Below are 57,671 nucleotides of genomic sequence, written 5' to 3' on the forward strand. Positions count from 1 at the left end.
CACCCCCCCCTCCCCGGCCGGCGCCGGGCGCGGCCGGGGCCCCCGCCCGGGCACGCGCGCGGGCTCAGAACTGCGCGATGTCGACCGGCGCCACGAAGGGGTTCTCCGGGCCGGCCGGGAACGAGGTCCAGCCCTGCGCGTCGTACACGTCCATCAGCTCGTGCTCGGTCTTCTCGTCCTCGGGCCACTCGGCGCGCACCACCACGTGCACCGAGGGGTGCGGGTACTGCTCCCACCACTCGACTATGTGGCCTTCGAGGTCGACCGGCACCGGGTGGTGCTCGACGCGGTGCACCATCATGTACGGCCCCCCGGTCCACGGGCCGACGTACGCGCCGCCCAGCGGGATCGCGGAGACCGAGTCGCCGCTGCGCGGGAGGGCGGGCCCGGCGAAGTCGCCGGACAGCAGAGAGCCGACGTACCCCGTCGGGGGCCGGTCCTCCGGGACGTCTTGGTAGAAGTCCACCCGGAGTCGGTACCGGATCACGCGCTGCCCCTCTGGTTGCTGACGTCAGGCGGCCGGCCAGACGGCCGGTTCCATGAGTCAAATACGTATACCAGCCAAATCGGGTTGCGCCGAGAGGCGGAGAGAAACCTCCTGATTTGCCGGATTCAGGAGGGCTGGTCGTCCGCGGTGAAGTCCTGCCAGGTTTTCCACAGGCTGGGGACGGTGCCCGACCCGGCGGAGTGCTCCGGCCAGTTCGCGGGCGGCAGGCCGATGGGGTTCGCGCCCACGTCGGCGCCGTACCAGAGGTCGTGGCGGCGCCGCACGAACAGCCAGCGGCCGCCGCGCCGCTCGTACACGTCGCGGTACAGGATCGCCTGGTGGATCCAGCGCGGCCCTTCCTGGATCTCGCCCTTGCAGTACACGTGCCCGGTGGCGTGGTCCTCGTCGAGCAGGTCGATGACGTGCGTGCCGACGTTCAGGATGGTGACGCCCAGCGGGCGCAGCTGCGCGGCGAAGGAGGCCCGCAGCGCGTCGCGCCCGGACTCCTCGCGGGTGACCCGCACGTCGTCCACGAAGAGCCCGCACAAGGCGTCCAGGTCGCGGCTGTCCACCGCGAGGGCGTAGCGCGCGGCAAGCTGCCGGATCTCCTCGTAGGCGAGAAGCCTCTGTACGTCGCGCCGTGCGCCCTCGTCCATGCCTGCTCCGTTCCGTCGCGTCGCGCATCGATCTTGATGATGCGTCAGTTCCTTGATACCGGATTGAGGCGGAAGAAAGAGCAGTCGGGAAGGGTGTCGTGCATGACCGGGAGCCTTGCGGGACGTGTGGCGGTGATCGCCGGGGCAGGCGAGGGGATCGGCCTGGCCAGTGCGCTGGCCTTGGCCGGTGAGGGCGCCGACCTGGTGCTCGGCGCGCGCCGGGAAGGGCCGCTGCGCGAGCTGGCGGCGTCGGTGGCGGACCGGACGGGGCGCAAGGTGCTCGCGGTGCCCACCGACATCGCGGACCGCGACGCGTGCCATGCGCTGGTCGCGGCGGCCGCGGACGGGCTGGGGCGGGTCGACGCGGTGGTCAACGTCGCGACGTACAACCCGTCGGGCCGGGTCGAGGACCTGGACCGCGACGAGTTCCGGCGGGCCTTCGACGTGAACGTCCTGGGCGTGCTGGAGGTGAGCCGGGCGGCGCTGCCGCATATGCGGGCCGCGGGCGGCGGTTCGATCGTGCAGATCAGCACCGAGGCGCCGCGCATGAAGCTGCCGTACATGGCGGCGTACGCGTCGACCAAGATGGCGATGGAGATCGCCTCGGCGACCATGGCCCGCGAGGTGGGGCGGGACGGGATCCGGGTCAATGTCGTCGTCGCGGGCTACACCGACAACGCCAAGCTCGCCGCGTACCTGGGCGAGGTCGCGGAGCGCCGCGGGATGACCGCCGAGGCGGTGCGCGAGGAGTTCGCCGCGAGTGCCGCGCTGCGCCGCATCACGCAGCCCGAGGACATCGCCGAGGCGGTGCTCTTCCTGGCCTCGCCGCGCTCGCGGGGCATGACCGGCACGGTCACGCACGTGACTTCGGGGGTCGTCCTGGAGCCGTAGGGAGCTGTCGGCCGCTTCGGCCGCACCGGCCGCCCCGGTCGGGGCGGCCGGTGCCCCAGGTGTCCCCGCCGACCGGCCAATCCGGCCAAGCTCGTCGAATCCGCGCAACCTCGTACGCTCCCGCGCGTATGCCCGCGTATTTCCGGGCAGACCAGCGGATGGAGGGGTCCGGTGCGGTCGGGGAGGGGGACTCCGGTGGGGCGGAACCGGATGTCGGAACGCGCGGGCGACGCGGCGGCGTTGACCGTGGTCTTCTTCGCGCTGATGCTGGTCGCCGCGATGGTCGCGGCGTTCGCGGTGATCGCCGGCTCGTGGCTGTGGATCGTGGCGCTGCTGTTCGCCGCGCTGTTCCTGCTCGGCTGCGGGTGGAGCGCACTCGAGGTGGTGATCGCCCGGCAGATGGACCGGGAGAACCGGGCCCGCGCGCGCGGCGACTACGCGGTGCGGCCCATCGAGCGCAGGTAGGCCGGGCGGTCAGCGCCGGGACGTGCGGCGGTCCTGCAGGAAGCCGCCGATCACGGCGTTCTCCTCGGCGCTGAAGATGCGGTGCGGCACCATGATGGCCTGCGCCGGGTTGAACTCGAAGATCCACTGGCCGTCCACCGAGCGCAGCTTGCGGAACGTGGTCCAGGGGATCTCCGCCCGGTTCGCGCCTATGGTCGAGCGGTAGACCTCGTCGGTCAGCGTCACTTCGCAGACGTCGCCGTGCATGTGCTTGTTCTGCCGGGCGGCCTGCAGCGGCGCCCAGAAGCGCAGCGCGAGCATCGCCCCGCCGAATGCCAGGAACACGAACGGCCAGAAGGCGAGCGCGCCTTCGAGCGCCTCGATGAGCAGCACCACCAGGCCCAGGCCGACGAGCAGTGCGCCGCCCGCGGTCAGACCGCGGAACAGCCCCCGGCGGAACGCGACGACGCCGTCCGCGATGTCGTGCTCGGTCGGAATGTAGCTGGCGGTGATGTGCACGGGCGGATCTCCAGTCGGGCCTGCCGGCGCGGCGGGCGGCGGGGACCATGGTCCCATGGCCCGTGCGCTCCGGCCGAAGCGCCTGCGCCGGCCGGACTGCCGGGCGGCCCGGCTCGCCGGCGGGGTCAGCGCATCGGGGCGGGGCGCTGCGGCGGCCAGGGGGCGTACGGTTCGGGCTCGGCATTCCCGGCGGGTGCGGCGAGCGCGCCGGGGAGATCGGGGACGCCGTTCGCGGCGGGCAGGGCGGCCGCCGGGTGGACGCCCGGGGGCAGGGCACCCGGCTGCGCGCCGGGGACGTACTGCGCGGGCCACGGCGCGGTGCCGCCCCAGCCGGGCGGCGGACCCCAGCCCGGGACGCCGGCACCGCCGCCGGCGAAGCCTGCGCCGGGGACGCCCGCGCCGGGAGCTGCCCAGCCCTGCGGCGCCCCCCAGCCCTGCGGTGCGCCGGGGTGCTGCGGGGGACCCCACTGCGCTCCGGGCATCGGTGCGTATGCCGGCTGCGGCGTCCAGCGCGGCAGCGGCATCGTGCGGGTGAGCACCTGGCCGAGGGCGGCCCGGGCGGCCCACAGCTTGTCCAGCAGGTCCCGCTCCTGCGGCGTGAACTCGGCCTCGGTCACGCGTCCGCGGGTGGCGCGCTCGCGCAGCTCGGCCAGCGCGGTGGCGTTCCAGTGGTACTGCCGCAGCGCGAGCTCGCCGGGCCGTCCGTACAGCGCGGCTGCGGCGCGGCGCTGGCGGTCCCGGTCGGCGATCGAGCCGAGCACCAAGGGCTCGTTCCAGGTGAACCAGCCGGCCTGGACGTACCAGGGCAGCTGGGCGGACACCGCGGCGAGCTGGCGGCGGCGCATCTTGCCGCCCAGCACGAACACCCCGGCCAGCAGCGGGGCCATCACCACGAAGTAGACCAGCAGCATCAGCTCGGGCGCTTCGTCCACGGTGCTCTTCCAGGCCGCGCCGTTCCAGGCCGAGTGCAGGCCGACCGCGACCAGGTACCCGGCCGCTCCGAACAGCACCGCGGCGGACCGCTTGCGGGCCAGCACCGCGAGTCCGAGCGCGAGCCCGGTGGCGGCGGTGAACAGCGGATGCGCGAACGGGGTGAGGATCGCGCGGCCCAGGAAGGTCGCGGAGGTCTGCGCGGCCGCCTCGCCCTGCTCGCTGCCCTCGACGAACGCGCGGCCGAAGTACAGGACGTTCTCGGTGAACGCGAATCCGGCCGCGGTGGTCGCGGCCAGCACGAGCCCGTCGAGCGGGCCGCGGAACCAGTGCCGCCGGAAGAACAGCAGGAGCAGCAGCGCCGCGCCCTTGGTGGCCTCCTCGACGAACGGCGCCACCACGGTCAGGCCGAGCAGCTCGGCCTGCTCCTCGCCGGACCGGTCGACGATTGCGTCGATCGACCACGTGTTGGCGTACAGCGCGGCGAGCGCACCCGCCCCGGCGCCCCAGGACAGCGCGAAGGCCAGGTGCGGCCACGGCTGCGGGCGCGCCTTGCCGAGCAGCAGGAAGACCCCGACCACCAGCGGCACGGGCAGCGCGGCGAGCGGGAGGCCGATGGCCAGACCGAGGAAGCCGGTCGCCTCGACCATCTTGACCGCGGCGGTGATCCAGCAGGCCGCGAACAGCAGGGCGAGGGCGGCGACGCGGTTGCGGGGGCGCGCGAAGAACACGCGGAGGCGGGCAGCCATGCGGCCGCCGCGGTCCGGGACCGGGGCGATCGGTGCGTGATCGGGTGCGTCCATATGGTGTGACGATAGCCGGGAGTGCCGACCACTTCGTTTCCTTGACCGAAAAAGCCGGGCCGGTTCCGGTCATGATCGACCGGTCCGCGGCGCTCCGCCCCCTTGCTCGGAGCGGCCGTCAGATGCGGCGGAAGACCAGGTCCGCGACCTCGTGGCCCTTGGCCAGGCCCTGCCGCTCGAACCTGGTCTGCGGCCGCCACCCCGGGCGCGGCGTGTAGCCGCCGTCCGGCGCGGTGTTGGCCAGCGCGGGCTCGGCGGAGAGCACCTCCAGCATCCAGGCGGCGTACGGCGCCCAGTCGGTGGCGCAGTGCAGCGTGCCGCCCGGGGCCAGCCGGGACGCGGCCAGCGCGGCGAAGCCGGGCCGGATCAGGCGCCGCTTGTGGTGCCGGGACTTGGGCCACGGGTCCGGGAAGTACACCCGGATCCCGGCCAGCGAGCCGGCCGCGAGCATGTCGGTGAGCAGCACCACGGCGTCGCCCTCGGCGAGCCGCACGTTGTCCAGGCCGCGGGATTCGACCAGGTGCAGCAGATTCCCTATGCCGGGCGTGTGGATGTCGGTGGCCAGGATGTTCACGTCCGGCTCGGCGGCGGCCATCGCGGCGGTCGCCTCGCCCATCCCGAAGCCGATCTCCAGGACCACGGGCTTGCCGTTGCCGAACAGTGCGGCCGGGTCCAGCGGCGTCCCGTCCACCCGGAGCCCGTGGGTGGGCCACAGCCGGGCGATGGCGTCCTGCTGCTGCGGGCTGAGCCGGCCGCGGCGCGGGTGGAAGGAGCGCACCGTGCCGGTGGGCGGCCCGCCGAACGGGTCGGGCACCAGGGTGGACTCGGTGCCGGGCGGCGGCGAACCGGGCTTGCGGGCCGCGCCGGGCGCGTCGGACGTGTCGGGGGACACTGCGGGAGACGGGGAGGACATGGAGAAGACCGTCGGCTCGGGGGCAGGGCGGGGTGCGGGCGGCGAGGCCACGCGGACCCTTCGATGCTACGGGAGCCCGCGGCCCCGGCCCGGCTCAGACCACCGGGGCCAGCCGGTCCAGCACGCGGCCGGCGATCTCCTCGCCGATCGGCAGCGACGCGGTGGCCGCCGGGGACGGGGCGTTGAGCACGTTGACGATGCGCTCGCCGCCGGTGAAGAGGAAGTCGTCGACCAGTTCGCCGTCCGGGCGCACCGCCTGGGCGCGCACTCCGGCCGGGGCGCGGACCAGGTCGTCGGCGGTCACCGCGGGCAGCATGCGCTGCACGGCCTTGGTGAACGCGGGCTTGGCGAGCGAGCGCAGCATCTCGCCGGCGCCGTACCGCCAGTGCCGCTTCGCGATGTGCCACATGCCGGGGTAGGCCAGCGTCGCGGCCAGCTCGCGCGGGCTGGCCTGCGCCCACGAGTAGCCCTCGCGGCGCAGCGCGAGCACCGCGTTCGGGCCGACGTGCACATCGCCGTGGATGCCCCGGGTCAGGTGCACCCCGAGGAAGGGGAACGCCGGGTCGGGGACCGGGTAGACCAGGCCGTTGACCAGACCGCGGCGGTGCGGCGCGAGCTCGTGGTACTCGCCGCGGAACGGCACGATGCGCACCGGCGGCGGCGCGCCGCCCTCGGCGCGGGCCGCCATCGCCGCGATGCGGTCGCTGTACAGCCCCGCGCAGTTGACCACCACCCGGCCGCGCACCTCGCCGAGCCGGGTCTGCACCACCACCTCGCGCGGGTGCACGGCCAGCGCGGTGACGCCTGCCCCGGTGCGCAGCGAGACGCCGTGCTTGTGCAGCAGGTCGACCAGCGTGCGGCAGACCTCCGCGTAGTCGACGATGCCGGTGGTGCCGACGTGCAATCCGGCGATCGCGCGGATGTTCGGCTCGTGCTCGCGGATCTGCTCCGGCGTCAGCTCCTGCACCGGGACGCCGTTCGCCTCGCCGCGCTCGAACAGCGTCTTCATCCGGCCCAGTTCGGACGGATCGGTGGCCACCACGAGCTTGCCGGTCACCTGGTGCGCGATGCCGTGCTCGCTGCAGAACTCCACCATCCGGCGGGCGCCTTGCACCGCGAAGCGGGCCTTGAGGCTGCCCGGCTTGTAGTAGAGCCCGGAGTGGATCACCCCGCTGTTGCGGCCGGTCTGGTGCGCGGCCCAGGAGGTCTCCTTCTCCAGGACGGCGACGGTGGTCCCGGGGGAGCGCCGGGTCAGGGCGTACGCGGTGGACAGACCGACGATCCCGCCGCCGATCACGATCACGTCGTACCTGAGCATGAACTCCCCGCCTTCGCCGCACCGGACGCCCCCAGTATCCCGCACGGGCCGCGCCCGGCCCGCCGGATCAGCCCCGGTTCCCCCGGACGAGGCAGGCGGCGGTCAGCGGTGGAACCACACGACGAGCCGCACGCCGTCGTCGCCGTGCACCTGCGCGAGGGCGCGCATGACGTCCCACACCGGCTGCCACTCGGAGCCGGCCGGGATGGCGTCGCGGCGCCGCATGAGCACTGTCCGGAACACCATGTCGCCGTGAGTCCATTCGGTCTCCTCGCGCGGCAGGCGGTCGGCGTACGAGCCGCCGAAGCCGGTGCCGAGGCTGTCCGCGACCGCGCGGCTCCACGCGGCCTTGCCGAGCGGCCGCAGTCCGGTCTCGGTGCGCACGTACTCCGTGACGCGCGCGTCGACTCCCTCGGCGGGCTCCTCCCAGTCGATGTCGCGGAGCTCGGGCCACCCGACCCAGGTGGCGGAGAAAGCGGACGCCGCGCCGTATCCCCGGTCCCGGTCGTATATGGCGCGCACGGCGGAGGAGGTGTCGGCGGGCAGGCCGCGTTCCGCGGCCACCGGGCGGAACCGGGCGTGGTTGGCGACGCCGAACAGGCAGCCGAAGGCGTCGTAGTCGCGGCCCAGGTAGAGCTCGCTCAGGGCGATGACGGAATCCCAGGACGGTGTGTCCCCGTCGTTGCCGCCGTACGGCGTCAAGCGCTCGATGTACCCGGTGATGTCGATGCCCATGGGCCCGATTGTCCGGACGCCCCAAGGGAATGCACGCGGTTTTCCGGCCGGCGGAGGGTCAGGCGGTGATGCCGATGCTGTTGCGGACCTGGTCGGCGAAGCTGCGCACGACCGGCTCGCGGGGGTGGGCCGCCTGCAGGCCGGTGACCAGGTCGCGGACGTACGCGGTGTTGCGGGCGGAGTGTACGCGCTGGGCCACCGCGAGGGCGCGCAGCCCGGCGCCGCAGGCGGCGTCCAGGTCGCCGGCCGCCAGTTCGGCCTGCGCGCCGACCGCGAGGCGCAGGCCGTGCGAGCGCACGAACGCCTCGCTCTGCCCGGCCAGCGCGGCCGCGGTGAAGCGCCGGGTCTGGTCCGGCAGTTTGAGGTCGCGGTAGCACTCGGCGCCGTCCGCGCAGAAGCGGTCGTAGGAGAAGAAGTCGATCCACTCGGGGTCGTCGTCGCCGGGCCGCGCCCGTTCCAGATGGGTCTCGGCGGCGTTGAGCGAGCGCGCACAGGCGGCCGGGTCGCCGGCCCGGGCGTGCGCGCGGGCCTCGACCAGGTGCAGGAAGCCGGTGACCTTGGCGGTGGCGATGCCGCGGTTGCGCTCCACCGCGGCCTGCGCGAGGTCCACCGCGGTCTGCGGGTGGCCGCGGTAGGTGGCCTGCAGGCTCATGGTGGCCAGCACGTAGCCGCCCAGCGGCACGTCGGCGGCCGCGCGGGCCAGCCGCAGTGCCTGGATGTAGTAGCGCTGGGCTATCTCGTGCTGCCCGGTGTCGAAGGCCATCCAGCCGGCCAGCCGGGACAGTTCGGAGGTGGCGCCGAACAACTGGCGGCCCACCGCGTCCTGGTAGGTCCCGCGCAGCAGCGGCGAGGCCTCGGCGCGCAGGCATTCGGGCACCATGGAGGCGCGCCAGTCGCCGCCGCCGTACTTGCTGTCCCAGCGCCGTGCCTCGGCCGCCGCCTCCCGGAGCTTTGCCACATCCGCCTGGCCGACCTTGCGGTCCGTGCCGCGGTGTTCGGCCAGTGCGTCCGCCGGGGTGATGAGCCATCGCGCCAGAGGCGTCGCGAAGGCGGTGACGGCGAATGTCCCGGTCAGGAATTCGCGGCGGTTCACGTGGTCGTGCCTCCACAGGTCGGTGGCCTTGAGGACGGCTTCGGAGAGGTCGCGCGGGAAGGACAGGCCGAGCTCCGGGTCGGTCGGGCCGCTCTCCTCCAGCCCGATTTCGTCCAACGGCACCGGCCGGCCCAGGCGTTCGGCCAGCACGGCGGCGATCAGGTGGGGCACCGGGCCCTGCGGGGTCATGCCCTTGCCGACCCAGCGGGCCACCGACGTCTTGTCGTACCGCAGGGTCAGGCCGCTGGCCGCGCCCAGGTCGTTGACCCGGCGCGCCAGGCCGGCGTTGCTGACCCCGGCGCGGACCAGGAGTCCGCCGAGGCGCTCGTTGGGGCCGCGGGCGGCCGCGGACCGGCCGGTGTGGTCCGGGGGTTCGGGCACCGGGCGGGCCTCGCGCGGGCGCGGCAGTGCGCGGGGCAGGCGGGCAGGCGCCGCCGCGGGTCGGAGGGCGGCTTGCCCTGACCCGTCGCGCTTAGGACCACTGCGCATGGCTTGCCCCCAAAGGCGACCTCCGTCCCACTCAGGGTAACGGGCGGTTGCCGTACGGGTAAGAGGAATCCCAAGGAATGGGGCAACCGGACGAATGGCGGCCGGCGGGTGTACGGATCGCGCCGGAACGGTACGCATCAAGTAGCTGATGGGGTGTCAAAACCAGGGACCATCAGGGGTAATTCGAACAAAAGAGAGAGAGTCGGGCGCACCGGTGCGTCGTGCGCCGGTACCGTGTGCCTGTGCGCCTGTTCATGCGCTCTGCACAGGGTTGCCTAACCTTGCTTCACTGAAAGGGTCGGCGACCGGCGGTCGGAGCCGGCGCCGTGGAGGACCGCGGTACAGGGGGATCTGACATGCGCTGGTTCGCGGGCACGAGCGGCAGCCACACGGCGCCGCGTCCGGACGGTTCGACCGCCCTGTGGGACGGTCCCGACCCGCTGTGGCTGGTAGGTGACTGGCCCGCCGACGAAGTGCGGACCTTCACACGCGGCCAGGTGCGCATGGCGGTCCTGGGCGATTGCCGCGCCACCGACGCGGAGTTGGAGGTCGGCCTCGCGGTCGCCCGCGGCGGCGGCCTGCGGCACCTCACCTGCTGGCCGGGCAGCTACCACGTGGTGCTCCGGCTCGGCCGCCGCACGCTGGTCCTCGGCGACCTCGCAGGCCTGCGCCAGCTCTACTACGCGCCCTACGGCGACGGCGTCGTCTACTCCTCGCACGCCCTTCCGCTCGCCGACCTCACCGGCGCGCGCATCGACCGCGACCTGCTCGCGGCCCGCATCGCCTGCCCCGAGGTCACCGAACTGGCGGAGCGCCGCTCGCTCTTCACCGGCATCGAGCGCCTCGACGTGGGGCACACCCTGGAGCTGGCCGGCGCCAAGACCCGGTTGCGGCTGCACGAACAGGGCGCCGCGCCGCTGGACTTCCCGGCGGCCGCCGCGGCGCTGCGCGATGCCCTGACCGCCGCCGTCGGGCGCCGCGTCGAGGCGGCCGGCAAGGCCGGCACCGACCTGTCCGGCGGCCGCGACTCGACCGTCCTGTCGCTGCTCGCGGCCCGCGCCACGATGCACGAAGTCGTCGCGCTGACCTGGGCGGACCCCAGCGCCCAGGACGACGTCGACTACGCCTCCCGGGTCGCCACCGCGTCCGCCCGGCTGCGCCACGTGCTGGTGCCGGCTGATCCGGACTGCCTGCCGTACGCCCGGCTGGCCGACGCCTTCGACGTGCCGCCCGCCACCGACGACCCGGCCGCCCCGCTGGTCACCGCGGCCCGCACACTGCGGCACCTGGAGGCCGCCCGCGGCGCGGGCATCGACGTGCACCTGACCGGCTACGGCGGCGACGCGGTGCTCGGCACGCCGCTCGCCTACCTCGCCGACCTCGCCATGGACCGGCATCCGGTGGCCGCCATGCGGCACGCCCGGTCCTGGGCCAAGGTGGCCGGGCTCCGCCCCGGCGACCTGTCCGCGGCCGCGCGGCGGGTCGGCCGCACCACGTTCGACCAGGCACTCGGCGAACTCGCCGGGATGCTCACGCAGTCCGGCCCCGGCCTCCCGCGCGGCGGTGCGGACGCGCTGATCCGCTGGGTCGGCCCGGCGCCCGCCGCGGCCTGGACCACGCTCGACGCCCGGCACCAAGTCGCCGCCGCCCTGCGCGCCCTGGCCCGCGAGACGGCCGAGACCGCGGCCCGGCCCGGCGACCCGTCGGTGCATCGGCGGCCCGGCGACCGCGCGTCGTGGGTCGCGGTGCGGCGCTCCGCCGACCGGCACCGCGTCATGCAGCAGCTGGCCGAGGACTCCGGGGTGCGCATGCGCGCGCCTTATCTCGACAACGCGGTGGTGCGGGCCGGGCTCGCACTGCCCGCCTGGGCGCGCGGCCGCGGCGACGGACCGCGCACACTGCTGCACACCGCGGTGGAAGGCCTGGTGCCGCGCTCCGCGCTCTCGCGTACCGGCAAGGGCGACTACACGCAGTCGGAGATCCGCGGCCTGCGCCGCAACGCCGCGGACCTGCGCGACCTGTTCGCGGCGCCGCTGCTCGGCGAGATCGGGATCCTGGACGCCGACGCGCTGCGCGCCGCCCTGGACCGCGCCACCCGGCCGGTCCTGGGCAAGGGCGCGGCGGCCGGCGATCCGGGCGAACTCCTGGGCGGGTTCGCCGACGTGGTCGGCGCCGAGCTGTGGCTGCGCGCGGTCGCGGCCGGCCGCGCGGCCCGCTGGGGCAGCACCGCGACCGCGGGCTCGGTGATCGCCGCGGTCGCCTGACACGCCGCGCGCTCCGCACCGCATCGGACCGAAGGCCCGGCCCGCCTGCCGCCGCAGGCCGGCCGGGCCTTCGCGCTGCCCGCACGAGCAGGCCGGACGCGACCGGATGCGGACCGGGCGGGTGTTGGGGCCGGTCCCACGGTTTGCCGCCATCCCTTGATCCGGACCGGTGCCGCGCCTAGCATCCGACGCATCCGACCATCGAGTCGGAATTCCTACTGCAGGGTTGACGATGCCGCCACGGAACCGCCTGATGCGCGACGAGATCCGCGCCGCCGCCACCCGGCTGTTCGGGGTGCGCGGCCTGGGCGCGGTGACCCTGCAGGAGATCGCCGACGAGCTGGGCGTCTCCAAGGCCGCGCTCTACCACTACTTCCCGAACAAGGACGCCCTGGTCCGGGCCATCTTCGAGGACTGGGCCCGGGTCGGCGTGGACCGCATCGACGCGGTCGTGGCGCTGGACGAGCCCGCCTCGGTCCGGCTGCGCCGCATGATCGAACTGCACGTGCTGGGCCTGACGCGCGACCTCGACCTGTACCGGCTGGGCTTCCGCGACGAGGACCAGCTGCCGGACGGCGCCCGCGAGGTGTTCGCCAAGTTCAAGCGCGACGTCGACAGCGCGGTGCGCACCGTGGTCCGGGAAGGCGTGGCGAGCGGCGAGTTCCTGCCCGTCGATCCCAAGATCGCGGGTTTCGCCGCGATCGGCATGTGCAACTGGATGTTCAAGTGGTACCGGCCGGACGGCGAGTACGAGGCGCACGAACTGGCCGCCATGCTGGCCCGCTTCGCGCTCGGCGGGCTGCTGCGCCGCGACCATCCGCCGGCCGGCGCCCCCGGCGCCGCCCTCGACCGTGCCGCGCTCATCGCCGAGATGGCCGCCGACCTCCAGCGCGAGGTCGACGCCCTGCGGGCCGCGGTGCACCACCAGAACGTCGGCAATCCGTCCGCGCCGCACCGCACACCCGAGCCGAGTCAGGGGGAGCAGTCATGAGGGACCGCCATCTCGAGCCCGAGCACATCGCGTTCCGCGAGAGTGCCCGCGAGTTCGTCCGCCGCGAAATCGTGCCGTTCCACGAGCAGTGGGAAAAGGCCGGCATCGTGGACCGCGAGCTCTGGCGCAAGGCCGGCAAGCAGGGCCTGCTGGGCATCGACGTGGACGAGGAGTACGGCGGCGGCGGGGTGCGCGACTTCCGCTACCTCATGACGCTGTCCGAGGAGATCGTCCGGGCCGGGGCGTCCGGCGTCGGCTTCGGCCTGCACAACGAGGTGGTGGCGCCGTACCTCAACGACCTGGCCACCGACGAGCAGAAGGCGCGCTGGCTGCCCGGCTTCTGCTCCGGCGAGATCATCACCGCGATCGCGATGACCGAGCCGGGCGCGGGCAGCGACCTGCAGGGCATCCGCACCACCGCGGTACGCGACGGGGACGCCTGGGTGCTCAACGGCGCCAAGACCTTCATCACCAACGGCATCCACGCCGACCTGGTGATCGTGGTGGCCAAGACCGACCCGGAGGCCAAGGCCAGCAAGGGCATCAGCCTGCTCGTCGTGGAGCGCGGCATGGCCGGCTTCGAGCGCGGCCGCAACCTCGACAAGGTCGGGATGAAGGCGCAGGACACCGCCGAGCTGTTCTTCTCGGACGTCCGGGTGCCGGCCGCGAACCTGCTCGGCGACGTGAACCGCGGCTTCTACCACCTCATGCACAACCTGCCGCAGGAGCGGCTCGGCATCGCCACCGCCGCGGTGGCCGGCGCCGAGTCGGTGTTCGAGCACACGCTGGAGTACTGCAAGACGCGCACCGCGTTCGGGCAGCCCATCGGGTCGTTCCAGAACACCCGCTTCGAACTCGCCGAGATGGCCACCGAACTGGACATCGCCCGCACGTACATCGACGACTGCGTGATGCGGCACCTGGACGGCGAGCTGGACGCGGTGGCCGCGTCGAAGGCCAAGTGGTGGACCACCGACCTGCAGAAGCGCGTCGTGGACCGCTGCCTGCAACTGCACGGCGGGTACGGCTACATGATGGAGTACCCGGTCGCCAAGGCCTTCGTGGACAGCCGCGTGCAGGCGATCTACGGCGGCACCAACGAGATCATGAAGGAGATCATCGGGCGCTCGCTCGGGGTCTGACGGGTCTTCACGCCCCGATCCGGGTGCACGACGATGCTTACCGTTGGCCGGTTCCGGCGGGAGGGGACCGTCGTGGAGCATGCACGCAACCTGCTGGCCTCCTTGTGGCGCGCCGCCGACCACTGGCCGGAGCGCCTGGCCGCGTACCGGCGCGGCCCGGCCGGGCCCGAGGACCGCGCGCTGACCTGGCGGCAGCTGGAGGACCGGGTGGTGGCGGTGGCGGCCGGGCTGATGGCCGGCGGCGTGCTGCCCGGGGACCGCATCGGCGTCATGGTGCGGCCGTGCGTCGAGTGGACGGTGCTGGACCTCGCGGTGCTGGCCGCGGGGGCGGCGACGGTGCCGATGCCGCCCGGCCAGGGGATCGCGGCGTGCCACCGCGCGCTGCGCGGCACCGCACCGCGCATGGTGTTCGTGGAGGGCCCGGCGGACGCGATGACCGTGGCGCGGGCCACCGGCGGGGCGGCCGATCCGCCCCAGGAGATGTTCGTGCTGCGGGAAGGCGGACTGCAGGTGCTGACGTCGTGGGCGGAGCCGACCGACCGGGATGCGGTGCGGCCGTACGCCGAGCGCGTCGCCACATCCGCGGTGGCGCTGTTCGACCGCGGCGCGGCACCCGCGACGCACGGCCCGGCCCGGCCGCTCACGCACGCCGAGGTCGGCCGGGCGGCCCTGCGGCTCGGCACGCTGCACGGCGTCTCCGGGCCGCGCGGCACGGACCCCGGGCGGCTGCCCGGGCCCGCGGTCACGGTCGGTCCGCTGCACCGGCTGCTGCCGCACCTCATGCAGTTCGCGGCGCTGGAGGCGGGCCGCTCGCTGGCCTTCCCCGGCCGCCCGGCCCGACCGTACGCCGCGGCGGGGTGAGCGCCCGGAGCCGCTGCCGCACACCTTGACCGACCCGCGACCACTGCGACGACTGCGACGCTGCTGTCTGAATACCTGGCACGACCCGCGGCGCCTGCGACGACCCGCGACCTACCTGCACCGATCAGCGAGGGGATGGGCACGAATGGCCTGGGACTTCTCCACCGAACCGGAGTTCGAGGAACAACTGGAGTGGATGCGCGGATTCGTCCGCACCGAGATCGAACCCCTGGAAACGGTCGACCTCGACGACGCCGCGATGCGCGCGGTGACCGCTCCGCTCAAGGAGGAGGTCAAGGCCCGCGGCCTGTGGGCCGCGCACCTGCCGCCGGACCTGGGCGGCCAGGGCTTCGGGCAGGTCCGGCTGGGCCTGATGCACGAGATCCTCGGGCGCACCCCGTACGCCCCGGTGGTGTTCGGCAACAACGCCCCCGACTCGGGCAACGCCGAGCTGCTCGCGCACGGCATCGCCGCGTCCGGGCGCACCTGGCAGCGCGAGAAGTGGCTGGAGCCGCTGCTGGAGGGGCGCATCCGCAGCGCGTTCTCGATGACCGAGCGGGACACCGCCGGCTCCGACCCCACGCTGCTGGCCACCCGCGCGGTGCGGCACGGCGACGAGTGGGTGATCGACGGCCACAAGTGGTTCACCTCGAACGGCTCGGTCGCCGACATCCTCATCGCCATGGTGGTCACCGACCCGGAGGCCAACCCGCACAGCCGGGCCTCCATGATCGTGGTCCCGGCGGACACCCCGGGCGTGGAGATCGTGCGCGACGTGGCGACGCTGGAGGACCCGGGGCGCACCGAGCGCCTGCACGGGTTCGGCGGCCACGCGGAGATCCGCTACCACGCGGTGCGCGTGCCCTACGAGAACCTGGTCGGCCACGAGGGCGACGGCTTCAAGCTGGCCCAGCTGCGGCTCGGCCCGGGCCGCATCCACCACTGCATGCGCTGGCTCGGGCAGGCCCAGCGGGCGCTCGACATGCTGTGCGAACGCGCGCTGTCGCGCTATGCGCACGGCTCGCTGCTGGCCGAGAAGCAGACCGTGCAGAACTGGATCGCCGACTCGTACGCGGGCATCCAGGCGGCCCGGCTCATGACGCTGCACGCGGCCTGGCGGATGGACCGCGACGGCGCGCCGGCCGCGCGCACCGAGATCTCCGCGATCAAGTTCTACGGCGCGCAGGTGCTGTACGACGTGATCGACCGGGCCATCCAGATCCACGGCTCGCTCGGGTTCTCCACCGACCTGCCGCTGGAGCAGATGTACCGCTACGCGCGAGCGGCCCGCATCTACGACGGCCCCGACGAGGTGCACCGCGTGAGCGTGGCCCGCCAGGTGCTGCGCAACTACCGTCCGGCGGACGTGCCCACCGAGCACGTGCCGACCCGGCGCGAGGAGGCCCGCAAGAAGTTCGCGGCCCTGCTCGACACCGCGGAGGGCGACGCGTGACCGAGCTCTCCCCTGCTCCGGCGGGCGTGGACGCGGACGCGGTCACCGGCTGGCTGGCCGCCCGCGTCCCGTCCCTCGCCCCGCCGCTCGCCTTCACCCCGGTCGTCGGCGGGCACTCGAACCTGACGTACGTGGTCGCCGACCAGGGCGGCCCGCAGTGGGTGCTGCGCCGCCCGCCGCTCGGCCATGTGCTGGCCACCGCCCACGACATGGGCCGCGAGCACCGCATCCTGGCGGCGCTCGGCGGGGACCGGACCCCGGTGCCGGTGCCGCCGGTGGTGGGCCTGAGCCCGGACGACTCCGTCAACGGGGCGCCGTTCTACGTCATGGAGTTCGTCGACGGCGCGGTGCTGCGCAACGAGGCCGCCGCGACCCGGGAACTCGATGCGGCCGGGCGGCGCCGGGCCGGCGAGCAGCTCGCCGACACGCTCGCCGCGATCCACGCGGTCGACATCGATGCCGTGGGGCTGGGCGACCTGGGCCGCCGCGAGGACTACATCGGCCGCCAACTGCGGCGCTGGCACCGGCAATGGGATGCCACCCGGGTGCCCGGCATCCCGGAGATCGACGAGGTGCACGCCGCGCTGGCCGCGTCGGTCCCCGAGCAGCAGGGCGCCACGATCGTGCACGGCGACTTCCGGCTCGACAACTGCATCATCGGCCCGGACGGCACCGTACGCGCGGTCCTGGACTGGGAGTTGTGCACGCTGGGCGATCCGCTCGCGGACGTCGGCACGACGCTCGTCTACTGGGTCGAGCGCGGCGAGGCCGCCGAGCTGCTGCCGTCCGACGGCACCGCCTCGGAGGGCTTCCCGGACCGCGCCGCGTTCTGCGCCCGGTACGCGGCGGCCACCGGCCGGGACCTGTCCGGCATCGCCTGGTACACCGCGTTCGCCTATTGGCGGCTGGCCTGCATCCTGGCCGGCGTGCTGGACCGCTACACCGCGGGCGCGATGGGCGACCAGGCCGGCGACGGCGGGGCGTCGCGGTTCAGCAGGGAAGGCCTGGCCGGTCTCGCGGCGAAGGCCCGCAGCGTCCTCGAGGAAGGGAAGTTCGTGTCATGACGGTCGACTTCACCGGGAAGACCGCGCTGGTCACCGGGGCGAGCCGGGGGATCGGGCTGGGCATCGCGGCCGAACTGGCCGCGTGCGGTGCCAACGTGGTCCTGACCGCGCGCAAGAAGGAGGCGCTCGACGAGGCGGTCGCGCAGCTCGGGGGCCCCGGGCGGGCGATCGCGGTGGCCGGCAAGGCGGACGACCCCGAGCACCGGGCCGAGGCGGTCGCGGCCGCCGTGGAGACCTTCGGCTCGCTGGACGTGCTGGTCAACAACGCGGGCATCAACCCGCACTTCGGGCCGCTGATCGAGGCGGACCTCTCCGCGGTGCGCAAGATCTTCGAGGTCAACACGGTCGGCGCGCTGGGCTGGACGCAGGCGGCGTACACGGCATGGATGCGCGAGCACGGCGGCAGCGTGCTGAACGTCGCCTCGATCGGCGGAATCGTGGCCGGCCCCTTCATCGGGGCGTACAACGTGAGCAAGGCCGCGCTCATCCACATGACCCGGCAGCTCGCCGCCGAACTCGGCCCCGCGGTCCGGGTGAACGCGGTGGCGCCGGCGGTCGTCAAGACCCGGTTCGCCGAGGCGCTGTACGAGGGGCGCGAGGAGGAGGCCGCGTCGGCCTATCCGATGAAGCGGCTGGGTGTGCCGGAGGACGTGGCCAAGGCGGCCGCGTACCTGCTCTCCGACGACGCGTCGTGGATCACCGGCGAGACGCTGGTCGTCGACGGCGGCATCTCGCTGGCCGGCGGGGTGGGCTGAGCGCGGCACCCGCCGAGGCGGCCGGACGCGGGCCGTACGCGGGGCCGGACACGGGGACGGACGCCGCGTACTGGTCATCAGGACGTCATCTGCTCCTAACAAGCGCCGGATAGCCTGCGGGCATCCGGCGGGCAGCGCAGCGGCGTCCGACCGGGAACCGAGGCCGGTCATGGGCAAGGGTCCGCCGGGGGGCGCCCTTCCCATGACCCCTTCGCCGCCGCGCTGCGCGGCCGGGCGGGTGATCCTCGGCCTACGCGTGATGGTAAATGTGATGAATTGACCATTTTGCGGTACCAGCCCTTCCGACCCTTCGGCGCCGCCGATCGGGCGACGAGGAGGGCCACCCATGACACAGGACGAGCCGCGCGGGGTCGTGGTCGGCGTCGACGGGTCCGATCCGGCGCGCCGCGCGCTGGACTGGGCGATGACCGAGGCGCAGCTGCGCGGGCTGCCCCTGTACGTGGTGGGCGCCGCCCCTCCCGCCGGTGCCTACGCGGCGATGGCGCCCGGGTCGGTCTACGTCGAGGACATGAACGCCGCGCTGGAGGCGGTCCGCGGCGAGACCGAGGCGATGGTCGGGGACGTGAACCGGGGCCGCGACCAGCCGTTCGAGGGCGAACTGCACGTCAAGATCTACTCCGGGACCGCCACCGAGGTGCTGCTCGGCCTGTCCGAGCGCCATGTGCTGGTGGTGGTCGGCTCGCGCGGCACCGGCGGCTTCTCGCGGCTGCTGCTCGGCTCGGTCAGCACCGCGATCGTGCACCACTCGGCGTGCCCGGTGCTCGTCGTCCGCGAGTAGCGCCGACCGGGGCGCGGCGGCCGCTCACGTGCAGCGCAGCCGGGCGTCCGCCCAGTCCGCGTGGTCGTCGCCGTTGCCGTCGCCCGCATCGGTGACCCGGAGTTCGAGCATGCGGCGCCCGGTCAGGTCGACCGAGACCGGGACCGCGGGGGCGCCGCCGCGCCGCACGCCGGAATCGGCCAGCAGGATGCCGTCCGCGTACACCTGGAAGCGCACCGAGCCGCGCCCGCCGGTCTCGTCGTCGACGCCGACGGCGGATGTGAACGCCGAGCACTCGCCGTCGAGGCGCACCACGATGCGCGAGGCGGCGTGCGCACCGACGCCGCCGTAGTAAGGCCTGCCCGCTATCTGCATGGTGCGGCCGTCCCAGATGCCGCTGCCGCCGTTACTGGACGCCAGTTCGACCGGCCCCCAGCCGTTCGTCTCCGACTCCCGCCAGATGTCCTCCAGGCGGTACCACCAGAATTCGTCGGCGCTGTCGTCGGTCGCCGGGGCGAGACCCGGGTCGGGCAGGGTGGGGAGCACGGCCTTGCTGGGCGGCGCGGACGTCGAGGACGGACCCCGCGCGGGGGTCGTGGCCGAGGTGTTCGGCGCGGTGCGGGTGTCCGGCGGGCTGCCGGGCGTGCTCTCGACGGACTGCGCGGGGAGCAGCGGAATAGCCGGGAACACGGAGGGCCGGCCGGTGTGGGGGAGGGGCGAAGCGGACGCCCAGGGCTTCGCACCGGGCCCGTTCGCGGTCGGCCGGTGCGGCGGTCCGGGTTTGCCGCTGCGGGGAGTCGCGGGCGCGGAGGCCGCCGCGGGCGGGGCTTCGCGGCCGGGCAGCGGCGGCAGCAGTGCGGCGGCGTACAGCGCTCCGCCGGCGAGGGCGAGCCCGGCGCCTGCGACCGTGCTTGCGGAGGCCAACCCGCCGAGGGTCACGCCGGCGCCGGCGGCAGTTGCCGTACTTGCTCCTGCTGCGCTTGCCGCACCGGCACCTGCTGCACTGGCACTTGCCGCGGCTGCACTGGCTGCGCCGGCACCCGCCGCGGCGGCGGCTCCGCCGGCCGCGGTCCCGCCCGGGAGCAGCATGAGCCCCGCACCGCCCAGCAGTGCTGGGGCGACCAGCGCCCGCATGCAGCGGCCGATGTCGTCCAACTCCCGCCGCAGCTCGCGGCATTCGGGGCAGCCGGACAGATGCCGCTGCATCTCGTGCCGGGCCCGCAAACCCAAGGCACCGTCCAGGAACGCACCCATACGCCCCAGATGCACGCGGCACTCCGCCGCCGTGGCAGCGCTGTTGACGTGCGCCTGCAGGAACGCCCGGCGCAGGCCTGCGCGCGCCCGTACCGCCAGCGCGGCCACTGCGTTGGGCGAGACCCCGAGCAGCGGGGCTATTCGGGCGGGCGGATCCCCTTCGACGGCGGTGTGCCAGAGCACCGCCTGCCAGCGTTCCGGCAGCGACGCGTACGCGCGGCGCACCAGTGCGTGGTCGAGTCCGGCCGCCAGCGGGTCGGACGGCGTGCCGCGCTCGGTGAGGTCCTGCGCCGACTCGTCCAGTGGCACGACGCGGCGGCCGGTGCGCGACCATTCGACCGCCAGCCGCCGCAAGGTGGTCAGCAGGTAGGCGCGGACCGCCTCCCGCGGGCCGCCGCCGGCCCGCAGCACTTCCAGGACGCGCGTGAACACCTCGCCGGTCAGGTCCTCCGCGGTGTCGCGGTCGCGGGCGCAGCGGCGCGCGGCCCGGCGGACCGCGTCGACGTGCCGGGCGTAGAGCAGCGCGTACGCCTGCCGGTCGCCGCCGCGGGTGCGCAGCACGAGCTCCGCGTCCGGCGGCGCCGCAGTGTCCTCGGTGCCGTCCGGCGCGTCGTGCTCCCTCATCCGACCATGATCACTTGCCGCCGGTGCGGCCCCGGCGCCGGGATCACGCCACCCGCAGCCCGCCCCGGCGGCCGCCCGCGCCGCCGTCCGCCCAGTCCTGCTCGATGTGCACGAAGGACGGCCGCAGGGTCGGCACCGAGGCGTGGCCGGTGGCCGCCACGATCGGGTCGTACGGGGCCAGGGCGGCCAGGTGGACCAGGGCCGGCAGGGCGTCGGTGCGGTCCGCCGCGACGGCGAGGCGGCCGTCGTCGAGCAGGTGCGCGGGCGTCCCGAAGATCTCCATGACGTGCTGGGCGACCAGCAGCGTCAGCCGCAGCCGCTCGTGCGCCGGGTACGCGCCGATCTGCGGCTCGACCGCCACCACGACCGGCCGGCCGGCCGGCTCGGCGGCCCCGCGGCGCATCAGGTGCCGGCGCAGCAGGGCCTCGGTGGGCAGCTCGGAGACCGGGTCGTAGCCCTCGACCACCGGGATCCGGGCGTGCCGGGCGGCGGCGTAGCCGGACACCACCGAGTCCGAGGCGCCGCGCCCGACCGCGGTCAGGAACAGCAGGTCCAGGTCGGACAGCGCGGCCAGCAGCGGGATGTCGGCGTCGGCCCGGTCACGGGCCAGCTGCTCGCAGGCGCCGCGAATCCGGCCGGGCCGGAAGAACGCCGCCACGGCGGCCTCGGCCCCGGCGGTCAGCCACGGTGCGTACCGTGGCCAGCCGGCCGCGGTGCTGCGCCGCCGCCACTCGGCGAGCAGCCAGGCGATGTGCCGGTCCTCTGCGGTGCCGGGCCGGTCGGCGGAGGTGTAAGGGTTCGCGGGGTGCTGAGGGTTCGCGGTCATACTCAGTGAGAGTGGGCAGACCGGGAATCGTGACGCGGTCCCGCGGGTGACTTCATGTGATCCACGTCACACCAGATGGCCCCCGGGTGTGCTCTCAGGTGGCCCGCAGCGGGGGCCGCAGGAACCACTCGCGGCACACCGCGGCGAACGCGGCGGCCCGGCGGGTCGGCCGCACCCCGCGGGCCTGCGCGAGGATCAGCGGCAGCGGCGGCAGGTCGTCGGTCAGCTCCAGCGCCACCACGCGGCCGCCGTCGTACGTGGCGTCGGTGGCCGGGCGGTGGTTGAGGATCGCGAAGCCCTGGCCCGCCGCGACCAGGGCCCGGACCAGCTCGGTGCTGCGGCTGCGGAAGCGTATGCGCGGGCTGACCCCGGCCCGCCGGGCCAGCGAGGCGAAGTAGTCGCGGCTGTGCGGCAGGTCCAGCAGGATGAGCGGGTCGCCGGCCAGCGCGTGCAGCGAGACGGACTTCTCGCCGGCCAGCGGGTGGCCGGGCGGCACTATCGCGTGCGGCGGCACCTGGGCCAGCAGTTCCCCGTCCAGCGCCTCGGCGCCGTTGCCCAGGTCGTACATCAGCGCGAGTTCGCAGCCGCCTTCCAGGAGGCGGTCGCGCAGGCTGCCGTCGTCCGCGCCGTCGGCCATCCGGACCTCGACGTCCGGGAAGCGGGCGGCGAACTCGGCGAGCAGCGGCGGCAGGCAGAACGGCGCGATGGGGTCCGCGCATCCGAGGCTGAGCCGGCCGCGCAGCGAACCGCCGAACGCCTTGGCGCTCGCGGCCATCTCGTCGGCGTGGCCGAGGAGTCCGCGCGCCTCGCCGAGGAAGCGCTCGCCCGAGGTGGTCAGCGACAGGCCCTTGGCGTGGTGCCGGACCAGCAGTTGCACGCCGAACTCGCGTTCCAGGTGCGCGATCGCCGCGGAGATCGCGGACTGCGACACCATCAGCTCGCGGGAGGCCCCGGTCATGCTGCGGTGCTGCGCGGCGGCCACGAAATAACGCAGTTGGACCAGGGTGAAGTTCATGGCATTCGCCGCTTCGGGGGTGTGTGCCGAAGTGCGCATTGCATGACGTCGATCCTAAGTCGGGGCCGCGGCTCCTGCGCGTCGGCGAAGCCGGTCGCGCGGGTCGCCGCGGCCCCGTCCGGGGCGGGTCAGCCCCGGGATGCCGTGGTGCTGCGGCGGGTCAGCGCGGGCCGCCGCGGAGGAAGAGCGTGTCCAGCTCGTCCTGGGTGAAGGGCTTGCCGGGCAGCGGCGAGGGCCGGTCCGCGCGGAGGCCGTCGAGGACGACCTCCAGATAGCGGGCGGCCACCGTCAGGCGCTGGGCCTTGGGCAGTCCGGGCGGAGGCAGGAGGCAGGACAGGAGCAGCGAGATGTCCGCATCGGACACGTCCTCGCGCAGGTAGCCCTCGTCCTTGGCGCGGTCCACCAGGTGGCAGACCGCCTCGTTGAGTGCGGCGCGGCCGGCCCGCATCTCCTCGGTGACCGGGACTCGGCCGCTCAGGGCCGGGAACAGCCGCCCGGCGCCGGAGGCGACCGCGCGCCGCAGGTAGCGGTTGAGCGCGGCCCAGGCGTCCGGTTCCTCGGCGAGTGCGGCCACCGCCTCGGCGGTGAGCCGGCCGGTCTCGGTGATCATGATGCGCTGGACCAGCGACTCCTTGCCGGAGAAGCGCCGGTAGATGGTGCCGACGCCGACGCCCGCGCGGCGGGCGATCTCCTCCATCGGGGCGTCGTACCCCAGTTCGCCGAACACCTCGCGTGCTGCGCGCAGCACTTGTTCGAGGTTGCGGCGTGCGTCGGTGCGGAGTTGGGTGGTGGATTCCGGATCGGCGGGCCCCGGCGGCGCGGCGACCGCGGCGCGGCCCCGTTGCGGCCGGCGTGCCGACGGGATGACGGTGCCGCGCGATGCGCCGGCCGTCCGTCCCGCGGTGCCCCGATCCCGTGCGAGTTCGTTCGAATATGTACGCGAAGCGCCCATTTACTTCCCCCGAAGGCAAGCGTTCGTGTCCCGTCTCGGACCGCTCAGTCATTGCCAGTTCGCCGAGCGTACCCGACCTGCCGATCGGCCAGAAGCGGAATCCGACGTAACGGTTGTGGAGGAAGCGTGTATTGCTGACGCTGAGTCAGCATGGCGGGGCGTTCGGGTGCCGCGTGCGGACACTGCGTCGACATGGCGTGTTCGGGCGTCACCGCTGTGTGACCGGGGTCACGAAGACGTCGCGGACATTGCGGGCACGTACCGATGAGTCCCCCGAACGGGGGGTCCGCTGCGCGGTCCCGATTCCCCTGTGGCCGAGTTTCGCCCACACTGGTGATGTCACTAGAGGTAAACCTCACGGCACATAGTGTGAAGAACTCATCAGGAAGCAGGCGGTTGAACATCACTCGGTGGGGCGCCCGGCTGTCCGGTGACCGGCGGCGATCCGTGCCCGCGGCGCGGATGCAGGACCGCATCGACACCTTCTCGCTGCGGGAGGTGCTGGCGCATGCGCCCGCGCTCATCGCGGTCACCCGGGGGCCGGCGCACGAACTGGCGTACGTGAACGAGGCCTACCGCGAGGTCTTCGGGCCCCGGCGGCTCGGCCTGCCGGCGCGCGACATCCTGCCCGAACTCGCGGACCACGGGCTGCTCGCGCTCATGGACCAGGTGTACCGGACCGGCCGCGGGCGGACCGTGCGGGCCCGGCGTGTGGACCACCACGGCGCCGCGTACCCGGGCATGCCGGAAAGCGAACGGCGGCACGGCTACTACACCTTCGTGTGCACTCCGGTGCGCGCGGACAGTGTGGGCGGCCAGGAGGGCGGCGACGGCAAGCGGCGCAGCTCGGTGCGCGGCGTCCTGGTCTTCGCGGTCGACGTCACCGACCAGGTGCAGGCCACCGACCGGTTGCGGGAGAGCGAGCGGCGGCACCGGCAGGCCGCCGTCACGCTGCAGCGCAGTCTGCTCCCGCAGCGCCTGGAGGACCCCGACGACCTGCGGGTGGCGGCCCGCTACCTGCCCGGCGGCGCGGATGCCGCGGTGGGCGGCGACTGGTACGACGTCATCACGCTGGGCGCCGGGCGCACCGCGCTGGTGATCGGCGACGTGATGGGCCGCGGCGTGCGCGCGGCCGCGGTGATGGGCCAACTCCGCACCGCGGTCCGGGCGTACGCGCGGCTCGACCTGCCGCCGCACGAAGTGCTGCAGCTGCTCGACGGGCTGGCCATGGAGATCGACGCCACCCAGATCGCCACCTGCGTGTACGCCGTGCACGACCCCAGCGAGGGGGTGCTCACCTACTCGACTGCGGGGCATCTGCCGCCGCTGGTCCGCGACCCGGCCGGGCAGGTGCACCGGCTCGACGACGCGCTCGGCCCGCCGCTGGGCACCGGCGGCAGCTGGCCGCACACGTCCGGCAGCGTGCCGCTCGAACCGGGGTCGACGGTCGTCTTCTACACCGACGGCCTGGTCGAGCGGCGCGGCGAGGACATCGACCGCGGCATCGATGACCTGGCCGGCGCCCTCGACGAGGCGGCCGGCACCCCCGACGCGGTGCGCGACCGGCTGGTCGAGCACATGCGCCTGCCGGTCGAGCACGACGACGACGTCGCCCTGCTTGTGCTGCAACTGCCGCGCCACGAAGGGCGGGCCGCGACGCTGTTCCGCACCGCCTCGCTGGATCTGCTGGGCGGCCATGAAGTCGCGGCCCGGGCGCGCGCGTTCACCTCGGGCGTGCTGGCCAGCTGGCAGGTCGGCGAGGAACTGCGCGAGTCCGGCGTGCTGGCGGTCAGCGAGTTCGTCGCCAACGCGCTCACGCACGGCGCCGCACCGATGCGGCTGCGCCTGCGCCGCACCGACCGCCGCCTGATCGTCGAGGTCTCGGACGCTGACGACCACGTGCCGCGCCGGCGGCGGGCGGCCGCCGACGACGAGAACGGGCGCGGGGTGGCGATCGTGGCCACCATCGCCAGCTCGTGGGGGTCGCGGCTGACCGCCACCGGCAAGACGGTGTGGTGCGAGTTCCTGCTCTGAGCACGGCGGCCGGCCGGGGCCGCGGCGGCCTCAGCCGGCGAGCACCGGCCGGGCCGCTGCGTCGCGCGGCCGGACCACCGCGGCCGGCTCGGCCTGCGGTCCGGACGGCAGCCCGGCGTGCGGCTCGACGGGCAGCGACGCGGCCACCACCACGCCGTTCTGCACCGGGCTGAGCTTGCGGCCCATGCGCACGCCGAGCACCGTGATGAGCAGCGAGCAGGCCATCAGCGCGACCAGGTACGGCCCGTACGCGCCGGACCCGACCATGAGCCCGGCGAACGCCGGGCCGGCCGCCATCGCCAGCTGCTTCACCAGCGACTGCGCGGCGTTGTACTGGCCGAGCAGATGCGCAGGCGCCAGGTCGGCGACCATCGGGCCCAGCGTCGGCGCGAGCAGGCTCTCGCCGACCCCGAGCAGCGCGTACGCGCCGATGATGGTGAGCACCGCCATCGCGGCGTTGCCGTGCACCAGCCCGGAGACCGCGGTGACGATCCAGGCGAGCAGCCACACCAGGCCGGTCGCGGCGATCACCATGCTGCGCCGGCGGCGCGCGGTGATCTTCAGGACGGCGAGCTGGCCGACCACGATGACCGCGGTGTTCGCGGCCAGCGCGACGCCCAGCATGCTCGGCGAGATCCGGCTGACCTCGGTGGCGAACGCGGCCAGGCCGGACTCGAACTGCCCGTAGCAGGTGAAGAAGATCAGCGCGCTGACCGCGCACAGCCGGACCATGGCCTTGTTGCGCAGCAGGTGCCGCCACCCGGACTTGGCCCCGGCGCCCGCCGCGGCGTGCTCGGCGGCCGGCACCGCGGCGGTGCCCACCACGAGGCCGAGCACCAGGAACATCACGGTCTCCATGGCGAACAGCACGGTGAAGCTGGCCGGGTGCGCGGGATCGACGATCAGGCCGCCGATCAGCCCGCCGATGCCCAGCCCCAGGTTGTTGAAGGTGAACTGCAGCGCGAAGGCCCGGGCCCGGGTGGCCGGCGTGGTGCAGCGCACGATCATCGTGGCCAGTGCGGGCTGGATGCCCGCCACACCGGCGCCGAGCAGTGCCGCGCCGATCATGACCAGCGGTGCGTTCACCGCGAGGCCGAGCGTCAGCGAACCCGCGGCGGCCACGACGGCGCCGGCCACCGCGACCGGGCGCGGTCCGCGCCGGTCGATGGCCGGGCCGATGAGCGGCAGCGCGGCGAGGGCGGCGACCGCCAGCACGCTGAACATGAGACCGGCCTGGCCGGCCGACATGTCGCGCACCCGCGTCACGTAGACGAAGAGAAAGGGAACGGTGAACCCGCTGCCGAACGCACTGAGGGCGTTGCCGAGCTGGATCCGACGGAGCGCCGAGTTGGTCGCCACCACACACCTCCTGACTGCCATGTGGCGGGACCGGCTGCTCCGGGCCCGCGGGGGTCCGCCTCCGGCCGGGACCGCGCCGCCCCCGGGCGCCCTGCGTGCGGGCGCAACTCAAGAAGCCGCCGCGCCGGCCGGACGGCCGCTGCGACGGTTCTCGGGGGTGGAAGGGGGTCTCAAAGCCTGAAGACTTAGGACCTAAACTCTACTGCTATGAAGAGTTTCTGTCTAATGACTTAAGTGCGTGCAGGTATGCTGACCGCATGGAGTCGGATCAGCACGGACCGGCGGCCGCCTCCGGGCCTGCCGCGGCCGCCCCGGACGGGCCGGGCCCGGACGACCGGTCGTCCGGGCAGGCGTCCGTACAGCCTCCCGAGGCGGTGCTCGCGGACTCCGACCTGGAGGCCCACCTCGCGATGTTCCAGCGCGAGTTCCCCGAGGTGGACCCGCAGGTCGAGATCATCGTGGCGGCGCTCTTCCGGCTGCACCGCCGGATGTCGGTGGCGTACGGCCGCCAGCTCACGGCGCTCGGCATCACCAACGCCGAATGGGAGGTGCTGCGCGCCCTCGTCCTGGTCGGCGCCCCGTACCGGCTCAGCCCCGGCGAACTGGCCCGCAGCCTCGGCCTCACCCCGGCCGCCATGACGCACCGGGTCGACCGCATGGTCACCGACGAGCTCGTCACCCGCACCCGCGACGAGAACAACCGGGTCCGGGTGATCATCGAGCTGACCGATGCGGGCCGCGACATGTGGGTCCGCGTGGTGCGCGAGGCCGCCGGCTTCGAGGCGGCCCTGCTGCAGGACCTCGGCTCGGCGCAGCGCGACGCCCTCGCGGACGGCCTGCGCATGATGCTCGCCCGCATCGAGGAGACCCAGCCGGACGGCACCGGCCGCTCCGAAGGCTGACCCCGCCGGGCCGCCTGCGGGCGATCGCGGTGGAGGGCGCGGGAAGTTGGTGGGTCGAGCCGACCGGCGGGTGACCTGGCGGCCACGCGGCGGCCGACTCGGCCACGGTACGTACAGCGTTCCCCGCCGACCCGACACCGATGCCGGATGGCCCCCTCGGTTCACCCGAAGGTGTGGTGCGGGCCTTCTACAGCGACTTCGCGGGCGGCTCCGGAGCCTCGCCCGCGTGCCGGCGCTCTGCCTGACGCAGCGTCACGCGCAGCCAGGCCCACAGCGCCAGGAACGCCAGCGCCAGCACGAACGCCGCCATCCCCCCGAACACCCACCAGAACGTCGATGCGGGCGGCAGCGCCTCGGGCGGCGACTCCGGCCACGCCGCCGCCACATCGCCGGGATCCGCGGCCAACTCCCGGATCGCGGTGCCGGACCGCGAGAAGCGCACCCCCGCCGGCCACTCCTGGTGCGACACCAGGCCGGCCAGCCCGGTGGACAGCCAGGTCGCCGCCGTCGCCCCCACCAGCAGCACCAGGACGCCGATCAGCACGCCGTCGGGTATGCCGCCCTGTGCGGACCGCGGACCCTGCTGCGCCATCGCCGCCTCCCGGTCCGGTCGTGCGTCAGGCGGCCGGATCGCCCGCCAAGGCCGCCTCCGCCCGCACCCGTTCGTCCATCGCATCCTCGGTCATCGCCCGGTCGGTGTACACCATCGGCCGCTCGGTGTCGGTGATCAGGTGCTTGACCACCTGCACGTTGCCGTTCACGTCCCACACCGCGATGCCCGGCGTGAGGGTCGGGATGATCTCCACCGCCCAGCGCGGCAGCCCCAGCACCTTGCCGGTGGCCCGCGCCTCGTCGGCCTTCTGCATGTAGACGGTCCGGGTCGAGGCCATCTTCAGGATCGCCGCCGCCTCCTTGGCGGCCGCCCCGTCCACCACGTCCGACAAGTGGTGCACCACCGCCACGAACGACAGGCCCAGGCGCCGCCCGAACTTCAGCAGCCGCTGGAACAGCTGCGCCACGAACGGGCTGTTGATGATGTGCCAGGCCTCTTCGACCAGGAAGATCCGCTTGACCCGGTCCGGGCGGATCCAGGTGTGCTCCAGCCACACCCCGACGATCGCCATGAGGATCGGCATCGCGATGGAGTTCCGGTCGATGTGCGACAGGTCGAAGATGATCAGCGGGGCGTCCAGGTCGATGCCCGTCGTGGTCGGCCCCTCGAACATGTTCTTCAGGTCGCCGTCCACCAGCCGGTCCAGCACCAGCGCGACGTCCAGGCCCCAGATCCGCACATCGGCGAGGTCCAGGCTGAGCAGGTCCGCGGACTCCTTGGTCGGATTGCGCAGCGCGTCCACGACGTCCGGGAGTATCGGCTGGCGGCCGCGCACCGTGCGCATCACATGGACGTGCGCGGCCTTGAGCGCATACCCGGCCCGCTCCTCAAGCTGGCGGCCCATCGCCACCTCGATGATGGTGCGCAGCAGCGCCAGCTGGCCGGTCGAGGTGATCGCCGGGTCGAGCGGGTTGAGCCGCACCGCCTCGCCGGTCAGATCGCTCGGGTCCAGCCGGACCGGCTTGATGCCGAGCGCCTGCGCGATGTGGTTCCACTCGCCGACGCCGTCCTCGCCCTGCGCGTCCAGGACCACCACTTGGCGGTCCCGGAAGCGCAACTGGCGCAGCACATACGTCTTCTCCAGCGCGGACTTGCCGTTGCCCGACTCGCCCAGCACCAGCCAGTGCGGCGCAGGGAGCTGCTGCCCGTACAGCTGGAACGGGTCGTACACGTAGCCCTTGCCGGAGTAGACCTCGCGGCCGATGATCACCCCGGAGTCGCCGAGGCCGGGCGCCGCGGTCGGCAGGTAGACCGCCTGGGCCTGCCCGGTGGAGGTGCGCACCGGCAGCCGCTGGGTCTCCGGCTTGCCGAAGAGGAAACTGGAAAAACCGTCGGTGAGCAGGGACATGATGCCGGTCACGACGTCACCTCCTGATGCCGGTGGCGAACGGCAGGGTGTTCACGAACGCGCGGTGCTGCTCGCGGTCGCACCACTCCAGCTTGAGGAAGCACTTGCCGGCCGAGGCCCGGATCGTCCGCTTGTCCCGGGCCAGTTGCTCCGGGTCGCGGGACGAGACGGTGATGTAGCCGACCAGGTTCACGCCGGCCGCGCCGCCCGCCAGGTCCTCGCCGCGCTGGTCCACCCGGCCGGTGTGGGCCAGGTCGCGCGGGTCGACCACGCGGTTCATCTTCGCGGCGCGCGCCGCATCCGCGTCGTCGTTGGTCTTCTCGGTGAGCATGCGCTCGATGGCGATGTCGGTCGGTTCCAGGTCCATGGTGACCGCGACGGTGCGGATCACGTCCGGGGTGTGCACCAGCAGCGGCGCCAGGAAGTTCACCCCGACCGGGGTCAGCGGCCACTCCTTGACCCACGCGGTGGCATGGCACCACGGCCGCGCGGTCTCCGACTCGCGGGTCTTGGCCGCCACGTAGTTCGGGTGCGTGGCGTCCAGCTCGGCCGGCCACGCGTAGCGGGCCTGCATGCCGTCGAACTGGTCGATCTGGTGCTCCGGGTCGTACATGGAGTGGATCAGCGAGGCCAGCCGGGCCTCGTTCATCGGCTGCCGCACCCGGATGTCCGCCTCGGCGAGCCGGGCGCACACGTCGGTCAGCTCGCGGGCCATCACCACGCCCAGGCCGTCGTCGCCCTTGCCCATCACCGAGGACTCCGCGGCCAGGTCGCGGTTGTAGTGCATGCACGCGACCAGGTACGCGCGGTGCTGCTCGCTCGACGTCGACACCATCGACTGCAGCTGGTCGTACGAGTCCTTCACCCAGCGCGGCGCCCCCGGGTCGCCGCGCCGCGCGACGTCCTTGGTGTGCGCGTCCGGGTCGGCGGGCATCGTGCGCGCCAGGATCTGCAGCCGGGTCACGAACCCGTCGCCGTTCGCCACGTGCTTCAGCAGCGTGCCGAACCGCTCGACCAGCGCCTCCTGGTCCTCCGAGTCGCGCAGCCCGACGCCGGGGCCCTCGATCTCGATCGCCGCGGTGACGGTGCGCCGCTCCAGGTGCATCAGCACCGCCAGCTCGTCCGGCCCGAACGGCACGCTCAGCCAGCTCAGCCGGCCGATCCCGGGCGGTGAGCCGACCGCGACGCGGCCGCCGTCCAGCCGGGTGCCCGCCTCCATCACCGACGAGCGGTACCGCGCACCGCGCTTCAGGGTGCGCTTGTAACTGCGGTTGATCTCGAACCACTTGTAGAACGTGCGCTGCTTGTACGGCATGTAGACGGCCGAGAACGCGATGAGCGGGAAGCCCACCAGGCCGACGATGCGGACCGGCAGCACCGGCACCAGCAGGCCCCACAGCAGCCCGAGGGCGCCGCCCGCGATGATCAGGAAGATCTCGCCGGGTTCGCGGTTCTTGCCGATGACGGCGGTCGGCTTGGCCTTGCCGATGAGGAACGTCCGTCGGCGGTGGATCGGCTGTGTGGTCATGGGTCAGGCCTCGTTCCGGGTCCTGGCGTGCGGCGTGTTGCCGGGGCTGGCCGGGGAAGGAGCAGGTGCCGCCGCGGGGGACCCCGTCCCCCCGCCGCCGCGTCGGCCGCCGTGGGCCGCGATGCCGGACGACACCGCACCCGCGGCCGCCGGAGCGGCGCCTCCGCCGCCGCCCTGGCCGTCCTGACCGCGCCCCGCGTGCGCGCGGATGCCCTGCTTCATGAACGTCGCAGGCCCGCTCACCAAGGATGCCGCACCGCCGCCGGCCGCCATCGCGCGGCGCCCGCCTTGCATTTGCGCCATATCGTCGCCCAGATTCGGAACGAAGCGGTAGATCAGGACGCTTGCGAAGATCGACAGCAGCATGATCGACAGCCCGCCCAGCACCGCGGTGAACGCGTCCTGCTGCGTATTGCCCGCGGAAATCGCGGTCGCCAGACCCAGCACGATGACCACCACCGGCTTGGCCAGCAGCACCGCGGCCATGATGCCCGCCCAGCGGCGCACGTGGTGCCACATGGCCTTGTCCACCAAGCCCGAGTACACGGCGGTGCCGAGCATCGCCCCGACGTACAACATCGCGGCGCGTACCAGGAGTTCCAGCCACAGCACGGCCGCGGCCGCCATCGACAGCATGGACACGAAGATCAGCATCACCGGGCCGCCGCCCAGCCCCGCGTTGGGGTCGAGCGCCTTCGCGAACCCGCCCAGGAACCGGTCGGTGTCCTGCTGCGTGCCGGACGCGATCGCGGCGGTGACGGCATCGGTCAGCGACACCGCCAGGTAGAGCGTCAGCGGTGTGAACGCCGAAGCCATCACGGCAAGCCAGAGGTAGCCCACCGCTTCGCTGATCGCAGTGCCGAGCGAGGCGCCGCGCATCGCGCGCTTCGCCACCGCCAGCATCCACAGCAGCAGGGTCAGGAACGTGGACGCCGCGAACACCACGGCGTACTGGCGCAGGAAGCCGGCATTGGTGAAGTCCACCTGCGTGGTGCTGTTCACGGTGGCGGCCAGCCGCTCGATGATCCACGTCGCGGCGTCCGCACAGCCCTTGGCGATCGCGCCGAGCGGGTCGGTCACGAAGCCCGCAGTCTGCGCCGGGTTCCCCGGCAGCACCCCGAGGCCCGCCTCGCCGCTCTGGCAGTACGTCTTGGCCGGGCCGGTCAGCATGTCGCAATACGCCTGCGCCGCGCCGCTCGCCCCGCCTGACGGTGCCGGCGACGCCGGGGGGACCACCGGGGCTGCGGGCCCTGCGGGTGCCACGGCCGCGGCGGATGCGGCCGGCGGCGCGGGGACGGCACCCGGCGCGGCAGGCGCGGCCGGAGTCGGGTCGGCGAACGCGGACGACGCGGCCACCACCACGGCCGCCTGCGCCGCCGCGAACACCCCGGCGACGACCGCGGCCATGCCGACCGCACCCACCGGGCGGCCGCGGCGTACCGGGCGGGGCATCGGACCGGGCACCGCACAGCGCTCAACGTGCATAGCGAAGTTCCTCGAAGTCCCGGACGGCCTGGGCAATTTCCGCCGCCCCCGAAGCGGTCTGCAGACCGCTGACCGGGGTCGGCCCCTCCTTCTGGCCGAAGTCGACGAGCTTCCAGTCGCCGTCCGCCCAGGACAGCCGCATCGTCGTGGTGCTCCAGGCCTCGCTGACCGGCTTGGTCGAGCCCGCACCCGCGAGTCCCACCAAGCCCGCCCCCCATACCTCGACGGTCGCCGAATCCGCGGTGTACGACACCGGCTTGGTGCCCACCGGAAGCGCCCGGCACACGAAGACCAGCCCCTTGGGGGCATTGCCCTGGGCATCCAGCCCGAACAACGTGGTCTGCGCGGCGAATGCGGCGTCCGCGCGGGCCAGCAGGCCGGCCTTCGTCGCCGGGTCCGCGATCGCGGCGATCAGCGCCTGCCGCGAGGCGGGCTTGAACATCGCGGAAGACCCGTAGGCGGTGGCATAGTTGGCGGCCGCCGACTGGGCGCCCTCACGGGTGCGCGGATGGCCGACCGCGACGCCAGCCACGGTGCCCGCGTCCCGGCCGCCGGCAACCGCCGGGACGCCCGCGGAGTTCTGCGCACTGCCGGCCGGCTGCGTGCCGCCGGCCTCCTGATCCGTTCCGCCGCGCCGGCTTGCGTACGCCAACGTCAGCATCACGACGAGGATCACCACGACCACGCCCACCCCGGACAGCACCGGATTGCGGCGCCGCGCCGGCAGCGCCCCCTCCTCGGCGCGCACCGGTAACCGCGTGCGCGTACGGGGCAGCTCGTCACTCATCCAGGCCCCCGCCCGGCCGCACGCGGTCCGCCCGCAGGTTCCGGACATACGGCGCAGCAGGGGAGTTGCGCGGGCAGGGGTCAGCCACGTGAGCCACCTCGGGTCGGCGAATCGGGCAGGTCCGAAGGACCAGGGCGGGTCCTAGATCGCCATCCCGTAGATGATCGTGAAGAGCGTGCCGAGCGAGCCGATGATGAACACGCCGGTGAGTCCGGCGACGATCAGGCCCTTCCCCTGTTCGGCACTGAACGTGTCGCGCAAGGCCGTTGCCCCTATCCGCTGCTTGGCCGCGCCCCAAATGGCGATGGCCAGGCAGAGGAGGATCGCGACGGCCATGACGACCTGGACCATCGTGCGTGCCTCGGCTCCCAGCGTCGCGAAGGGCCCCCAGTCCGGGGCAATCCCACCGATGATCGTGTTGATGTCGCCGTTGCCTGCACCTAGATACATGCCGTTCACCGCCCCCGACTCGGGCTTCTCGAGTTACCCCCGCCGGGTGAAGCGGAGGCGTCGTGCCACGGGATTATTCTGTCCTGACGACACCGTTCGGGCCACCACCTCACCGAAGCGGTCCGCTCACTGTGTGTATCACGGGTGATTGCGCAGAGCAATCATGGCGCGCACAATGAGGCCGAGCCCGAAGCGTGCACGGTCCCTGCCCGCTGCCGCACCCCCATCGGGGCCGCCCGGAGTTCCGGCCGGTCCCCGTTGTCCCGAATGGTGTCCCGGATGTTGTCCCGCTCCATGATGCTCCTCTTCGCGCGCCCGGATACCCCGCATGCGTAAGGTCTGGCTCGCGGGCGGCCTGGTCTCCGCGACGCCGTTCGCCCTGCTCGGCCTGGTCGCGCTGGGCATCGGCGCGCTGTCCGGGTTCCCGTCCGCCCCCGGAGGCTCCGGCGCGGTCGCACTCGCCCCCGGTGCGGTGCCCGCGGCGTACCAGCCGGCCATCGAGCGCTGGGGCCGGCTGTGCCCGGACATCTCCCCGGCGCTCCTGGCCGCCCAGCTCTACCAGGAGAGCGGCTTCGACCCGAAGGTGGTCAGCCCCGTCGGAGCCCAGGGCATCGCGCAGTTCATGCCGGGCACCTGGCCGCAGTGGTCGACGGACGGCGACGGCGACGGCCGCCGCGACCCCTTCGATCCGGACGACGCGATCCCGTCCGCGGCCAAGTACGACTGCGCACTGTCCCGCTCGATCGCCTCGGTGCCGGGGGACCGCACCAACAACATGCTGGCCGCGTACAACGCGGGCGCGTACCGCGTGATGCAGTACAAGGGCATCCCGCCGTACACCGAGACGCGCAACTACGTGAAGAACATCCGCTCCCTGGAGCAGAGTTTCGGTGCGGTGAAGACCGCGCTGCCGCCTTCCGTGCTGGCGGTCGGCGCGATCGAGTTCGCACAGTCCAAGCTCGGCACCCCCTATCTGTGGGGCGGCGAGGGCACCGCCGCGCAGGGCGGCCGCTTCGACTGCTCGGGGCTCACCCAGGCGGCGTACGAGAAGGTCGGCATCAAGCTGCCCCGGGTGGCGAACGACCAATGGAACGCCGGGAGGCATCCGGTGCGGGCCGAACTCCTGCCCGGGGACCTGGTGTTCTTTGCGAACGACCTGCGCGATCCGCGCAGCATCCACCACGTCGGGATCTACGTCGGCGGGGGCACGATGATCCACGCGCCCTACACGGGCGAGGTGATCCGCTTCGGCAAGATCGACAAGCCGGACTACATCGGGGCGACGCGCGTGACGCCGGAAGGCGCGGAGGCGCTGCCGGTACGCGGTCCGGGGGCAGTGCCGCCGGCCGGTGCGGGGGCGCCGCAGACGGTCTTCACCGAGGTGTCCGCGTCGTCCTCGGCGGCGCCCGCCACGCCCGGCGCGCCTTCGGCGGCAGCGTCGGCGACACCGGCCACCCCCGCGGCCACCCGCCGCCCGCCGCCGCCCCGCGCGGACCGCACACCGCGCTGACCCGCTGCCGCAGCTCCGCACTACGGGTACGGACATGGGGAAGGCCCCGGACCACAAGGTCCGGGGCCTTCCCCATGCCACCGTTCCGCTCGCCCCGCAGGGCGGCCGGGTCAGCGCGTGATCAGGACGATCAGACGCTGACGCCGTGGGCGCGCAGGTACGCCAGCGGGTTGATGTCCGAGCCGTAGTTCGGGCCGGTGCGGATCTCGAAGTGCAGGTGCGGGCCGGTCGAGTTGCCGGTGGAGCCGACCAGGCCGACCTGGGTGCCGGTGCCGACCTTCTGGCCGACCGAGACCGAGATCTTCGACATGTGGCCGTACTGGCTGTACTTGCCGTCCGCGTGGCGGATGACGACCTCGTTGCCGTAGGCGCCGCCCCAGCCCGCGGAGACCACGGTGCCGGCGGTGACGGCCTTGACCGGGGTGCCGGCCGACGCGCGGAAGTCCTCACCGGTGTGGCCGTTGGACCACATCGAGCCCGAGCGGCCGTAGCTGCCGCTGGGGGCACCCGGGACCGGGCGGGTGTAGCCGGACGCCGACGCGGTCGACGAGCCGGTGTCGGCCTTGGCCGCCGACGAACCCGAGCCCGACTTGGCGGTGCTCTTGGTGTCCTCGGTCAGCTTCGCGCCGGTGCCCTCGGACTTGGCGGTCGAGGAAGGCGCGGTGGACGGCTTGGCCGACGGCTTCGCCGGGGTGTCCTCGGTCAGCTTCGCCGGGGCGGGCTTCTCGGCCGGCGCGGCAGCGGTCTGGCCGGCCGCGAAGACGAGCTTCTGGCCCGGGAAGATCAGGTCCGGGTTGCCGCCGACGACGCCGCGGTTGAGCTCGTACAGCTTCTGCCAGCCGCCGTCGACGCCGTGCGCGCGGGCGATCTTGAACAGGGTGTCGCCGGTGACGACGGTGTACGCGGCCTTGCCGGCGGCCGGCGCGGCCTTCGGAGCGGCCGGGGCCTGCTCGGTCTTGGGCGCCTCGGTCTTCGGGGCGGTCTTCGCCTCGGCCTTGGGGGCGTCCTCGGTGAGCTTGGCGGGGGCCTTGGTCTCGGCCTTGGTCTCCGCCTTGGCCTCGGGCTGGGCGGCCGGCTTGCTGCTCGAGCCGGTGTTCAGCGCCGGGGTGCCGCTGTTCTTGGTCAGGCCGGCCTTCACCGAGCAGACCGGCCAGGCGCCGGGGCCCTGGCCCGCGAGCACCTTCTCGGCGATCGCGATCTGCTGGTCCTTGGTGGCCAGGTCGGCGCGCGGGGCGAACTGCGTGCCGCCGAACTCGCGCCAGGTGGAGTTGGTGAACTGCAGGCCACCGTAGAAGCCGTTGCCGGTGTTGATGGACCAGTTGCCGGTGCTCTCGCACATGGCGACCTTGTCCCAGGTGCTCACCGATGCGGCGGACGCGCTGGTGGCGCCGATGATCGGGGCGGCGATCGCGGCGCCGGTGACACCGGCGGCGACGGCGATGCGCGAGGTGGTGGTCAGACGGGTACGGCGATGACGCCCGGTTCCGGACAGCATTGAGCGGTTCCTCTCCCACGCCTGCGAGGTGAGCTGTCGGATTCGGGCTGGAGTTGCCCGGCCGCGCCGCGAAATCCCTGGTCACAGGGTTCGGGCGGGGCTTCACCCCAAGCCGTCCCGGTCGGTGCCGGTCCGGCGTACTACACCTGGTTCCCCCGCTTCTGCCGTGGTCGCTTCTCAGCTGTCCCGTCCCGACCGGCGGCAGAACTAGGCGTTCCGGTGGGAGGGGCCGGTGTGGGGACCGACGCGGAGCACGTTAGGCAGACGTCTTCCGAGATCACAAGCGACTCATCGGAAGAGCAGGTTTACGACCGTTTGAGGTGGGAAAAGCGATGACTCCTTGTCATGCCCGAACAGCCGAAGGTGTCCGAATTCCTACCATCGGTGCTGGATCATTGACCGGTTGTGCACATTCATTGCTCTCTGTGCCGGTGGAGTCATCGAGCGTCAGGCCGATGTGACCTGGGACACAGTCGCTTGCTCATATCCGTAATGTCCGATGTAAGGCATTGGTTATGGCGTGCGTCACGCCGGCAGAGCCCGATCCCCGTAAGTCATAGGCGACTTGGTGGGTTTACATACGAATTGCACCCCACTTCAAGCGCGTGCGCCCCCACGACCCGACACCTACTCCGGGACGCTCCGCATCATGCGCAGCCTGCCGTCCAGCCCGATCGCGGCGGTGACCACCCGGCCGCGCGCGTCGACCGCGATCCCCGGGCCGCGCACCACGGGTCCGGGCAGCACGTCCGCCCCGCAGCGCACCGACCCGCGCTCGGTCCGCAGCGCCACCGCAAGCCCGTCCGGCAGCCCGGACCGCCCCGCCCCGGTGCCCGGCCGGTCCGGCACCGCCGCGACCGGCCCGTACCCCGCCGAGTCCGGCAGCCGGACGGGTGCCGACCAGCCGCCGCCCGGGGCCCGTTCGGCGATCGCCAGCACGCTCCCGGTGCCGGCCTCGTGGTGCAGGACGGTCAGCCGGCCGTCCGCACCGAGCACCGCGGCCGGCGGACCCACCGGCCGGCCGGCCGGCAGCGCCGGTCCCGGCCGCACCTGGCCACCCGGCTGCTCGGCCCAGCGCAGCACCGCATCGTGCCCGGTGCCGAAGACCTGGACGCGCCCGCCCGGCCCGGCGACCGCGGCGAGCCCCTCGACCACCGGCCCGCCGCCCAGCGCGGTCCACCTGCCCCAACCGCCGCCCGGGCCCTGCCCGTTCGCGGTCCGCACCCGGGTGGACACCCCCTTGCCGTGGTCGCGGACGAACACGTGCAGGCGGCCGTCGCCCCCGACCACCGCCGCCGGAGTCCCCAGACCGCGCACCGCATCGCGCCCGGACGCCGCCGGGTTGCCCAGCGAAGTCCACGGCCCCAGCGGCCCGCCCGGCCGTTCCTCCGTCGCGGTGACCAGGTCACGCCGCTGCCCCGCGGGCCCCGGACCCGGCGAGATGCGCAGCGCGAAGAGATGTCCTCGGCCGTCCGGGGTGCGGACCGCGGCCAATGCTCCGGCCAGCGGCCCGCCGCCCGGCCCGGGGAACACCTCGGGGCCGGTCCACATGCCGCTGCCCGGCGCGGTCTCCAGCCAGCGCCCGACGCCCTGGTCGAGCACCGCCCACGCCGCCAGCCGCCCGTCCGGGCCGCGGGACAGCCACGGGCCGGACGAGTCCGGGTGCCGGTACGTCGTGCTGCGCGGCCACGGCCCGTCCATGCCCCGGTCGCCGACCTTCCGGTCGCCGCACCCGGCCCGCTCCCCGCAGAACCGGCCGCGGCCGGGCCCGCCCCAGCCGTACACGTCCAGCGGAGCCCGCTTCGCCGCCAGCGCCTCCGGCCCGAGGTTCGCCGGCCAGCGCTCGTTGTAGTAGCCGCGGTACGCGGTCACCGTCGCGTGCCGCCCGTCCCCCGGCCCCGGATAGCCGCGCAGCGCCTCCCAGGAGAACAGCGCCGCGGCCGTGTGGTCCTGGTGGTCGGAGCGGTCGCCGTGGTCGCTGTGCCGCGGGTGGTCCGCGTCGTGCACCTGTTTGTCGGGGTCCGGGTCGAGGGTGCGCACCGCAGTGGGCCGGAAGGTATGCAGCAGCTCGGTCAGCGAAGCGATCAGCGACGAGCGCGTATAGGTGTAGGGGCCGCCGGCCCGGCTGTCCGTCGGGACCAGCGTGCCGAGGCGCTCGGTCTTGCCGTCCCACAGCGTGCGCAGCCGCCCCTTGCGGCCCGCGGCCTTCTTCTCCTTGCGGGTGTTCAGGAAGACGAGCCGCACCCGCGGCACCGCGGCGAGCGAGTCCACCTCGGCGACCGCACCGCCGGGCAGCCGCACGCTCTGCCGGATCCACGGCGATGCCCGGTCGCCGGTGGCCATATGCGCATAGGCGGCCCGCGCGCCGTTGTTGCGGGCCGCCGTATAGGCGTCGAAGTCCCGGCGCGAGCCCGGCCCGTTGCGGCCGTCGGCCTCGCCGGCCGCCAGGTAGACCGAGACCGACCCGGCGCCGGCCTCGATGGCCTGGCCGACGTCCGGGTTCATGAAGAAGAGGTCGTCGTCCTGGTGCGCGACGATCTGCATCACGGTGCCCGCCGCGGGCGCCGGGGCCGCGGCGAGCTCGGACAGCAGGACGACGTTCCGCGGTGCGCGGACCGGGTCCAGGTAAGGCCCGACCAGCAGCACCACCGAGGCCGCGGCCAGCAGCGCGACGACCAGGGTCGCGGTCAGGAAGCGGCGGGTCCCCGGCGGTGCGTTCACGCGGCGGTGCGGTCCCTCGTCACCGGGGCGCGGGGCGCAGCTCGGGCGGGTTGCTGCCGTTCTGGACGTGCCGGCGGGCCGGGATCGACTCTTCGGCGCTGTCCGGGAGGCCCTTCACGTCCGGCTTGTACACCAGCTGGACCTTGGAGCCGGGGGTGCGCTCCACCGCGGCGGCCAGCTGCCGGTAGATGCTCGGCGAGAAGGTGACGATCCGGAACTCTTCCTTGTTCTGCTCGATCAGGTGGACGAGGTTCCCGGTCCAGTCCCAGGTGATCGCATCCATCTCGCCCCAGGTCAGTTCCTTGCCCTCGAACTTGCCGGGCTGCGACTTCACGATGTCGGAGGCGAGCGTGTAGAGCCAGGCCAGGTCGTGGTTCTGGACCGCGTACTGCATGCTCAGCAGGCCGTTGGACCAGCCGGAGCGGGACACCGCGACCAGCGTGCGCTTGCCGTCGTCCATCGTGCCGGTGGCGTAGAGCGGCGGGATCCACTGGGTGATCTTCGTCTGGAACTTGCCCCAGGCGTACATGCGCGCCCACGAGGTGTCCGGACCGGGCCGGCCGGACGCGTAGGTCGGGCCGCCCCAGATCATGCCGCCGGCCAGGATGAGCGCGAGGAACGCGGCCGCGCCGTTCATTGCCACGGTGCGCAGGCGCCCGCGCCAGCTGGACGCGCGCACCTTCGAGGCCGCCCCGGAGAGGTCGCTGCGCAGGATGAGGCCGATCACGCCGGTCCCCATCAGCACGATGACCACCCAGCCGTGGATGGCCTTCTCGAAGTAGTAGGAGGTGCGGCCGATCGCGTGCCACTGGTACGCGGCCAGTGCGGCGAGGACCATCGTCGCGGCGCCGAGCTGCCCGGCCATCACGACCATCGAGGTGGCCCGGCGCGTGCAGCGGCGCATCACGTACGCGACGGCGATGGCGGCCACGATCCCGATGAGCACGGTCCGCGGGTAGCGGCGGTTGAAGCCGTCGAGGGCGAACTGGCCGCTCTCGGTGAGCGCGCTGTTGAGCAGGTGCGGCACCACCAGCGGGAACAGCGCCACCGGTGCGCCGAGCACCGCGATCAGCGTGATGCCCTTCCACTTGGGCAGCAGCCGCTTGCGGTAGATCCACATCGACACGACCGCGCCGGCGCCGAGCATCGGCAGGAACAGCTGGTACGTGAAGGCGACGATGATCAGTGCGGACACCACGGCCAGGGTCTGCTCGAGCGGCCGGTTCGGGAACCGGGCGAGCACCGCGACGCCGAAGGCGAGGCCGACCAGGCCGAGCACCTCGGAGTCGAAGCCGTCGAACGCCGGGTGCATCATCATGCCGGTCGCCAGGTACACGCCGACCGAGGTGAGGACCAGCGTGCGCTTCCAGCCGAAGAGCACCGGGCCGGCGATCCAGCGGGCGCCCCAGACCACGAACATCACGAGCAGCGCGTAGCCGAGGAACGTGAGCCACACGTAGCGCTCGTACGCGGCGACACCCCCGCCGCCGTCGGTGTTCGAGCGCATGAAGATGTCGAAGAAGCTGTAGAAGAAGCTCGCGCCGTTCGGGTACTGGTCGGCGAAGAACGGGGCCAGCACCTTCTCGGCACCCGACACGTCGAAGTACGTGTAGCCGCCCACCTGGTGGACCGCGTCGAACATGGAGAAGTGCCGCTGGCGGTCGCCGGTGTGGTTCGTCATGAAGAACTGCAGGCGGCGCGCGGTCGAGGCGCCCAGCAGCGGGTACGCCAGCATGAACCACGCGAGGATGCCGGAGCCCAGCACCACCAGGTCGCTGCCGATCACCCGGCGGGGCAGCTTCGGGCGGCGGTTGGCGAGGTAGCCGATCAGGATCAGCACGGTGAACGAGGTGCCCGCCACCGGGACCGGGTGCAGGCCCCACGGCCACACCGAGAAGAGCAGGCCGCCGGTGAGGATGCCGCCCATCGTGATGCCGAGGGCGACCATCATGCGGTCGAGCAGGGTGCCGCCGACGCGGAGCAGGGACGCGACACCCAGCCATATCAGCGCCAGCAGCAGGATGTCGGCCTTGACCAGGTGGGTGAGGACCGGAAGTACCCACGCCGCGGCGAGGAGCAGGAGGACGCGTACCGGATGGGGGCGCGCGGCGACCGGGGAGCCTTCGGGCCCCGCCGGTACGTCCACCCGGGGGTCAGCAAGCGTCGCCATCCAGCGCAACTCCCTATCAAGGTGCTGTGAGCACATACATCCGATGTCGCCGTCCGCAGCAGCTTTGCGTTGCCGCTAGGCGGGGTCATGAGTCCTGCCGCCGCCGGCGTAATACCTTCGAGCCCCTCACCCGGCAATCGCTCGGCCGATAGCCGACTGCGCGCCCAGGAAACCCTAACAGCGTGTCCAATCCTGCCGTCACGACATCACGCTCCCGGTGTGGCTGCGCGACGAGTTGCGGTGATCGGCCGACTGGCGTCCGGGTGCCGCGGATTCCGAATTCCGCCCGCCGGCTTTGCCCGCGGCGGAGCCGGCGAGGCGCGCGGACTTTGCGTCGGGCACCGAATCGCTCCTGGGGAATTGCGGCATTCGCCGGGCGTTTCGCGGACGTTTGGGCCGGATGTGCGCTCGCGGGCACGGAGCGTTCGGATCCGCACCGGCATCCTGCGGCCCCGCGGCTGCAGCCGAGCAGGCGGCATGACAACCGAGCGTAACACCCGTAGCAGTCATACGATCATGACGACGTGATCCCGGCCACTCGATCATGCGCGGCCGGCGGCCTGCCGGACCTGCCGCGGACGCGCGGGCCGCGGCAGGTCCGCGGGCCGGGCCGGGCGGAGGTGCGGGGGACGGGCGGGCACGGACCGTAGGCAGGCGGCCATTAGCATGTTCGAATGCATCCGACTCGCTCACGCGCAGGGAAGGCGGTCATACCCGCCGCCGGTCTCGGCACCCGATTCCTTCCGGCGACCAAGGCAACGCCCAAGGAAATGCTGCCGGTGGTCGACAAGCCCGCGATCCAGTACGTGGTCGAGGAGGCCGTGGCGGCCGGCCTCGACGACGTCCTCCTGGTCACCGGACGGAACAAGCGAGCTCTGGAAGACCACTTCGACCGGGCCCACGAACTCGAGTGGATGCTCTCGTCGCGCGGCGACGAGCAGCGCCTGGCCCGGGTCCGCGAATCCAGCGAGCTGGCCGCGATGCACTACGTGCGCCAGGGCGACCCGCTGGGGCTCGGGCACGCGGTGCTGTGCGCCCGCGCCCACGTCGGCGACAACCCGTTCGCGGTGCTGCTCGGCGACGACCTCATAGACGAACGCGACCCCCTGCTGCCCCGGATGCTCGACGTCCAGCAGCAGTACGGCGGCAGCGTCGTGGCGCTCATGGAGGTCGACCCCGCCCAGATCCGCCAGTACGGCTGCGCCGCGGTGAAGCCGACCGGCGACGACGACCTCGTGGAGATCGTCGACCTGGTGGAGAAGCCCGACCCCGAGCAGGCGCCCAGCAACCTGGCGGTCATCGGCCGGTACGTGCTGGCCCCGGAGATCTTCGACGTGCTGGCCGAGACCGGCGCCGACGGCCGCGGCGAGATCCAGCTCACCGACGCCCTGCGCAAGCTCGCCCTCGATGCCGAAACCCCGGTGCACGGCGTGCTGTTCGACGGCCGCCGCTACGACACCGGGGACCGCGGGGACTACCTGCGCGCGGTCGTGCGCCTGGCCTGCGAGCGGGAGGACCTCGGCCCGGAGTTCTCGCAGTGGCTGCTGGACTACGCGACCCAGGAGCTGGCACCGCGGATGCCCGCGGGCAACTGAGCCCGGGACAGCGGGATTCGACCAATACGGCGCCGGGGGGGGGCGGGGGGGGGGGCGGGGGGGCCCCGCCCCGGGGGGGGGGGGGGGGGGGGGGGCGGGGCCGTACGGAGTGACTCCGTACGGGCCCGGCGCCGTTTCCGCGGTGATGGGGGAGGTCAGTCGCGCAGCTGCCAGCCCGCCCAGGCGGACTCGATCATGCTCTCGATGCCGTGCCGGGCCTTCCAGTCGAGCTCCGCGGCGATGCGCTCGGCCCGCGCGACGACCTGGGCGGGGTCGCCGGGGCGGCGGTCCACGACGACCGGCGGCAGGTCGGTGCGTCCGGTGATGCGGCCGATGAGGCCGACCACCTCGCGTACCGAAGTGCCTTCGCCGCGGCCGACGTTGAGCGTCAGGGCGGTGTCCGGTGCGGCGGCCAGGCGCTGCGCGGCGGCGACGTGGGCCTCGGCGATGTCCTCGACGTGGATGAAGTCGCGGATGCAGGTGCCGTCCGGGGTCGGGTAGTCGGCGCCGAAGATCGTCGGCGACCGGTCCGCGGCGAGCTTCTCGAACACCATCGGGATCAGGTTGAACGCGCCCGCGTCGGCGAGCTCGGGAGCGGCGGCGCCGGCCACGTTGAAGTAGCGCAGCGAGACGTATCCCATGCCGTGCGCGGCCGCGGTGGCCCGGATGAGCCATTCGCCGGCGAGCTTGCTCTCGCCGTACGGGTTCATCGGCCGGCAGGGGCAGTCCTCGTCGACCAGGTCGACGTCGGGCATGCCGTACACGGCGGCGCTGGAGGAGAACACGAAGCGCCGGACGCCGGCCTCGACTGCGGCGGACAGGAGCGTGCGCAGGCCCCCGACGTTCTCCTCGTAGTAATACAGCGGCCGGGCCACCGATTCGCCGACCTGCTTCTTGCCCGCGACGTGCACGATCCCGTCGATCTCGTGCGCGGCGAACACCTCGGCCAGCACGGCGCTGTCGAGCACCGAGCCGGCCACGAAGGGCACGTGGTCCGGGACCCGCGAGCGCGCACCGGTGGAGAGGTCGTCCAGTACGACGGCCGACTCGCCGGCGGCCAGCATCGCCTGGACAACGTGTGCACCGATGTAACCGGCGCCGCCGGTGACGAGCCACTTCATGCGTCGATCGTATCCCCGGCCGGCTGTGCGGCAGCTCCGCCGACCGGCCGGCCGCGGTCCGCCGCGGGGTCGTCGCGCAGGTAGGCGGCGAGCCCGATGCCGGCCACCGCGATGGAGGCGACCGGTCCGGCGATCTGCGCGGTGACCGCCCAGAACACCGCGTCGCCGGGCAGGAAGAGGAGCGCTGCCATGGCACTTGCGCCGGCCGCCCACGACCAGGTGACCCACCGGTGCCGGTGCGCGGCGACCAGCGCGGGCTGCAGGACCTGCATCGCCATGAGGCCCACCGTGCCGAGCGCCAGCGCCGCCAAGGAGGTTCGGGACAGTTCGGCCTCGGCGCCGAAGAACACCCGGAGGATGTAAGGACCGAGGACCGCCGTCCCCACGACGCCGGCGAGGCCGATGCCGACGATGACCGCGAGGACGGTCCGCACGCGGCGCTGCACGCCCGCCCGGTCGTGCCGCTCGACGCTCTCCACCAGGGACGGCAGCAGCACCGACTGCAGCGGGCTGAACAGGAACAGCGGGATGCGCGCGAGGACGAACGCCTGGGTCACCACCGCGGCCAGCGCGGCCTGTTCGGTGATCCGGCCGTTGACCACGATGGGTGCGACGTTCGCCATCGCCTGCATGAGCAGCGACGCACCCAGCAGCTGCGTCAGCCCGGCGCCGAGCGTCCGCGTGCTCGGCGCTTCCCCCGACCCGGCGGCCGGGGCCGCCGCGCCGGCCTCGGCCGCATCCTGCGGCGCCGGCCGCTTGAGGCACAGGAACCCGCCGGCCATCGCGAACGCCCCGCCGCACGCGAAGACCAGGCCGTAGAGCGTCGCGTCGGCGACCCCCGCGAGGTCCAGCGCCACCAGCGGCAGCAGCCGGGTGGCGCCTTCGAGCACCAGCGTCACCGCGTAGCCGGTGTACTGCCGGCGCCCGGCCAGCACGCCCCGGACCAGGGCGAGCGTGCCGTACGTCGCGATGCACACCATCAGGGCGAGCAGCAGGCCCCAGTTGTCCCGGAGCGGCCCCGACACCAGGAAGGGCGAGGCCGCGCCGACGATCACCGCCGCCGCGGCCATGAGCAGGCCCCCGAGCCCGCACATGCGGCGGATGACGGTGCGCTGCGCGAGTCCCCGCGCCCGCGCCTCGCTCACCGCACGGTTGGTCTCCTGCTCGAGCGGGATGGCGATGCCCGGACCCACCACGTTGGCGAGCAGGTAGAGCATGCCGACCGCGCTCGCGTCGGCGGCGTCGAGCCTGCGTCCGGCGACCGCCAGCAGGTAGTACCCGGCGGCACCGATCAGCACCAGCCCGGCGGCGAGCTGCGTGGAGGAGCCGAACAACCGACGCATTCGCTCGGTCTCACTTCTCGGGAGGGGCCGACGCGGAGCCGACGCGGTGGGTCAGGTGTACCGGGCGGGTCAGGACTCGTGGATGCGCTTGCTCGGTCCGAACGAGTGCCGCGAGAGGTTCTTCAGACCCACCTTGTGCTTGCTCTTCGCCGCACCGGGGATGCGGGTCAGGGCGTGCAGGCGCGAGGAGACGTGGAAGCGCGCGGCACGGGCGGCCCGCTTCCAGCCGAGCGCCTCCATTTCCTCGGAGATGCCCACGAAGTAGTTGCGCTCCTCGATGAAGCGCGTGCCGGCCATGGCCCGCCACGAGGAGTCGCTCGCCGCGTGGCGGCGGTACTGGAAGCACACCGTCTCGTCGACGATCATGTGCTCGCCGCGCATGACCAGGTCGAGCACCAGGGCCAGGTCCTGCACCACGTCGAGGCCGGAGCGGAAGCCGACCTCCTTGACGATGTCGGTGCGCCAGACCAGCGACGGGAAGTACAGCCAGTTGCCGCGCAGCAGGCTGTGCGCCAGGGCCTCGCCGCCCAGCACGCGCCGGCCGTGGACCTTCGGCATGTAGATGCGCTTCTTGGTGGCGTCGACGAGGTTGTTGGAGACCTTGTCGTCGCCGTCGATGACCTCGACACCCGGCTGGATGATGCCGGCCGTGGGGAACGCGGCGTACGCGGCCTTGACCGCGGCGACGTACTGCGGGAGCAGGAGGTCGTCCGCGCCCATCATCACCATGAGGTCGTACTCGGCCATGCCGATGCACTTCTGGTAATTCAGGTTGGCGCCCAGGTTCTTCTCGTTGCGGAAGTACCGGATGCGCTTGTCGTCGAGCGACTCGAACCAGCCCGGGATGCTGTCGTCGGGGTAGCCGTCGTCCACGACCGTCAGACGCCAGTCGGGGTCGGTCTGGGCGATGACGCTGCGGACGGTCGCCTGCATGAGGCCGACGTCGCCGTAGTACGGCAGCATGATGTCGATCGTCGCCATGTCGAGCGGGGCCTTTCTAGAGGGTGGTCGGGAAGGTGCCGGGCCGCATCAGTCCGAGATGGCGGTTCCGTCGGTGAAGTACGGCGCGATCTTGTTGTCGAACGTGCTCAGTGCCGCCCCGATGGCCATGTGCATGTCCAGGTACTGGTAGGTGCCCAGGCGCCCGCCGAACAGGACACCGCGCGTGGCGGTCTCCTTCTTGGCCAGCTCGCGGTACTTGACCAGCATGTCGCGGTCGTCGGGGGTGTTGATCGGGTAGTACGGCTCGTCGTCGGCCTCGGCGAAGCGCGAGTACTCGTGCACGATGACGGTCTTGTCCGCCGGGTAGTCCCGCTCCGGGTGGAAGTGCCGGAACTCGTGGATGCGCGTGTACGGGACGTTCTCGTCCGCGTAGTTCATGACCGACGTGCCCTGGAAGTCGCCGACCGGCAGGACTTCCTGGGTGAAGTCGAGGGTGCGCCAGCCGAGTCGGCCTTCGGCGTAGTCGAAGTAGCGGTCCAGCGGGCCGGTGTAGACGACCGGGATGCCCTCCGGGAGCTGGTCCCGGACGTCGAAGAAGTCGACGTTGAGGTGCACGTCGATGTTGGCGTGGTCCGCCATGCGCTCCAGCCAGGCGGCGTAGCCGTCGACCGGGAGGCCTTCGTACGTGTCGTTGAAGTAGCGGTTGTCGAAGTTGTAGCGCACCGGCAGGCGGGTGATCGTCGCCGCGGGCAGCTGCTTCGGGTCGGTCTGCCACTGCTTCGCGGTGTATCCGCGGAAGAACGCCTCGTAGAGCGGGCGGCCCACGAGGGAGACGGCCTTCTCCTCGAAGTTGGCGGCCTCGTCGCCGGCTATCTCCGCGGCCTGCTCCGCGACGAGCTCGCGGGCCTCGGTCGGGGTCATGTAGCGGCCGAAGAACTCGCAGATGGTGGCCAGGTTCACGGGCATCGGGTAAACCCGGCCCTCGAATATGCTGAACACCCGGTGCTGGTAGGACGTGAACGCGGTGAACTGGTTCACGTAGTCCCAGACCCGCTGGTTCGAGGTGTGGAACAGATGCGCACCGTAGCGGTGCACCTCGATACCGGTCTCGGGTTCGGCCTCGGAGTGCGCGTTGCCGCCCAGGTGATCGCGGCGTTCCAGGATGAGCACGCGCTTGCCCAAGGTGCTGGCGGTGCGTTCCGCGATGGTCAGCCCGAAGAAGCCGGACCCCACCACGATCAAGTCATAGTCGGCGAAGTTCACCGGACGAGGGTATCGCTTTGCCCGCCCGGATGGCCCCGCCTCCGGACGCGCAATGACTTCGCAGAGCGAGTATGCGATCACGCATTGTGGGCAGCGGGAGTTCGGTGCGCCGCGGACTTCTCCGGGCGGCCCCGCCGGAGAGTGCGCGGCATTTGTTGCGGCTGTGATCGGGGGTAAGCAGAGGGAAGTAAGCCCGATTTTGTGAGTTCCCGGGCCATTTGCGCAGTGCGTGCGCCGGTGGCTGCGGGTGCCCGGACGGCGAAGAACTCCTGTGATGGCTGGTTCCAGGTGTTCCGCCGGGTGTTCCGCGACGCTCGCCGGGAACTATCATGGGCCGGTCGGTGAAGCGCAACATCCCGATCAGCACTGCATCGCTGTTGATCGCGGTCGGCCCGTCACGCGGGCCGGGACGCTGCAACAACCCGAATGATCCGTACCCGCGGCCGCCTATTGCCGGCCTTGGGGTCCAGCGGCCCGTCGCGGGCCGATGTCCGAAGCCGGGGCCTGCGGCCCGATCACCTGATACCGAGTATGTGATGAGACTCACTGTTCTGACGGCCGTTACCGGCTTGCTTGTACTGGTGTTCATTTTCGAGCTGCTGAGGCGACGACAACTCCGCGAGAAATACGCGGTGCTGTGGCTGAGCGTCGGGATCGTGATCGTTCCCCTCGGTCTCTTCCCGCGGCTGCTCGACGGCATCGCGTCGAGTGTGGGCGTGGCCTACGGCATCAGCCTCGTCCTGTTCCTCGGCATCGTCTTCCTGCTGCTGGTCTGCATACACCTGAGCTGGGAGGCGTCCCGGCTCGAGGAAGAGACCCGCACGCTGGCGGAGGAAGTCGCCCTCATCAAGACCGAGATGTCGAAGCGGGAACACAGCAATGATTAATGGGAAGCGCGTCCTGGTCATCGTCCCGGCCTGGGAGGAGGCCGAGTCGATAGGCGACACGGTCCGGGAGATCATCGACGTCCTCCCGGAGGTCGACGTCCTGGTGGTCGACGACGGTTCGACCGACCGGACTTCCGACATAGCCCGGGAAGCGGGCGCGACGGTCACGCGGCTGCCGTACAACCTCGGCGTCGGCGGCGCGATGCGCCTGGGCTACCTGTACGCGAAGACCCAGGGCTACGACGTCGCGGTGCAGATCGACGCGGACGGCCAGCACGACCCGCGGTACCTGCCCAAGCTCGTCGATCGGTTGGACGAGTCGGCGCTGGTCATCGGCGCCCGGTTCGCCGGCGAGGGCGACTACACGGTGCGCGGCCCGCGCAAGTGGTCGATGCTGCTGCTGTCGTTCGTGCTCTCGAAGCTGGCGAAGCGCAAGCTGACCGACACCACGTCGGGCTTCCGGGCCTGCAACCGCGACCTCATCGAGCTGTTCGCGTCCTGGTACCCGGTCGAGTACCTCGGCGACACGGTCGAGACGACGGTGCGCGTGATCCGCCTCGGCTACAAGATCGAGCAGGTGCCGGTGGCGATGCGCCCCCGCGCCGGCGGTACGCCGAGCCAGTCCCCGGCCCGCGCGATGATCTACTTGGGCCGCGCGATCATGACGCTTCTGCTCGCCCTCAACCGCCGGTAAGGCCACGCCGCGGTCCCGGTGGGCGGAGCGCCGCCGCCAACCGCCCCACCGGGCACGTCGTGCCGCCAGGAGATCCACTTGCCAGCGCATTTCGAACCGCCGTACGGCCAGGGGGATTCGGGCGGACGCCCCGGCAGCACCGGCGATGCGGCGTTCCGCCCGGCCCGCCGGACCGTGCTCGCCGCACTCGGCGCCGCCCTTCCGCTCTCCGCGGTGCTCGCCGGCTGCGCGGACGACGGGGACGGCGCGCAGCCGGATCCGGCGGTGCCGCCCCGGCCGGGCGACCGGGTCCTCAACGTGGTCGCGCACCACGACGACGACCTGCTCTTCCTCAGCCCGAACCTGATCCAGGACCTGCAGTCCGGCGCGCATGTGCGCTCGATGTACTTCGTCGCCTCGGACTACCGCAAGTACCCGCAGTACATGAAGGACCGCGAGGAAGGCGTCCGGCAGGCCTACGCGTTGGCCCTCGGGCGGAAGCCCTCGGAGTGGCGGTTCGAGCCCTACGCGGCGGGCGGCGTGCAGGCCACGCTGTGGAAGCTGGGCGACAACGTCTCCATCCTGGAGACCCGGATCCCCGACGGGTTCCGCAAGACGCCGCTGGGCGCCGAGCGCCTGTGGGCGCTGTACGCGGAGAACAAGACCATCGCCACGCGGCCCGGCGACACGTTCCCCGAGCAGAAGGTGAACCGCGACGCGCTCGTGCGGTACCTGCACGAGGTGGTCGCCGAGTACCGGCCCACGGTGCTCAACACCTTGGACCCGACCGCCGACCTGCAGGGCACGCCGGACGCCCAAGGCGGCTTCCACCAGGACCACATCGCGGTGTCCCGGCTGGTCATATTCGCGTTCGAAGGCCGGCCCGGCGCGCCGCAGATCAACTACTTCCGCGACTACACGATCGACGGCGCTCCGGCAAACCTCGCCAAGGCCCAGGCGAAGCTCAAGGCCAAGTACTTCCACAAGTACACCGAGCACGACTCGGACGCGGCCTCGAACAAGGCCTACGACCCGTGGCTCGAACGGCTGTACCAGGTCGATGCGGCCTGGACCGGCGACCTGGTCATCCCGCTGCCCGCTCGCCTGGACGGCGCGGCGCGGCCGGCACCCGTCATCGGCCAGGCCTACCGGGTGGTGAACCGCGAGACCGGCCTCGAACTGGCGCTGCCCGCAGGCCCGCCAGGGTCCGCGGCGACCGTGGAGGCAGCCTCCGCCGCCGCATCGCACCGCGTCGTCGTGCAAGCGGTGCGGCGCGGCTGGGCGCTTTTCTCCGCGGACGGGCTGTGCCTGGAGATCCCGGCAGGTGCGCGCGAGCCGCTGCGTACTCCCGCCATGGGCACGCCCGACCTGGAGCCGCACCAGTCCGTGCGGCTGCACGGCACCGCCGAGGGCGGCCACGAGCTGGTGTTCGCGCATTCCGGACTGGCCTTGGCAGTCCGCACCGAGGGCGGTACGCCGACCCTGGTCCAGGCCTCCGGGGGCGCCGCGCGGCGGTGGGATTTCCGCCCGCTAGCGTGAGTGCCAGGTCCGTCCGAGCCCGTCGAGTGGATTGAACAGGTTAGCCGGTGACTGTCTTGAAGGAACTGCCGGACGCGCGCGTCCAGGCCCCGGCCGGCACCGGGCCGGGACGCCGCGCGCACTGGGTGCGGGTCCTCGTGGTCCTGCTGCTGTGCTGGCTGGTCCCGGTCGCGGCGTACGCGCTGAAGGCCGCGGTGATCCTGCCGGTCCTCATGCTCGTCGCGACCGCGTCGCTGCTGCGCGGCGGCCGCACGATGCTGGACCGCCTGGTGTTCGCGGGCGTCCTGCTGGTCGCGGCGACCTGCCTGTTCACCCTGGCCGCCTCGGTATGGCCGTGGGGGCTGCATCCCGTGGCACTGGCCGGGACCGGGTTCACGATCCTGCTCGGCATCGCGCTGGCGACCGGGCGGCGCCCGGAATCCGCCCGCGCCGGCGGCCTGCCCGACCTGATGACGCTGGCCGTCTGGGCCGGCTTCAGCGTGCTCCTGGCGATCCCGTTCCTGACCCGGGACGCGGTCGGCCGGCTGTCCCTGGTGGTGGCCGGCGAGGACCTGACCCGGCACTACTTCATCATCGACGGCATCCGCGAAGTAGGCGGCTACACCTTCCAGAACAAGGCCGACCTGGCGGTGACGGTCAAGGAGAACTTCCTGGCCTACCCGCAGGGCAGCCACATGGTGTCCGCGGTGCTGGAGAACTTCGTGTGGTCGTCGACCGGCCGCGTCGGCACCGGGGCCTCGGTCGACCTGTACATCTTCTTCTACGCGGCGTCGCTGGCGCTGCTGTGCCTCGCCGTGGTGTGGGGGATCCGCTGGGTCGCCGGCCCGTCCGCGTCCGTCTGGCGGTTCCTGCCGGTCGCCGTCGCGGCGGCCGCCTACTTGTTCTTCGGCGACGCCACCGCGATGTTCCTGCGCGGGTTCTTCAGCGAGTTCGCCGGACTGGGCCTGCTGGCGGTGTTCGCCGCCCTCACCATGCGCCCGGTGCAGCGCAGCCGCGAGCAATTGCTGCTGCTCGCCGCACTGTTGGTGTCCATCGCGTTCACCTACTACCTGTTCCTGCCCGCGGCCGGGCTCATGACGCTGTACTGGCTGGCCGCGAACCGCACGCGCGTGCTCGAAATCCGGTGGTGGGCCGCCGTGACCGCGGTGGCGACCGCCGTTCTGGTGGCGCTGCCGATCGTCGTCAACCTGAGCGAGAGCAAGGCCGAAGAGCTCAACGCCATGGGCGGCATCAGCCCGGTCAACCGCCACCTGCTCTACCTGCTGCTGTTCGTGGTGGGCATCGGGTTCGCGGCCCGCCGCACATGGCGGCATCCGGTCCGGCGCACGGCCGGTATCTGGCTCGTGCTGACCGCGGGTGCGGGAGCGGGGCTGTACCTGTATCAGTCGTTCGTCCTGGACGAGACCAGCTACTACTTCGAGAAGGTCCTGCACCAGCTGATCATCGTGGCGCTGGTGGCACTCGGCACGACCCGCATCGTGGTGCCGGCGTGGGGGCGCCGCGGCCGGACCGGCATCGCGGCGGTCGCGACCGGGCCGTGGACCGCACTGGCGCTCGTCCCGTGCATCGGCGTCGCGTTCCTGCTGACCGCGGGCCCGGACCGGCCGGTGTGGCGCAAGCCGCCAGGCACCATGAGCTGGGGCGAGGCCTACGAGCGGGGCAAGATGGCCCATCCCGGGCCGGCCGAGGCGGTGGCCGCCGTCCTGGACGCCCTGCCCGCCAAGCCCTCCCCGGAAGACCGCGCGAACGTGGTCCAGCTGAGCGGCGAGGACTGGCAGCGCAACTACTTCGGCAACCAGTGGACCGGCGCCCTGTCGCGGACGTACGGCAAGTCCTGGCCGTCATGGCCGACCCGCGGCGCGCAGGACACCCCGGAGCAACTGCGGGCGCGTATCGCCGACCAGGGCGGCAAGCCGCTGCGCTACTTCACCGACGACCCGGTGACGCTCCGGACCCTGCAGGAGATCCGCCGGGATTCCCCCGGGGTCGACCTGGAGGTGCTGTTCAGCCCGATCGGCGCCTGCGGCTACGACTTCGCGGTGGTCCCCGCCCCGGCTCCCGGGGCGCCGATCGCCCCCGCCCCCGAGGCGACGGCCGACCAGCGCTGCGCGTGACCGGAGTCCGGCGGGCCGCAGCGGCCTGCCGGACACCCGGGCGTCAGCGGTGGACCAGGTCGAAGACCTTCTCCCAGCGCGCCACGACCGCCTCGGGCGAGAAGCGCCCGACGTCCGCGCGGGCCCGTGCGCCGAGTTCGGCGCGCCGGTCCGCATCGGACAGCAGCGCGTCCAAGTGGTCGGCGAACTGCCGGGTGTTGCCGGTGACCGCGAGCAGGCCGTCCACGCCGTCCCGGACGATTTCGCGGACCCCGGGGGCGCAGTCGAAGGCCACCGACGGCAGCCCGCAGGCCATCGCCTCCAGGAGGGACAGCGGGAACCCTTCGGCGCGGGAGGCGAGCGCGAACACCGAGCCGGCCTTCAGCGCGCCCTCGACGTCGGAGGTCTGGCCGGCGAAGTCGACGCTCGCCGCGATGCCGAGGTCCGCGGCCTGCTTGCGCAGGTTCGCCTCCTCGCCGCCGGTGCCGTGGATGCGCAGCGTCCAGTCCGGGTGCCGGCCGCAGATCCGGGCCCAGGAGTCCAGCAGCAGGTCGTAGCCCTTTTCGTAGGACAGCCGGCCCAGGCTGACCACCGTCTTCGCACTGCCGTCGGCCGGCTCGGCGGGCTCCAGCGGCATCGGGTTGGGCATGTAGCCGACGTTGGTGAGGCCGTCCACGGCCCAGGCGTCGGCGTCCTCGTGGGTGAGCAGCAGCAGGCGGTCCGCGTTCGCGAAGAAGCGCTTGACCCGGGCGTAGCGGCCGGAGGCGCGGGTGGCCTCGTACGACTCGTGCGACATCGCCACGACCGGCAGCCCCGCGGTGTCCGCGAGCGCCACCCATTCCATCGCCCAGACCTGCGCGACCACGATCACCGAGTCCGCGGGTGCGGCGCGGAAGACCCGGGTGAGCTCGTCCGCGGCGGCCCGCATGCCCGCGTCGCGCTTCATCTGCCGGGCCCGGGCCTTCAGGTTGGCGTGCTGCCACGGGCGCCGCGCGCGCCAGGCGGGCGGCGGGTGCTCGGTGTACAAGGTGCGGGTGGTGTACGGCAGTTCGGCACCGTAGTCGGCACGTGTCCCGGCCGGGGTGATGCCGATGATCTCGATGCGGTGGCCGGCGGCGGCCAGCAGCCGGGCGATGTGGTCGGCCCAGCGGGTGAGGCCGCCCATCTCGTCGACGCTGTTGCACACGATGTAGACGTTGCGTCCGCCGCTGGTCGTCATCGCCCCTCCTCCGTGGCCGGGCCGGTCGGGAAGAAGCGCTGCACGAGCGCCTTGGCCGCGGTTCCGGTGTCGAATTCGCCGAACCGCCGGACAAAGTCCCGGCGGGCGTCCGCGTAGTCGTCGCGCGCCGCATCGAAGTCCCGCAGCGCGGCGAACAGTTCGTCCTCGTCGCGGGTGAACGGCCCGGGGGCCGCTTCGCGCAGGTCGAAGTAGGTGCCGCGCTCGTGCTGCGTGTACGCCTCGTAGTCGTAGGCGTAGAAGAACATCGGGCGGTCCAGCAGCGCGTAGTCGAACATCACCGACGAATAGTCCGTGACGAGCGCATCGGCGGTCAGCAGCAGCGGCGTGATGTCGTGCACCCCCGACACGTTCCGTACGAAGTCCCGGGCACCGGGCGGGACCGAGAACTGGTCCAGGTAGTGCGTGCGCACCAGCAGGATCCAGTCGCGGCCGAATTCGCGGCCGAAGCGCTCCAGGTCGAACGGCATCTCGAACTCGACGGCGCCGTTGTCGTCCTGCCGGAAGGTGGGGGCGTACAGCAGGACGCGGCGGTCGTCGTCGAGGCGCAGCTTCGTGCGCAGTTCGCGCAGTTCGGCGGCCAGGCCGGCGCCCCGGTCGACCAGGGCGTCGTTGCGCGGATAGCCGATCGGGAGCACCTCGGCGCGCAGGCCGAAGGCCCGCACCAGGGTGTCCGCATCGTGCTGCGAGCGGGTGACGAAGTAGTCGAAGCGGTCGAGCATACGGCGGGTCGCGGCGCGCTGGGCCTGCGTGCGGCGCTTCTCGGCGGGCACGTCGTCGCCCATGTTCTTCAGCGCCGAACCGTGCCAGGTCTGGATGTACGTGGTCTCGGGGCGCTTGAGGATGTCCCGCGGGAAGCCCTGGTTGTCGATCCAGAACTCGGCCTGCGCCAGCGCCCGGTAGTACTCCAGCGAGCCGCGGCGGACCAGCTTGGCGTCCTTGGGGAAGCCGGTCGGCTTGCCGCTGTAGGACCAGATCCCCTCGAACGGCACGCCGGCGCGGCGCATTTCCTCGTAGATGTACTTGGGGCTGTCGCTGTACTGCTTGCCCATATGGCTCTCGAAGACCACGGTCCCCTTGCGGATCGGGAGCTTCATGAAGAGCTTGGCGTACGCCTTGGCCTTGGTCTTCGGGCCGGTCAGCTTGCGGCCCAGGCTGCGGGCGGCCACCGCGCGGCGCAGCGTGGTCTCGCCGCTCGGCGAGTTGACGAAGCGGTGCACGAACTCGTGCGAGCGGCGCGCCGCGGCGGACTCCTGGTCGAGCCAGAACTCCAGTTCGCCGCGCTTGCCGCCGACCGCCTGGAAGCGGTCCGCGGAGATCGGGCCGGTGATCGGCAGCACCGGCACGCGCACGCCGTCGAGCGGGACGTCGCCGATGGTCAGGCCGCTGACCGTGGCGGTGCCGTCGACCTTGAGCCGGAAGCGGACGTCCCACACCTTGTCGAGCACGCCCACCGGGTGCACGCGGCGGCCCAGTTCCGCGGCCGCTTCCCACTCGACGGTTCCGCCCGCGTGCCGCAGGGTGACCGGGACCTCGATGCCGCGGCCGCGCAGCATGCCGCGCCGCGGGTGGATCTGCAGCACCGCGGTGAGCTCGGCGTCGGCGGGGATCCGGCCGAGGACGTTGGCGACGCTGCCGGAGAACCGGATCTCGTCGCCTTCGACGGTGAGCCGGGTGAGCCGGTTGCCGAGCGAAAGCTCCTGCAACGGCATGGTGTGGAAGCCGAGTTCGGTGACGTCGAGCAGCTCGCGGTGCCACGCGCTGTCCAGGTACCGGTCGCACCAGTAGACGCGGCCGTCCTCGACGTGCAGCGGCACGGTGGCCTTGCCGGGGTTCATCAGGCTGTCCGCGGCCGGCAGCAGGTCGTCCCAGTCGCGGCGCGCGGTGAGCAGGGCGCAGACGCCGTGCATGGTGCCGACGTTCTGGTACGCCTCGGGTTCGATCTGGTCGAGGTAGTCGGCGACCGCGTCGGCGAACTGCCCGCGGTACTCCTCGTCGCGGTGCGGCAGGTCGCGCACGTGCAGGACGAGGTCGTGCTTCAGGAACTTGGTGTCCTTGCGGACCTTCAGCTCGTGCCCGGCCTGCTCGCCCTGCCGGGCGAAGAGGGCGTCGATGCGGCGGTGGATCTCCAGCCGGTCGAGCAGGTTCTTGATCTCGTGCCGGCGGTTGGTCACCGAGGGCCGATCGGTCCGCTCGACGACGTTCCAGTAGTAGATGATGTTCGGGATGATCGCGATGCGCTCCGCGGCCAGCCAGGCCTCCGCCGCGAACAGCAGGTCCTCGTAGACGACGCCGGTCGGGTAGCGCAGTTCCTTGCCGAGCAGGAAGTCGCGGCGGTAGCACTTGTTGGTCGACAGCGTGTCCCAGACGACCAGGTCGGGCTCGTCCAGTACGGAGTCCATGACCCGCGAGGTCTCGTAGAGCCACGGATGCCACTGGGTGACCTTGTTGCGCTTGTCCTGGTGCACGCGCACCACGCGGGCCGAGACGAGGTCGGCGCCGGTCTCCTCGGCGGCCGCCAGCATGCTCAGGCAGGCGTGCCGGTCCAGGGTGTCGTCGCTGTCCAGGAACATCAGGTAGCGGCCGCGGGCCGCCTCGATGCCGGCGTTCCGGGGGCCGCCGCCGCTGCCGCTGTTCTCGGGGAGCTGTATCGCGCGTATCTTGCCCGGGTGTTCCGCGGCGAGTGCCTGGGCCACGGCGTACGAGTCGTCCGGGCTGTGGTCGTCGACGACCAGGATCTCCAGGTTGTCCAGCGTCTGGGCGAGCACGGACCGGACGGCGATCGGCAGCCGCTCGGCGTCGTCGTACACCACGACGACGACGGTGACGTCCGGGATCCGGTTCGCTGACACGCGACTACCTCCTGCGAAGTGCACCAAGATGTAGCCGTTCGACGGCGGCGCGGCCAGGTGCCGAGGGTATAGCGACGAGAAGCCGGACCTGGCTTGCGGGCAGTGCTCACGGGCAGTGCTCACCCTGGGACCGGAAGGCCACATCCTAGCGCAACGCCCTTCGGCGCCGGGGGTCGGCCGAACCCGGAAATCCTTGTGCGGCACACTGCGTGACCAGCGGAATCGGCTAGTCTTTCCTGTCCCCGGCCGACCGGTTCCCCTGGTCCCGGCGAGGCGACCGCGTTGCTGCCGTATGCCCCGTTCGCACGCCGTCCTGAGGTCGGCGGCTCCCGATGGAGTGGTGACGTTTGACCATGTCGTTGGTCCTCGGCAGGGCCGAGGCCTCCGGAGCCGACCTCGGCGTCCGGCTGACCGGGTCGGGGGCCCCGGAGGCCGTGCACGTGCCGACGTCCGCGCAGCTCGCGCAG

46 protein-coding genes, 1 pseudogene and 1 riboswitch (1 of these 48 running past the window's edge) are annotated in these 57,671 nt (G+C 72.8%); of the genes and pseudogenes, 19 read left to right on the forward strand and 28 right to left on the reverse strand.

All coding sequences use genetic code 11. The features are described from left to right. Positions 1–64: 64 nt before the first annotated feature. Positions 65–487 carry a hypothetical protein gene (locus LZ495_RS06095; RefSeq protein WP_235050922.1) on the reverse strand — a complete coding sequence of 141 codons (423 nt, stop codon included), beginning with the start codon at positions 485–487 and terminating at the stop codon, positions 65–67. Between the two features lie 125 nt (positions 488–612). Beyond that, the gene (locus tag LZ495_RS06100) at positions 613–1,143 is read right to left on the reverse strand and encodes a nuclear transport factor 2 family protein (protein WP_235050923.1); all 531 of its coding nucleotides are present in this window, start codon (positions 1,141–1,143) and stop codon (positions 613–615) included. 102 nt (positions 1,144–1,245) lie between these two features. On the opposite strand from LZ495_RS06100, the gene LZ495_RS06105 reads away from it, so the two are divergent. Together LZ495_RS06105 and LZ495_RS06110 are read left to right on the forward strand one after the other, a co-directional pair. Beyond that, positions 1,246–2,034, forward strand: coding sequence for an SDR family NAD(P)-dependent oxidoreductase (locus LZ495_RS06105; protein ID WP_235050924.1), 789 nt, complete (start codon positions 1,246–1,248; stop codon positions 2,032–2,034). Between the two features lie 210 nt (positions 2,035–2,244). Next, entirely contained in the window at positions 2,245–2,499 is a 255-nt protein-coding gene (locus tag LZ495_RS06110; RefSeq protein ID WP_235050925.1) for a hypothetical protein, read from the forward strand. Between the two features lie 9 nt (positions 2,500–2,508). Here LZ495_RS06110 and LZ495_RS06115 read toward each other — a convergent pair whose 3' ends face one another. The 6 genes from LZ495_RS06115 to LZ495_RS06140 form a co-directional block, all read right to left on the reverse strand. Further along, on the reverse strand, positions 2,509–2,997 hold the full coding sequence (locus LZ495_RS06115; protein WP_235050926.1) for a YcxB family protein: 489 nt from the start codon (positions 2,995–2,997) through the stop codon (positions 2,509–2,511). A 125-nt stretch (positions 2,998–3,122) separates the two neighbouring features. Beyond that, positions 3,123–4,730 (reverse strand): PrsW family intramembrane metalloprotease, encoded by a 1,608-nt coding sequence (locus tag LZ495_RS06120; protein ID WP_235050927.1) that lies wholly within the window; start codon positions 4,728–4,730, stop codon positions 3,123–3,125. Between the two features lie 118 nt (positions 4,731–4,848). Continuing rightward, positions 4,849–5,643: a tRNA (guanosine(46)-N7)-methyltransferase TrmB gene (trmB, locus tag LZ495_RS06125; protein WP_235050928.1), complete on the reverse strand. Its 795-nt coding sequence runs from the start codon at positions 5,641–5,643 to the stop codon at positions 4,849–4,851. A 94-nt stretch (positions 5,644–5,737) separates the two neighbouring features. Beyond that, the gene (gene lhgD / locus LZ495_RS06130; protein WP_235050929.1) at positions 5,738–6,961 is read right to left on the reverse strand and encodes an L-2-hydroxyglutarate dehydrogenase; all 1,224 of its coding nucleotides are present in this window, start codon (positions 6,959–6,961) and stop codon (positions 5,738–5,740) included. A 102-nt stretch (positions 6,962–7,063) separates the two neighbouring features. Beyond that, the gene (locus tag LZ495_RS06135) at positions 7,064–7,696 is read right to left on the reverse strand and encodes a hypothetical protein (RefSeq protein WP_235050930.1); all 633 of its coding nucleotides are present in this window, start codon (positions 7,694–7,696) and stop codon (positions 7,064–7,066) included. 58 nt (positions 7,697–7,754) lie between these two features. Beyond that, positions 7,755–9,278 carry an NsdA family TPR-like regulatory protein gene (locus LZ495_RS06140; protein WP_372498527.1) on the reverse strand — a complete coding sequence of 508 codons (1,524 nt, stop codon included), beginning with the start codon at positions 9,276–9,278 and terminating at the stop codon, positions 7,755–7,757. A gap of 356 nt (positions 9,279–9,634) precedes the next feature. Between LZ495_RS06140 and LZ495_RS06145 the strand changes: the two genes are divergently transcribed. The 8 genes from LZ495_RS06145 to LZ495_RS06180 all read left to right on the forward strand — a co-directional run bounded on the left by LZ495_RS06145 (position 9,635) and on the right by LZ495_RS06180 (position 18,607). Continuing rightward, entirely contained in the window at positions 9,635–11,542 is a 1,908-nt protein-coding gene (locus LZ495_RS06145; protein ID WP_235050932.1) for an albusnodin/ikarugamycin family macrolactam cyclase, read from the forward strand. 253 nt (positions 11,543–11,795) lie between these two features. Then, positions 11,796–12,533 (forward strand): TetR/AcrR family transcriptional regulator, encoded by a 738-nt coding sequence (locus tag LZ495_RS06150; RefSeq protein WP_235050933.1) that lies wholly within the window; start codon positions 11,796–11,798, stop codon positions 12,531–12,533. Further along, positions 12,530–13,675, forward strand: a complete 1,146-nt coding sequence (locus tag LZ495_RS06155) for an acyl-CoA dehydrogenase family protein (protein WP_235050934.1) — start codon at positions 12,530–12,532, stop codon at positions 13,673–13,675. The genes LZ495_RS06150 and LZ495_RS06155 overlap by 4 nt, the downstream gene beginning before the upstream one ends. A gap of 72 nt (positions 13,676–13,747) precedes the next feature. After that, a complete protein-coding gene (locus LZ495_RS06160; protein WP_235050935.1) occupies positions 13,748–14,536 on the forward strand; it encodes an AMP-binding protein in 789 nt (262 codons plus the stop codon). 145 nt (positions 14,537–14,681) lie between these two features. Beyond that, positions 14,682–15,989: an acyl-CoA dehydrogenase family protein gene (locus LZ495_RS06165; RefSeq protein ID WP_235050936.1), complete on the forward strand. Its 1,308-nt coding sequence runs from the start codon at positions 14,682–14,684 to the stop codon at positions 15,987–15,989. After that, on the forward strand, positions 15,986–17,053 hold the full coding sequence (locus LZ495_RS06170; protein ID WP_235050937.1) for a phosphotransferase family protein: 1,068 nt from the start codon (positions 15,986–15,988) through the stop codon (positions 17,051–17,053). The genes LZ495_RS06165 and LZ495_RS06170 overlap by 4 nt, the downstream gene beginning before the upstream one ends. After that, complete coding sequence (locus LZ495_RS06175) at positions 17,050–17,808, forward strand: SDR family oxidoreductase (protein WP_235050938.1); 759 nt, start codon at positions 17,050–17,052, stop codon at positions 17,806–17,808. The genes LZ495_RS06170 and LZ495_RS06175 overlap by 4 nt, the downstream gene beginning before the upstream one ends. A 346-nt stretch (positions 17,809–18,154) precedes the next feature. Next, the gene (locus tag LZ495_RS06180) at positions 18,155–18,607 is read left to right on the forward strand and encodes a universal stress protein (RefSeq protein ID WP_235050939.1); all 453 of its coding nucleotides are present in this window, start codon (positions 18,155–18,157) and stop codon (positions 18,605–18,607) included. A 24-nt stretch (positions 18,608–18,631) separates the two neighbouring features. Here LZ495_RS06180 and LZ495_RS06185 read toward each other — a convergent pair whose 3' ends face one another. The 4 genes from LZ495_RS06185 to LZ495_RS06200 all read right to left on the reverse strand — a co-directional run bounded on the left by LZ495_RS06185 (position 18,632) and on the right by LZ495_RS06200 (position 23,053). Continuing rightward, positions 18,632–20,464 (reverse strand): sigma-70 family RNA polymerase sigma factor, encoded by a 1,833-nt coding sequence (locus tag LZ495_RS06185; RefSeq protein WP_235050940.1) that lies wholly within the window; start codon positions 20,462–20,464, stop codon positions 18,632–18,634. 43 nt (positions 20,465–20,507) lie between these two features. Beyond that, positions 20,508–21,290, reverse strand: a complete 783-nt coding sequence (locus LZ495_RS06190) for a hypothetical protein (protein WP_235050941.1) — start codon at positions 21,288–21,290, stop codon at positions 20,508–20,510. A 94-nt stretch (positions 21,291–21,384) separates the two neighbouring features. After that, the gene (locus LZ495_RS06195; protein WP_235050942.1) at positions 21,385–22,344 is read right to left on the reverse strand and encodes a LysR family transcriptional regulator; all 960 of its coding nucleotides are present in this window, start codon (positions 22,342–22,344) and stop codon (positions 21,385–21,387) included. Between the two features lie 121 nt (positions 22,345–22,465). Next, positions 22,466–23,053 carry a TetR/AcrR family transcriptional regulator gene (locus tag LZ495_RS06200; protein WP_235050943.1) on the reverse strand — a complete coding sequence of 196 codons (588 nt, stop codon included), beginning with the start codon at positions 23,051–23,053 and terminating at the stop codon, positions 22,466–22,468. A gap of 600 nt (positions 23,054–23,653) precedes the next feature. Between LZ495_RS06200 and LZ495_RS06205 the strand changes: the two genes are divergently transcribed. Continuing rightward, positions 23,654–25,291: a SpoIIE family protein phosphatase gene (locus LZ495_RS06205; RefSeq protein ID WP_235050944.1), complete on the forward strand. Its 1,638-nt coding sequence runs from the start codon at positions 23,654–23,656 to the stop codon at positions 25,289–25,291. A gap of 30 nt (positions 25,292–25,321) precedes the next feature. On the opposite strand, the gene LZ495_RS06210 is transcribed toward LZ495_RS06205, so the two are convergent. Next, the gene (locus LZ495_RS06210; protein ID WP_235050945.1) at positions 25,322–26,671 is read right to left on the reverse strand and encodes an MFS transporter; all 1,350 of its coding nucleotides are present in this window, start codon (positions 26,669–26,671) and stop codon (positions 25,322–25,324) included. 389 nt (positions 26,672–27,060) lie between these two features. Here LZ495_RS06210 and LZ495_RS06215 point away from each other — a divergent pair, with 389 nt between their 5' ends. Continuing rightward, a complete protein-coding gene (locus LZ495_RS06215) occupies positions 27,061–27,552 on the forward strand; it encodes a MarR family winged helix-turn-helix transcriptional regulator (protein ID WP_235051084.1) in 492 nt (163 codons plus the stop codon). A gap of 187 nt (positions 27,553–27,739) precedes the next feature. Here LZ495_RS06215 and LZ495_RS06220 read toward each other — a convergent pair whose 3' ends face one another. The 6 genes from LZ495_RS06220 to LZ495_RS06245 all read right to left on the reverse strand — a co-directional run bounded on the left by LZ495_RS06220 (position 27,740) and on the right by LZ495_RS06245 (position 33,763). After that, complete coding sequence (locus LZ495_RS06220) at positions 27,740–28,144, reverse strand: hypothetical protein (RefSeq protein WP_235050946.1); 405 nt, start codon at positions 28,142–28,144, stop codon at positions 27,740–27,742. 25 nt (positions 28,145–28,169) lie between these two features. After that, the gene (locus LZ495_RS06225; RefSeq protein WP_268822445.1) at positions 28,170–29,513 is read right to left on the reverse strand and encodes an ATP-binding protein; all 1,344 of its coding nucleotides are present in this window, start codon (positions 29,511–29,513) and stop codon (positions 28,170–28,172) included. 16 nt (positions 29,514–29,529) lie between these two features. Then, complete coding sequence (locus LZ495_RS06230) at positions 29,530–31,041, reverse strand: SCO6880 family protein (protein WP_235050948.1); 1,512 nt, start codon at positions 31,039–31,041, stop codon at positions 29,530–29,532. A 3-nt stretch (positions 31,042–31,044) separates the two neighbouring features. Next, positions 31,045–32,448: a hypothetical protein gene (locus LZ495_RS06235; RefSeq protein WP_372498535.1), complete on the reverse strand. Its 1,404-nt coding sequence runs from the start codon at positions 32,446–32,448 to the stop codon at positions 31,045–31,047. 67 nt (positions 32,449–32,515) lie between these two features. Further along, positions 32,516–33,313, reverse strand: a complete 798-nt coding sequence (locus LZ495_RS06240) for a hypothetical protein (protein WP_235050950.1) — start codon at positions 33,311–33,313, stop codon at positions 32,516–32,518. Between the two features lie 141 nt (positions 33,314–33,454). After that, positions 33,455–33,763, reverse strand: a complete 309-nt coding sequence (locus LZ495_RS06245; protein WP_235050951.1) for a DUF8827 family protein — start codon at positions 33,761–33,763, stop codon at positions 33,455–33,457. Positions 33,764–34,091: 328 nt separating this feature from the next. On the opposite strand from LZ495_RS06245, the pseudogene LZ495_RS06250 reads away from it, so the two are divergent. Beyond that, positions 34,092–35,081, forward strand: a pseudogene (locus LZ495_RS06250) (C40 family peptidase); the annotation flags it as partial. A 322-nt stretch (positions 35,082–35,403) separates the two neighbouring features. Here LZ495_RS06250 and LZ495_RS06255 read toward each other — a convergent pair. From LZ495_RS06255 to LZ495_RS06265, 3 genes are all read right to left on the reverse strand, one after another. Further along, positions 35,404–36,765, reverse strand: coding sequence for a transglycosylase family protein (locus tag LZ495_RS06255; protein ID WP_235051085.1), 1,362 nt, complete (start codon positions 36,763–36,765; stop codon positions 35,404–35,406). 8 nt (positions 36,766–36,773) lie between these two features. Next, a riboswitch (cyclic di-AMP (ydaO/yuaA leader) is annotated at positions 36,774–36,951 on the reverse strand. Between the two features lie 444 nt (positions 36,952–37,395). Next, positions 37,396–39,489: a PIG-L family deacetylase gene (locus LZ495_RS06260; protein ID WP_235050953.1), complete on the reverse strand. Its 2,094-nt coding sequence runs from the start codon at positions 39,487–39,489 to the stop codon at positions 37,396–37,398. A gap of 19 nt (positions 39,490–39,508) precedes the next feature. Further along, positions 39,509–41,659 (reverse strand): hypothetical protein, encoded by a 2,151-nt coding sequence (locus LZ495_RS06265; RefSeq protein ID WP_235050954.1) that lies wholly within the window; start codon positions 41,657–41,659, stop codon positions 39,509–39,511. A gap of 674 nt (positions 41,660–42,333) precedes the next feature. On the opposite strand from LZ495_RS06265, the gene galU reads away from it, so the two are divergent. Further along, positions 42,334–43,254 (forward strand): UTP--glucose-1-phosphate uridylyltransferase GalU, encoded by a 921-nt coding sequence (galU, locus tag LZ495_RS06270; RefSeq protein ID WP_235050955.1) that lies wholly within the window; start codon positions 42,334–42,336, stop codon positions 43,252–43,254. A 155-nt stretch (positions 43,255–43,409) separates the two neighbouring features. Here galU and galE read toward each other — a convergent pair whose 3' ends face one another. From galE to glf, 4 genes are all read right to left on the reverse strand, one after another. Beyond that, on the reverse strand, positions 43,410–44,375 hold the full coding sequence (gene galE / locus LZ495_RS06275; protein ID WP_235050956.1) for a UDP-glucose 4-epimerase GalE: 966 nt from the start codon (positions 44,373–44,375) through the stop codon (positions 43,410–43,412). Continuing rightward, entirely contained in the window at positions 44,372–45,718 is a 1,347-nt protein-coding gene (locus LZ495_RS06280) for a lipopolysaccharide biosynthesis protein (protein ID WP_235050957.1), read from the reverse strand. The genes galE and LZ495_RS06280 overlap by 4 nt, the downstream gene beginning before the upstream one ends. Positions 45,719–45,787: 69 nt before the next feature. Continuing rightward, positions 45,788–46,699, reverse strand: a complete 912-nt coding sequence (locus tag LZ495_RS06285) for a glycosyltransferase family 2 protein (protein WP_235050958.1) — start codon at positions 46,697–46,699, stop codon at positions 45,788–45,790. Positions 46,700–46,747: 48 nt separating this feature from the next. Beyond that, entirely contained in the window at positions 46,748–47,923 is a 1,176-nt protein-coding gene (gene glf, locus LZ495_RS06290) for a UDP-galactopyranose mutase (RefSeq protein ID WP_235050959.1), read from the reverse strand. 341 nt (positions 47,924–48,264) lie between these two features. Here glf and LZ495_RS44670 point away from each other — a divergent pair, with 341 nt between their 5' ends. From LZ495_RS44670 to LZ495_RS06310, 4 genes are all read left to right on the forward strand, one after another. After that, positions 48,265–48,810, forward strand: coding sequence for a DUF2304 domain-containing protein (locus tag LZ495_RS44670; RefSeq protein ID WP_235050960.1), 546 nt, complete (start codon positions 48,265–48,267; stop codon positions 48,808–48,810). Beyond that, entirely contained in the window at positions 48,803–49,504 is a 702-nt protein-coding gene (locus tag LZ495_RS06300; protein WP_235050961.1) for a glycosyltransferase family 2 protein, read from the forward strand. Before LZ495_RS44670 ends, LZ495_RS06300 begins: the two co-directional genes overlap by 8 nt. A gap of 78 nt (positions 49,505–49,582) precedes the next feature. Next, positions 49,583–51,022 (forward strand): PIG-L family deacetylase, encoded by a 1,440-nt coding sequence (locus tag LZ495_RS06305; protein ID WP_235050962.1) that lies wholly within the window; start codon positions 49,583–49,585, stop codon positions 51,020–51,022. A gap of 47 nt (positions 51,023–51,069) precedes the next feature. Next, positions 51,070–53,136 (forward strand): phage holin family protein, encoded by a 2,067-nt coding sequence (locus LZ495_RS06310; protein ID WP_235050963.1) that lies wholly within the window; start codon positions 51,070–51,072, stop codon positions 53,134–53,136. A gap of 43 nt (positions 53,137–53,179) precedes the next feature. On the opposite strand, the gene LZ495_RS06315 is transcribed toward LZ495_RS06310, so the two are convergent. Beyond that, on the reverse strand, positions 53,180–54,334 hold the full coding sequence (locus tag LZ495_RS06315) for a glycosyltransferase (protein WP_235050964.1): 1,155 nt from the start codon (positions 54,332–54,334) through the stop codon (positions 53,180–53,182). After that, a complete protein-coding gene (locus LZ495_RS06320; RefSeq protein ID WP_235050965.1) occupies positions 54,331–57,204 on the reverse strand; it encodes a bifunctional glycosyltransferase/CDP-glycerol:glycerophosphate glycerophosphotransferase in 2,874 nt (957 codons plus the stop codon). The genes LZ495_RS06315 and LZ495_RS06320 overlap by 4 nt, the downstream gene beginning before the upstream one ends. 353 nt (positions 57,205–57,557) lie before the next feature. Here LZ495_RS06320 and LZ495_RS06325 point away from each other — a divergent pair, with 353 nt between their 5' ends. After that, positions 57,558–57,671, forward strand: partial view of a DUF5941 domain-containing protein gene (locus tag LZ495_RS06325; RefSeq protein ID WP_235051086.1) — the 5' end (the start) only. It continues 1,719 nt past the right edge of the window; the window shows 114 of its 1,833 coding nt (coding positions 1–114); its start codon is at positions 57,558–57,560; the stop codon falls past the right edge of the window.

It is taken from the genome of Yinghuangia soli (assembly GCF_021502675.1).
GTDB classification, from domain to species: Bacteria; Actinomycetota; Actinomycetes; order Streptomycetales; family Streptomycetaceae; genus Yinghuangia; species Yinghuangia soli.

Bases quoted from the DNA above. Each gene is read 5' to 3' on its own strand.
- LZ495_RS06145 (WP_235050932.1), top strand. From the start codon at position 9,635: ATGCGCTGGTTCGCGGGCACGAGCGGCAGCCACACGGCGCCGCGTCCG.
- lhgD (WP_235050929.1), bottom strand. From the start codon at position 6,961: ATGCTCAGGTACGACGTGATCGTGATCGGCGGCGGGATCGTCGGTCTG.
- LZ495_RS06175 (WP_235050938.1), top strand. From the start codon at position 17,050: ATGACGGTCGACTTCACCGGGAAGACCGCGCTGGTCACCGGGGCGAGC.
- LZ495_RS06140 (WP_372498527.1), bottom strand. From the start codon at position 9,278: ATGCGCAGTGGTCCTAAGCGCGACGGGTCAGGGCAAGCCGCCCTCCGA.
- LZ495_RS06195 (WP_235050942.1), bottom strand. From the start codon at position 22,344: ATGCGCACTTCGGCACACACCCCCGAAGCGGCGAATGCCATGAACTTC.
- LZ495_RS06120 (WP_235050927.1), bottom strand. From the start codon at position 4,730: ATGGACGCACCCGATCACGCACCGATCGCCCCGGTCCCGGACCGCGGC.
- LZ495_RS06215 (WP_235051084.1), top strand. From the start codon at position 27,061: ATGTTCCAGCGCGAGTTCCCCGAGGTGGACCCGCAGGTCGAGATCATC.
- LZ495_RS06240 (WP_235050950.1), bottom strand. From the start codon at position 33,313: ATGAGTGACGAGCTGCCCCGTACGCGCACGCGGTTACCGGTGCGCGCC.
- LZ495_RS06300 (WP_235050961.1), top strand. From the start codon at position 48,803: ATGATTAATGGGAAGCGCGTCCTGGTCATCGTCCCGGCCTGGGAGGAG.
- LZ495_RS06245 (WP_235050951.1), bottom strand. From the start codon at position 33,763: ATGTATCTAGGTGCAGGCAACGGCGACATCAACACGATCATCGGTGGG.
- LZ495_RS06155 (WP_235050934.1), top strand. From the start codon at position 12,530: ATGAGGGACCGCCATCTCGAGCCCGAGCACATCGCGTTCCGCGAGAGT.
- LZ495_RS06285 (WP_235050958.1), bottom strand. From the start codon at position 46,699: ATGGCGACGATCGACATCATGCTGCCGTACTACGGCGACGTCGGCCTC.
- LZ495_RS06225 (WP_268822445.1), bottom strand. From the start codon at position 29,513: ATGTCCCTGCTCACCGACGGTTTTTCCAGTTTCCTCTTCGGCAAGCCG.
- LZ495_RS06220 (WP_235050946.1), bottom strand. From the start codon at position 28,144: ATGGCGCAGCAGGGTCCGCGGTCCGCACAGGGCGGCATACCCGACGGC.
- LZ495_RS06210 (WP_235050945.1), bottom strand. From the start codon at position 26,671: ATGGCAGTCAGGAGGTGTGTGGTGGCGACCAACTCGGCGCTCCGTCGG.
- LZ495_RS06110 (WP_235050925.1), top strand. From the start codon at position 2,245: ATGTCGGAACGCGCGGGCGACGCGGCGGCGTTGACCGTGGTCTTCTTC.
- LZ495_RS06135 (WP_235050930.1), bottom strand. From the start codon at position 7,696: ATGGGCATCGACATCACCGGGTACATCGAGCGCTTGACGCCGTACGGC.
- LZ495_RS06190 (WP_235050941.1), bottom strand. From the start codon at position 21,290: ATGACCGCGAACCCTCAGCACCCCGCGAACCCTTACACCTCCGCCGAC.
- LZ495_RS06315 (WP_235050964.1), bottom strand. From the start codon at position 54,334: ATGACGACCAGCGGCGGACGCAACGTCTACATCGTGTGCAACAGCGTC.
- LZ495_RS06150 (WP_235050933.1), top strand. From the start codon at position 11,796: ATGCGCGACGAGATCCGCGCCGCCGCCACCCGGCTGTTCGGGGTGCGC.
- LZ495_RS06100 (WP_235050923.1), bottom strand. From the start codon at position 1,143: ATGGACGAGGGCGCACGGCGCGACGTACAGAGGCTTCTCGCCTACGAG.
- LZ495_RS06185 (WP_235050940.1), bottom strand. From the start codon at position 20,464: ATGAGGGAGCACGACGCGCCGGACGGCACCGAGGACACTGCGGCGCCG.
- galE (WP_235050956.1), bottom strand. From the start codon at position 44,375: ATGAAGTGGCTCGTCACCGGCGGCGCCGGTTACATCGGTGCACACGTT.
- LZ495_RS06230 (WP_235050948.1), bottom strand. From the start codon at position 31,041: ATGACCACACAGCCGATCCACCGCCGACGGACGTTCCTCATCGGCAAG.
- LZ495_RS06105 (WP_235050924.1), top strand. From the start codon at position 1,246: ATGACCGGGAGCCTTGCGGGACGTGTGGCGGTGATCGCCGGGGCAGGC.
- LZ495_RS06280 (WP_235050957.1), bottom strand. From the start codon at position 45,718: ATGCGTCGGTTGTTCGGCTCCTCCACGCAGCTCGCCGCCGGGCTGGTG.
- LZ495_RS06165 (WP_235050936.1), top strand. From the start codon at position 14,682: ATGGCCTGGGACTTCTCCACCGAACCGGAGTTCGAGGAACAACTGGAG.
- trmB (WP_235050928.1), bottom strand. From the start codon at position 5,643: ATGTCCTCCCCGTCTCCCGCAGTGTCCCCCGACACGTCCGACGCGCCC.
- galU (WP_235050955.1), top strand. From the start codon at position 42,334: ATGCATCCGACTCGCTCACGCGCAGGGAAGGCGGTCATACCCGCCGCC.
- LZ495_RS06235 (WP_372498535.1), bottom strand. From the start codon at position 32,448: ATGGCCGCGGTCGTCGCCGGGGTGTTCGCGGCGGCGCAGGCGGCCGTG.
- LZ495_RS06180 (WP_235050939.1), top strand. From the start codon at position 18,155: ATGACACAGGACGAGCCGCGCGGGGTCGTGGTCGGCGTCGACGGGTCC.
- LZ495_RS06265 (WP_235050954.1), bottom strand. From the start codon at position 41,659: ATGGCGACGCTTGCTGACCCCCGGGTGGACGTACCGGCGGGGCCCGAA.